Below are 56,556 nucleotides of genomic sequence, written 5' to 3'. Positions count from 1 at the left end.
ATGCCGCCGGACCAGCCGGCCGCGCGCAGCCGCAGGGTCAGCCACCGGTCGAAGGGGGCGGGTACGAGGACGGTTCTGCCGGTCTGCGGCGACCAGTCGCGCACCACGGTCTGCCCGTCGGTCAGGGCGTAGACCAGCCGCAGGTCGTAGGGCCGGTTCACGGGCGCGTACACGGTCCGCTCGTAGCGCTGACTGGGCCGGGACGCGTCGAGTTCGAGGGTGTCCTCGACGAGTGCGACGCCATGGTCGCTGTCCTGGTAGCGGATGCCGGCCTCGACGTGGTGGACGGTCGACCAGTCGAGGGCGGCGCCGCTCAGGTCGACCGTCAGCCGTCCGACGTCGTCGACGCCGAGGAGCACGAACTGGTTGTCGGTGCGCAGCTCCGGCAGTTCCAGTGTGGCGCTGGAGGCGGCGAAGGACACCACCGGGCGCACGGCGATCGTCCTGCCGAGCGCCGGGTCGACCGTCCATGTGACCTGGTCGACGGTGTCGTTGTCGGTGAAGACGGCGTCGTGGCGCTGGTCGCCGTAGGCGATCCGGGCGGTGACGGCCGCGATCGTGCCCGTCGTGAAGTCGGCGTTGCAGCGGACCACGGTGCGTCGTTGCTGGAAGATCGGGTCGGAGAGGTCGAGAGCCAGGAAGCAGCCCTCGTCGCGGGTCAGGTCGGGCGGGTCCAGCGTGCCGGCGGCGTCGAACGGCCACGGCAGGCCGGCCGCCCCGGTGAACACGGCGTCGATGTCGCTGGTGGGCGGCGTGCCGTGCGGCGGCAGCCACGGGGCGAGCCACTCCCAGCCCCAGGAGATGAACGCTTCCCGCAGTTCCGGGTCGCCGTCCGCGGGCCAGTCCAGGACGTCGACGCCGGCCGCGGAGGCCTGGACCAGTGCTCCCCGCGGGTCGGGGAGCGCGGCGGCCTGCGCCCACAGGGCGCTCACGTCGGCGCTGCGGGCGTATGCGTGCACCGTTCCGTCGGGAATCCTCGCCATGGCGCGCAGCCGGTAGGAGGCCTGGAGCGAGGGCCGTGCGGAGCGCAGCGCGTCCCACTGCACGGTGGCGCCCTCCTGCGTCAGCGCCGCCTGGAACACAGCCGGGTTGTTCCCGGACAGCGAGGGCTGGGTGCGCACCGTCCGTTCGTCGGACTTCGCGGCGGGATCGAGAAGTTGCAGGGAGGCCGTCCCGTCCAGCCACAGGGGCGTGGCGAGTTGGGGTCCGCCCGCCGCCCGGACCGTTGCTGTGTCGCCGCCGTGGGCGCGTGCGGCCGCCAGGGCCTCGTCGCGTTCCTCCGGGCGCAGCGCGAGGTCCGTTTGCAGTTCAATGATTCCGCCGTTCAACTTGTCAGTGCCGGAACGGTACTTGATCAGTGACAGAACGGCGGCTCCGTCGGGTCCCCGGGCCAGCCGGGGGACCGCTGCGATCGCGTAGAACGCCTGGTCAAGCTGGTCGTCGGCATACAGCGACCAGGTCGGCCGGGCCAGGAGTGCGGGGAGCCGGAGCACGATTCTCCACCTTCTTCCGTGCGACCAGGCGGAACGCGCTCTACACTCGATTGTGAGCATATCCACCTAAAAGAGGCAAAATGTCCTCGCACTCCTCTCCCCGGCTCCTCGTCGACCGGCATGACCCTCTGACGGTCCGTCTGCTGCCAGGAGACCCCGTTCTGGACCTCTCGCCGCAGGGCGTTCCCATGGCCAGCCTGGTGGTGGCGGGTGCCTCCGCGTCCGTGCAGATCAGTGCGCACTGGTGGCCGGACCGCGACGAGACGGCCGCCCTGCTGGCGCAGGCCGCCGAGGAGTTGAAGGTCGCGCCAGGCGAGCTGATCATCGCGATCGGCGGCGTGAAGGTCCACGGCGTCACCCTGAACGCGCGGGACGACGGGGGAGCGGAGACCGAACTGGCGGAGTCCGCGTCGTCCGGCGCGCCCCCGTACACGACGCTCATGACCGCCCCGGTCGAGCCGGCACTGGTCCCGCTGGTGGAGGAGGCCCTCTCCGGCTCTCCCGGCAAGCTCTTCGTCCGCTTCGACGCCACGCTGGAGACCGAGCGGGTCCAGCGTGAACTGGACGTCGGCCAGGCGCTGAGCGCCGCGCCCTCGGCGGAACGCCACACCTTCACGGTCTCCGCTCCGGCGAAGCGCCCCGAGTCCGTGCCGGCCCCACCCGAAGCAGTGCTGCCGCTCCGGGTCACGGCCCCCGTGGGGGATCCCCCGGTCCGCCGGCTGGACCTGTCCGGTACCGACGCGGCCGGGGCGCCCTGGACGGTTTCGGTCACCGCCCCGGCCACCGCCCCGGCCCGGCTGCCGGCCGGGGAGGGCCTGCGGCTCACCGTCCACGGGGACGACGGATCCTCCTATGAACGCACCGCCGCACCCGACGCCTCCGGCTGGTTCGTGGACGACCGCGCCCTGGGCGTCGTCACCGTCACCTGCGAGGCCCCCGGCCGGGACGCGGGCGCCGCCGTCGCGATCGAGGCCTGGTACCAGCCTGCGGGCGACGGCCTGCCCGACCATCGCAGCCTCACCCTGACCGCACCCGCGTGGTCCGCGTCCTGGCGGGTGGCCAGCGGGCGGGACGACCTCGACGGCGAACTCGTCGTCGACGTGTCGGAGACCGACGGCGGTGGCGCGACCGTCCCGAAGCGCACCGTCCGTTCCACCACCCCCCACGTCCGGATCTAGCCGGAGCACCGGCCGGTCCCCGGCCCAGGAAGGCCACCATGCTCCAGATCGACAAGGCCCAGATGATCGCCGGCGTACAGGTCTACGGCGACCACGCCGACCCCGCGCTCTTCTACGCCGTGCCGCAGCAGCCGACCTTCCGTTGCGACGCCCAGGGAAACCCTGTCTTCATGTACCTCAAGTACCGGCAGCCGAAGGTCCAGCCGTCAGGCCAGACCGGGGGCGGGTTCGCCACCTTCGACACCCAGTTCGCGCTGGACGACCCCACCCGTGCCGTCATCCTCGACCAGTTGCGCGCCCAGGTGGGTCAGGGCCTTGCCGACCGGGTCGGCCTCGGCACCATCACCTGGGCGAACGGCACGGCCCACCTCAACCTGTCCGACGTGGGCGGAACTCTCGTCAGCAAGGTGTGGAACCCGCTCGGGCCCTCGCTGTACGGCGACAACGTCACCCCGTTCACCGTCGAGCTGCCGGACTTCGGCGCCACCCTGTTCGCCGAGGCTCTCCAGGGCAAGGGCGGCATCGTCCAGGTGGCCTACGGGATGAACGGCTGGGTGAAGCTTCCCGCCGTCACCGGATACGGCCACTTCTCGTCGACCAAGTTCCGCTCCTTCGTCCAGAACGCCTCCGACGACGCGGGGTGGGGCGCCGACACCTACTCGAACACGATCGCCGAGGTGGCGACGAACACCGACGTGATCGAGACCCATGTGGACGCCGGCACGGGAGCGGACGCCCAGCTGGTGGCCCGGATCGAGGAGAGCGTGCGGCGGACCGTGCTCGACATCGCGACCAAGCGGATGACGGAACAGGTCGAGGGCTACACCGGTGACCGCTCCGTCCTGGAGGACTACGAGACGATCCACCGCGAGTACACCAATCTGCACGTCGACGACTTCACGATCACCATCAACGAGCAGACGGCCGTGCTGTGGCCGTTCAATCCCCAGGGCACGCTGCCGAACATCACCAACATGGTCGACAAGCAGGGCCGCCCGGTGCTGTGGGCCGACCACTACCGCGAGATCGACCTGGACGACCCCTTCTTCCGCTCGTTCTCCGTCCCGGTGCGGGTGAACGCCGACTTCGGCGCCGGCCGGCCGGTGCACAGCGTGGACGTCCACGTGCAGTACCAGGGCGACAAGCTGGAGACCGGCGACTACCACTTCGACAAGCCCGAACAGACCGAGACGTTCGCCGCCTACGTCAAGGGCGACTCCCGGGAGTACCAGCACTCCTTCACGGTCAACTACAAGGGAACGTCGACCGTGTACCAGGCACCCCTCGCGCCGCACACCGGGCCCCTGACCATCAACGCCGACGACCTGGGCGTACTCGAACTGCACGTGCTGCCCGGCAACCTCGACTTCAAGTCCGTGGACTCCGCCACCGTCAGCATCGAGTACACGCCGGCCAACGGGCCCGCGATCACGGACCAGGTCGTGTTCACCGAGCAGAACAGCACCGAGCAGACCCTCACCCACGTCATCTCGGAGCAGCGCGACCGGCCCGTACGGTACCGGGTGGACTACCGGACCAAGGGCGACACCTTCCAGGACGACTGGAAGGAGACGACCGGGAAGCGCATCTACCTGAGCTCGCCCTTCAACGACATGCGCAGGGTCAGGATCGTCGCCGTCGGCGACCTGGCCGCCACGATCGACTCCATCCTCGTCGACGTCCGCTACGAGGACCCCCAGTGCGGCTACAGCTGGGCCGACAGCAAACTGCTGAACGCGGCCGATCCCTACAAGGAATGGACGATCCAGGTCCGCGAGGCCCACTCCGGCACGCTGACGTACAGCGGCCTGGTGCGCTACAAGAACGGCAGTGTCCGCGAGATCCCCGAGACCGTGACCGAAGAGGCGACCGTCGAGGTCGGTGACATGGTCGGGACGGTGATCAGCGTCATCGTCTCCCCCGACCTCGTCGACTGGGCCACCGTCGACCTGGTCAAGGTCGTGCTGACCTGTGACGGCGGCGCCCCGGCCCAGGAGCAGGTCAAGAGCGCCCTGGTACGCAAGGGCGGCACCCCACCACCCGTGGTCTTCTCCCTGGCCGACGCCGCCACGAAGGACTTCTCCTGGACCGCCACCTACTACTTCACCGACGGCACCAGCGCCACCACCACCGCGGTCACGACGGCGGACGCCAACGTGCTGCTGCCGCGCCGTCCCGGCGCCGCCTAGGAGCCGTGCCATGCTCTCGCTCGCACCACCGTTCCTGATGGTGAACGGATTCAGCCTCTTCCCGGACCACGCCGACCCGCTCCAGTGGTACTACCTGCCCATGGGGCCGTCGATCGCCGTCCGCAGCGAGGCAGGGTCAGCGCTGCCGGTCTTCTCGCTGCTGGAGTTCCGCGGGGACAAGGACGAGACCACCGGGGCACTGCTGAACTTCGACGTCGTCCTCGGGCCGCCCGCCGACCGGCTCGACAGCGCCCTCGACGAGGTCGCGGGGCAGATCCAGTCGCAGCTGAACCTGCCCGACCGGCCGCGCCGGCCCGTCCCCGTGCCGCTGGAGAGCGGCACCGTCAAACTGGTTCTCCTCGACAGCGAGACCGGCGCCGCACCGGACGACTCGCACTTCGTCGAGCGCATCATCCACCAGGCGCAGCCCAGTCTGTACGGAGCCGACCAGGCCGCCTTCTCGGCCGTGCTCGACGCCCGCGGCGCGACCCTGCTGGCGAGCTGCCTGGACGGGGCCGTGGCCCCCATCGGCGTCGTGTACGCGCTGGAGTTCCTGGCACTGCGGCCCGCTTACACGGTGACCCTCAACATCCGCTGGGACGAGCTGAAGGAACGCCTCGACAAAACCTTCGGCGTGTCGGGCGTGTTCCTCTCGTCGCAGATCACCGAGCAGCTGGACAAACTCAGGGACGAACGGGTCATCGACATCCAGGACGACCTGTTCGTGCCGGAGGGCGAGGCCGGCAAGTCGGTCATCGCCGGCCATGACCGGGCCGTGTCCGCGGTCTACGACATGATCACCGACTCCTTCTTCGAGGCCGCCCTCGCACCCCGGCCGGCCCCCGACGGCTGGGACCGTGCCGCCGCGCTCGCCACCGAGTTCGGCCGTGTGGCCATGACCGGCGGCCTGTCCCTCGCCGGCACCTACACCTACCGTCGCAGCACCTCCGTCGAGGAGGTGCAAAAGCGCCTGAACGTCCGCATGGGCGAGCGCACCGCCGTCCGCCGGACCGTCTACCCGCAGGGACATCTGAGCGGCATCGCCGCACTGATCGCCGCGTCCGGACGCCCGCGGAGCGACTTCACCCGGCGCGTGTCGGTCGACGACCCGTGGTTCAGCCGCCGCAGCGTGAAGGTGGTCTCGCGCGTCGACTTCACCTCCGGGTTCCTCACCTCGGTGGCCGTCGACCTGCGCTACGGGGACGACACCAGAACCGTCCTCCTCGATCCGCAGAACAACACCGGCGAGGCCGACTGGCCCAGCCGGCTCACGGACGGCAGGATGGTGGCACCGGTGACCGTGGACATCACCTACCACCTGGCCAAGCCCACCGGCTGGGTCCTCCCGGACCAGCTGACGGTCCACGACACCACCGAGACGGAGATCGCCGAGATCCGCCCCGGCGAGACCTTCGCCTTCCGCCCCGTACTGATCCGCGAGGACGGCATCCCCTGGGACGACTGGCGCGCCGTCACGGTCGAACTGCGCTACCAGGACGCGGCCTCCGGGGTGTCGGGGGAGTACGTCCTCGACCTCGACCCCAAGCAGCCGCTGTGGCAGTGGCCGCTCTTCATCGTCGGCTCCGCGCCTGGCACCTACGCCTACCGCCTCACCTACCACGGCATCGGCCGCCCGGACGTGGTGCGTGAGTGGACGCAGACGGACGACACCGATGTGCGGGTGCGCGACCCCTTCCCCGACACCTACACCCTGACCGTTCGCCCCCTGGTCGTCTGGGCGAACGTGAGCGCGCTCCTCGTCGACCTGCTGTACGAGGACCCCGCCCACCAACTGCGGCAGGAGGCGTCCCTGGAGTTCACCAGCGAGAAGGCCGGGGCCCAGCAGTTCACCGTAGGCCTGCGGGACCCGGCCCTGCGCCGGGTCACCTACCGCGTCACCGTGCTCCACACCGACGGACACATGAGCACCGTCCCGGAATCCTCGACCGGGCGCGCCAGCCTGATCGTCACCGCCGACATGCCCGCCCACCAGGCCGTGGTCGTCCGCGTCGACACACAGGCCGCAGAGACGGCCGGCGTCCAGGAGGTACGGGTCGAGTTCGCCCAGCCGGGCACGGAGACGGTCACCGCCTCCTACTCCTTCACCCGTAACTCGGCTCCGGTCGTCCATGAGTTCGACGTGACGGGGGCACCGGGATACCGCTACCGGGCCGTCCACGTCGACACCAGCGGACTGAGCCGGGTCGGAGCGTGGACCGACACCGATCTGCCCGTCCTCGACGTTCCCGGCGCCTGACGCCACGACCGGAGGGCTGCCTCATGCTGCAACTGGGCACCACATCATGGCTCGTCGACGGCGTGGAGGTGTTTCCCGACCACGCGGACCCCGACCAGTTCTGGTATCTCCCCGCCCCCGTCACCCTGGCCCAGGGTGATCAGGGGCCCGTCTTCACCCTCATCACCTGGCGCGGCACGCCGGGCGACGCCGATTCCGTCGGGGGCGGCTTCCTGATGATCCAGACCGCCCTCACGCTCGACCCGGAGGCGGAGTCCCTGCTGCGGAGCCGGCTGGCCGAGCACGCCCCGGGAACGGTACGGCTGTCCCAGGTCCCGTACGACGAGGGCGACGTCCAGTGCGTCGCCCTGGACGTGCAGGGCCCGGGTGGGACCGTGAACACGCTCCCACCCGGGGCGTTCCGCGCCGTCGAGACGATCCTCGGATCGGCCGTGCCCTCGTTGTACGGGGACAACACGGCCATGTTCAGCCTGCGGCTCAGCGCGCAGGGCGCGAGTCTGCTGAAGCAGGTCTTCGCCGCGGGCGGCACCCCCGTCGGCGTCATCTACCGACTGCGGTTCACCGCCCTGCGGCCCGCCCTGTCCGTCACGATCACCGCCAACATGCACCGCGTGTACAGCGAACTGGCCGCCGGCATCGACGCCCAGATCTACTGGGCCCGGGTGGGACTGGAAGCCGCGTTCCAAAGGCTTCGCCAGAGTGGGGTCATCCACATCGACGTCAAGGAGTTCACGACCGGCGCGGACAACGACCAGAAGATCCAGTGGGCGCTGGACACGTTCATGAACCACGTGCTCGCCCAGTGGTTCGAACCCTCCCTCAGCCCACGGGACCTGCCCTCTCCCGCCCCCCGCCCGGCAACCGCGGGGCCGGCCGGCGGTCCGGCGGGCCCGGTGGCCGGGGCGCCCACGCCGGGCCTCGGCCCGGCCGCGGGCGGGGCGATGCCCCTGTCCCCCACGGGAGCCATACCCCCGAGGACAGGACCGTTCGCCCCGCCGGGGGCCGGACCGGTCACCCCGCCCGGGGCAGGGCCGGTCACCCCGGCGACACCCGGCTCCCCGGGCGCCGTACACCCTCCGGGTCCGCCGGCGCAGCCCGCCGGGCCCGCCCCCGTGCTCCCGCAGCCGGCCGGCCCACCGCTCGCCCCCTCCCCGCCGGCGCCCCCGGCGATCCTCACCCCCCACTTCCCGCCGGCACCCGCGGCGCCCCCGCAGACAGCCGCCGCCTCTCCCGCGGCCGCCCCGCACGCCCCGGCACCGTCGCCGCTCCCGGCGGGGGCCGCACCCGCGGCGACCGGCGGCGTCAATCCCGCGCTCGTGACCTTCCGGCTGCGCTACGGGCTGCAAATCGAGGACAAGGAGGTCTCGTTCAGCTACGACCGGGCCGAGGCCGTGCAGCGCACCTACGCGCCCCAAGGATTCCTCGGCACGCTCGCCGCGGACCTGAACGGACCGCCGCACGTCATCGACGTCGACCTCGACGACCCCTTCTTCCGCACCCTCACGGTGCAACTGGTCGGCGACGTGGACTTCGCCGCGCTCGGCCTGACGAGCATCGCCGTGACCATCCGCTACGGCAGGGCCGAGGACCCCGGCGGAGTACGCTCCTTCGACCGCCTCGCGGACGCTGCCGCCCCGCATCCCGAGCCCGTCACCTTCTTCCGGGACAGCGCGGCGGACACCACGTACGCCTACCGGCTGGAGTACCACTTCGCCGCGGAGTCCGGCTGGCGAGGGCGAGAGCTCACCGTGGTGCGGGAGGGCTCCGACGACCAGTACGCCCTGTCCATCGATCCGCACCGGTTCCTGGGCTTCCTCCGGGTGGAGATCGCGCCGCACGACATCGACGCCCAGCTGGTCCGGGAGACACGCGTCGAGCTGACCAGGAAGGAACCCGACGGCAGCGAACTGCGGGACACCCGCACGGTGCGGCCCACCGATCCACCCACCGAGTGGAAGGTCCGCACAGCCGACCCGGCCGACCTGACCTACACCTATCAGCTCGTCCACACCATGACCGACGGCTCCGTGACCACCTGCGATCCCGTCACCACGGGTGCCACACGCCTGGCGGTCAACGACCCCTACCCCGGGCAGCTCGACATCGACCTGGTCCCGGACTGGACTCCGGCCGCCGTCCGGACGGTCTTCGTGGACCTGCGCTACGCCGACCCGGCCGCCGGTTACCAACGTGAGCAGCGCATCGAACTGGACGCCGCGCTGACCGCCACCCACCACGCCTGGTTCGCACTGCCCGACCCGCAAAAGCGCGAGTTCTCCTACCGCTTCACCTTCGTACGTGCCGACGGCACCACGTCCGCGACGGACTACACGACGACGACGGACTCGCTCGTCATGGTGCGGCCCCCGTGACCGAAGGGCTGCCGCCCGCCCTGCGCCGGGCGCTGGCGCTGCTCGGTCCCGGAGCCCGCCGGTGGCTGCCGAGACTCCTGGAACCGCTCATGCAGGCCCCCGGTGACGACCGGTGGCGACGCAGCCTGCTGACCCCCGAGCGGTTCCCGGTGGAGCTGAGCGTGTCCACGGCCTCGCCCCACACCGACCGCTACGCCACGGAGTTCGTCTCCCCGGCCCGCCCTCCCGGGACCAGGCTCGCGGCGGGTCTCGAACGGCTCGAGCGGATCGGGCTGCCACCACCGGACGCCCGGCTCCCCGCGCTTCTGCTGGACGCCCACCGTCGCCATCCCGTGGCCTGGGGGGCGTGGCTGGCGGGCCGGCATGACACGCGCGGTGACCGCTTCAAGCTCTACGCGGAGGTTCCGAAAGCGGCCGCCGTCCCGGTCGAGCGTGCGGTGGCACGGCTCATCGGTGCCCGGCCGTTCCCGCTGCCCGAGGCCCGGCTCCGCCTGGTGGGCATCGACCTGACGACCGGCGCCGTCGAGCGCTACCACCGGGTGGGCCGCCTCACCGTCGCGGACCTGCGCCTGCTGACGCCGCGCGAGCTGGACCCCGGCCGGGAGTGCCTCGCCGACGCGGTACGCGACCTGCTCGGGAGACCGGCCCTCGACGAACTCCCCGGGTTCAATGTGAACGTGAGTACCGCCCCCCGGGCCCTGAGCGTGTCGGCTCCGGCGCGCAGCTGGCTGGGGACGGATCCCGAGGCCCGTACCCGGCTTCTGGACCACGCCACACGGCACGGATTCGACCTGCGCCGCTATGCCGCCCTGACCGCGGGGTCCCCCCTGACGCACCGGAACCGCCACGGCATGCTCACCGTGACGGCGCAGTCCGGCCCCGCCGCGCACCTCACCATCGGATTCAGCCCCTGACCCGGCTCGTCGATCACGGCCGTACCTGATGCTCGCTTCCACCAGGACGGGCTCGGCCCGGTCACCGAGCACGGCTTCGCCTTCGGCCCGTGCGTGCTCGCCCCGGCCAGCCGCGGCGCGGTGACCCTGCGCTCACCGCGCCCGGATGCCGCGCCCCGGATCGTGCACAACTACCTCACGACCGCCGAGGACCGGGACGCCATCGTCGCCGGGCTGGTCGTCGACGCCTCCGTCTTCCCGAGGGAGCCGGACGATGACGAGCAGGCCGAGGCGTGGCTGCGCGCGGCCGTCGCGTAGCGGGTCATCCATCGGCCGGCTGTGGAGGGCCGGGCCCAGAAGTCGCGCCGGGCTCCCGTGCTCCAGGCGGTGATCAGACCGTCCGCATCCACGGCTGCCGGTACGGGTTCGTGGGCCAGCCGTACGTCGACGGAAGCAGGCGACACGTCGACCTCCACGATCGACTGACCGCTTGCCCTGACGCGTGCAAGCACCCGCCTGCTTCCAGCCTTCCCCCGCCCCAGCGCTTCTCGACCGATACCGGTGGCTTCAGGCGAGGTCGAACCGGTCGAGATTCATCACCTTGTTCCACGCTGCCACGAAGTCACGCACGAACTTCTCTCCCGCATCCCGGGCCGCGTAGACCTCCGAAACGGCTCGGAGCTGGGAGTGCCCACCGAAGATCAGGTCGACGGCGGTGGCGGTCCACCTGACCTCGCCGGTGGCGCGATCCCGGCCTTCGAACACGTTCTCGTCCGTAGCCGACGCCTTCCACTCCGTGCCCATGTCGAGCAGATTGACGAAGAAGTCGTTGGTCAAGAGTCCCGGCCGGTGGGTGAAGACACCGTGGGGGGATCCCTTGAAGCCGGTGTTCATGGCCCGCATGCCGCCGATCAGCACCGTCATCTCGGGGGCGGTCAGCGTCAGCAGGTTGGCGCGGTCCAGCATGAGGGTCTCCGGCGACAGCTTCTCGCCCGCCGGAAGGTAGTTGCGGAAAGCGTCCGCCTTGGGCTCCAGCACGGCGAACGACTCCACGTCGGTCTGCTCCTGCGAGGCGTCCGTACGCCCCGGTGCGAACGGCACCGTGACGTCGTACCCGGCGTCCCTCGCGGCCTGCTCGACGGCCGCGCACCCGCCGAGGACGATCAGGTCGGCGAGGGAGACCCGCGTTCCGCCGGTCTGCGAGGCGTTGAAGTCCCGCTGGATCTCCTCGAGCGTGCGCAGTACCTCCGTCACCTCGGGGAGGGCGTTGAGCTCCCAGTCCTTCTGCGGCGCGAGCCGGATCCGTGCTCCGTTCGCCCCGCCGCGCTTGTCGGTGCCGCGGAAGCTCGCCGCCGACGCCCAGGCGGTGGTGACCAGCTGGGGGACGGAAAGGCCCGAGGCGAGGATCCTGCCCTTGAGGGCGGCGATGTCCTCGTCCCCGACCAGTTCGTGATCGACCGCGGGAACGGGGTCCTGCCACAGCTGCGGCTCGGGAATCCACGGGCCGAGGTAACGCGAGAGGGGTCCCATGTCGCGGTGCAGCAGCTTGTACCACGCCTTGGCGAACGCCACCGCGAGTTCGTCCGGGTTCTCGTGGAACCTCTTCGTGATCGGGCCGTAGACCGGGTCCACCTTCAGCGCGAGGTCCGTCGTCAGCATCATGGGGGCGTGCCGCTTCGACGGATCATGGGCGTCGGGCACGGTGTTCCGCGCCGCGGGGTCCGTGGGAGTCCACTGGTGGGCACCGGCGGGGCTGCTCGTCAGCTCCCACTCGTACCCGTAGAGATTGTCCAGGTACCCGTTGTCCCACATGGTCGGCTCGGTGGTCCATGCGCCCTCCAGGCCACTGGTGAGCGCGTGGGGGCCCGTGCCGCCGTCGTATGTGTTCCGCCAGCCGAGGCCCTGCTGCTCGATGGGGGCGGCCTCGGGTTCCGGGCCGATGTAACTGGCGTCGACCGCGCCATGGCACTTGCCGAAGGTGTGGCCGCCGACGATGAGTGCGACCGTCTCCTCGTCGTTCATCGCCATGCGCCCGAACGTCTCCCGGATGTCCCGGGCGGCGGCCATCGGGTCCGGGTTTCCGTTCGGCCCCTCCGGATTGACGTAGATCAGTCCCATCTGCACGGCGGCGAAAGGACCGGTGAGTTCCCTGTCGCCGCTGTAGCGCTCATCTCCGAGCCATGTGTCCTCGGGCCCCCAGAAGATCTCCTCGGGTTCCCAGATGTCCTGTCGCCCGAAACCGAATCCGAACGTCTTGAACCCCATGGATTCCATGGCACAGTTTCCGGCGAAGACCAGAAGATCGGCCCAGGAGATCTTCCGGCCGTACTTCTGTTTGACCGGCCAGAGCAGACGGCGCGCCTTGTCCAGGCTCGCGTTGTCGGGCCAGCTGTTGAGGGGGGCGAAGCGCTGTGCGCCGCTGCCGCCACCGCCGCGGCCATCCTCGATGCGGTACGTTCCCGCGGCGTGCCAGCTCATCCGGATGAAGAGCGGCCCGTAGTGGCCGTAGTCGGCAGGCCACCAGTCCTGGGATGTCGTCATCACCTCGAAGACGTCACGCTTCAGCGCGTCGACGTCGAGGGTCGCGAACTCCTTCGCGTAGTCGTAGTCCTCGTCCATCGGATTGGATCGGGGCGAATGCTGGTGGAGAACCTGAAGGTCCAGCTGATTCGGCCACCAGTCCCGGTTCGTCCTGGGCCGCCGCGTCGGTGTGGGCGTCGGTGAAGGGATTACCGGATTCTCGCTTTCACTGCCGGACATGCCCGTCCTTCTTCCTGTCTTGGTGTTCCTTCTGCCGGCTGCCGCTCTTTACGTCGTTGGTTTTGCTGGTGTCGAGGGCATCGACCCACACGATCAGCGCGCTATGGCGCCCGCCGGCTGGAAATGTGCGGGGCCGCGTCCGTATGGTCGCGTACCGCGGGCCACACCTCTATGAAACACGCGGAGCACCCGGCATGACAGACGTGAGAGCAGGGGCGGCCTTTCTGCTCGGTGCCGAGGTCGAATCCGGACCGCTCAGGGCCATTCGGAAGAGTTGTGGTGGCGGCCACCGCAGGCGGCCCGCACGCTGGGCGAAGCGGACTAGCCGCCGTGCACGGGTCGGCGGCAGAACTCTGGGAGGACCGTGTGACCGCTCCGTCGCCCGACACCGACGCACCTCCGGCGCGGTACGACGACCTGCGCGCCCTGGTGGTCAACTGCACCCTCAAACGGTCGCCGGAGACGAGCAACACCGAGGGGTTGATCCACCGGAGCACCACCATCCTGGACGGACAGGGGGTGCACGTCGACGTCGTACGGGCCGTGGACCACGACATCGCCACCGGTGTGTGGCCCGACATGCGCGAGCACGGCTGGGAGAGGGACGCCTGGCCCGAGCTGTACCGACAGGTCCTGGCGGCCGACATCCTCGTACTGGCCGGCCCCATCTGGCTGGGTGACAACAGCTCCGTGATGAAGCAGGTGATCGAGCGCCTCTATGCCTGCTCCAGCCTGCTCAACGAAGCCGGGCAGTACGCCTATTACGGCCGCGTCGGCGGCTGCCTGATCACCGGCAACGAGGACGGCGTCAAGCACTGCGCCATGAACGTCCTCTACAGTCTGCAGCACCTGGGCTACACCATCCCGCCGCAGGCGGACGCCGGATGGATCGGCGAGGCGGGGCCGGGCCCCTCGTACCTCGACCCCGGTTCGGGCGGACCGCAGAACGACTTCACCAACCGCAACACCACCTTCATGACCTGGAACCTGCTGCACCTGGCCCGCGCCCTGAAGGACCTGGGTGGCATTCCCGCCTATGGCAACCAGCGCACCGCCTGGGACGCCGGCTGCCGCCGCGACTACGAAAACCCCGAGCACCGGTAGCGCGATGCCGACGACCGGTACGGCATCCGCCCCAGGCGGCTCCTCGCCCAGAGGGATCACCCGCTACCCGGGGCCACGGCGAGGACCACGAGAGCCGCGGCCACAGCGGCAGGCAACCGGGCCGTCGATCACTTGACCTGTGCCGCGATGGTCCGTGCGCACTCCATCGCCTCCGCATGCGCGGTGTCCACCTCCAGGTCATAGGTCACGCCCTTGTGGACCACCTCTGCCTGAGACGCAGCCATCCCGATGGTCCGATCGCCTCGTGCCACCTCTCGGGCTGCAGCCACAGCGGCATCGCACCGGACGCCGACCCACAGCACCCGCAGTTCGCCCAGTGCTTTCTGCCAGCGCCGCTGTGAGGACGCCCCGCCGAGGAAGACCTCATCGACGATGATCCGGGCACCCGCACGGGCCATCGCGGCGACCCCCTCGATCCATGCGGCTTCGAGGGTTCGGAACTCCGGACCGATGGTCACTTCCCCGTCCGGGGCGAACTCGATTCCGCCATCCGACGCCTGCATGGACGCCGGCATCGCGTCAACCAGCGTGTCCGTCCCGAGGGCCAGCCACGGATCCGGCAGAACCGCCTGCAGACACCGGACGATCCCGGACTTCCCCGAGCTCGAGCCGCCGTTGACAACGATCACCTGAGTCATCACCGCGCCACAGTAGAGGCACCGGCACAACGCTGGAAACCGTGCTTCTCCCAGGGCGGCTGGGCCGGTCGCCGCGCCGAGGGCGTTACGCGGCCGTGCTCAGGGCCGCCCGGCCCGTGATGTCACAGTGTGGTGCGAGGGTTGCGGCCGGTCGCGGTGTGCGGCGGGTCCGCAGGACGAAGCCCGCTCCGATCGCGCCCACGATGATCAGCCCGCCGGTCACCAGGGCACCGCGGGCCCCGGCCAGTTCCATCAGCAGGCCGAGGAGGGGCGGGCCGCCGAGGCCCCAGACCGTGCCGATGCTGCTCCACACCCCGAGCACCCGCCCCCGCAGGTGAGCGGGCGGGTCTGTCTGCAGCACGGCGGTCCCGGCGGTGTCGGAGACCGACTCCACGACCGCCATCGGCAGGACCAGGACCAGCAGCACCGCCAGCGACGGGGACAGACCCGCCAGTGCCTGCAGGAGGGCGCCGGCGGCCGCGAGCGTGCCGACGAGCCGGACCGAGGGCCGGCGCAGCCGGGCACCGAGGACGGCGCCGAGGATGCCGCCGACGGCGAGCACCGTGGAGACCGTGCCGAAGGAACCGGCGCCGCCCGCCAGCGGCCCGGTCACGAGCACGGCCAGGGTGAGGCCGTAGTTACGGCCGAAGACCGAGCTGATCCCGGTGATCGCGGCGAGTGCGACCAGGCGGGGGCGACGGGCGAAGAAGAGCAGACCCTGGCGCACGGACATGTCGGGGCCGGACTCGGCACCCCTGTGCTCCGGTGCGGAGTGCCGCACGGCGGCGCGGCGGACGACGCCGGGCGCCGGGCGCAGGAACGGGACGACCGCGGCCACGAAGAGGAAGGACAGCCCGTTCGCGGCGTACGCGGCAGCCGTGCCGAGAAAGCCGACCGTGACGCCCGCCAGGGCGGTGCCCACGAGCCGGCCGGCATTGTGCACGAGCGCGCCGATTCCGATGGCCGAGGGCACGTCCTCCACCGGCACGAGGTCGTTGCCCAGCATGGCGCACGCGGGTCCGTCGACGGTGGCGATCACGCCGGTCACGGCGGCGAGCACCATCAGGGACGTCATGTCGAGCTGGTCCAGCGCCCCCAGCACCGCCGTCGTGAAGGCGACCGCGCCGAGCAGCGCCTGGCTGACGGCGGCGGTCAGCTTGACCGGCCAGCGGTCCACGGCCGTGCCGCCCAGCAGGCTCATGAACAGCGCGGGAGCGGCCTGGACCGACATCGAAAGGCCCGTGGCCGCGGCGGAGCCGGTGATCTGCAGGACGAGCAGGTTCTGCACGGTGAGCTGCATCCACGTGCCGGCGTTCGACAGGAAGTTGGCCACGGACCACCAGCGCATGCTGCGGTACCTCAGCGCACGCCAGGGCGAGCGGGAGGCGGGGGCGGCGGGGCCGGCGGCCGTTTTCGGCGCAGGGGAGGGCGGGGCAGGGGTGAAAGACACAGTGCGGTACCCGGCAACGAGGCGTTGGAGGAGGGACAGGGGGAACCGGGATCACCGGCTGCACTGCGCGGCGGTTCCACCGAGTCGGTCACGGCGCGGACCATCGTGACAGACGAGAGCCCCGGACCGACGACGCCCGCCTTCCCGCGTCGGTGTTCCGGGCATCAACTTCCGTGAGAGGCCGGCCCTTTGGGGGCCGAGTGGGGTTCCTCACAGGGGCCGGGACGGGGCAGGACGAGGCGGCCCGCCGGGCGGGGCCGGAGAGGCGACGGGGGCCGACGGGCGGGGCTGACGGGCGGGGCCGACGGCGGGACGGGCTCAGCTGTCCGCTCCCACCCGAAGCGTTCTGGCCCCGGCCGCGGCCGGGCCGTGATCGCCCCACGTACGCGCCGGTGATCACGTCTCTGCTCCACGGCCCTCACCCGCCCGGCCATCGGCGCAGGTCAGAGCAGCTGCGCCGCAGCCTCCCGGGGCGCCTCGGCAGTCGACGGACCCACGGCGGGAGTGGCGGACCTCACCGGATCGCCGCACAGTGAGAATCAACGTGTGAAAACAACTGACCCGGGAACCCCGGTCAGTGCGGCGTCCAGAAAGAGGCGTCCGACCAGGGCGGTCCCGCAGCTCCTGTGATCAGCGCGACCAGCCCGTCCACCTCTCGGGAACGACCGGCGACGGCTCTTCGAAGCCCGCCGACGCCCACAAAAAGCCTCCTGTACCGCGTGCCGGTGTGCTCCCGGTGGTCCCGCGCCCCGGCGGCCGAGCGCGGACGAAGGAAGATCCATGCCTGCTGTCTCGATCTCCCCGTGGCGCCGTGCCCTGGTGACCGGCGGCGCCGGCTTCCTCGGCAGTCATCTGTGCGAGCGCCTGCTGGATTCGGATGTCGAAGTCGACTGCGCCGACAACCTGTCCTCAGGAGCCCGCGACAACATCACGCACCTGCGGGCGCGGCGCGGATTCCGCTTCGTCGAGTGCGACGTGTCGGCGCCGGAATCCCCCCAGCGGCTCCCCGGTCCGTACGACCTCGTCCTGCACTTCGCGTGCCCCGCCTCGCCCGCCGACTATCTCCGGCTGCCGCTGGAGACGCTCGACGTGGGCAGCCTGGGCACCCGCAACGTGCTGGCCGTGGCGGAGCGTGACGGAGCCCGCTTCCTGCTCGCCTCGACGTCCGAGGTGTACGGCGATCCCCTGCAGCATCCGCAGCGCGAGGACTACTGGGGCAACGTCAACCCGGTGGGTCCGCGCAGCGTGTACGACGAGTCCAAACGGTTCGCCGAGGCGCTGGTCACCGCCCATGCGCGGGCGAGGGGCGCCGACGCGGGCATCGTGCGCCTGTTCAACACGTACGGGCCGCGCATGCGGGCGCACGACGGGCGCGCCGTCCCCACGTTCGTCAGCCAGGCACTGGCGGGCGAACCGCTGACGGTCGCGGGCGACGGACGCCAGACGCGGTCCCTGTGCTACGTGGACGACACCGTGGAGGGCGTCCTGCTGGTCGCGGGGAGCCACTCGGTGCGCCCCGTCAACATCGGAGGCAGCGACGAGGTCACGGTCCGCGAGATCGCCCAGCGCGTCGTCGAACTGACCGGATCCTCCTCCCGCATCGTCTACGTCGACCGCCCGGTCGACGATCCGCAGCGACGCCGGCCCGACACGGCACTGGCGCGTGAACTCCTGGGGTGGACACCACGCGTGCCCTGGGAGGAGGGCATCAAGCAGACCATCGCCTACTTCGCCACGGCCCCGCGCGGGTGAACCGGCCCCGTAGGCGACACCGCCCTTACCCGTACGCACACGGAGGCATCGCATGCGTGTCCTCGGGGTCAACGCCCTCTTCCACGACCCTGCCGCGGCCCTGGTCGTGGACGGCAGCATCGTGGCCGCAGCGGAGGAGGAACGCTTCAGCCGACGCAAGCACGGCAAGCGGCCCGTCCCCTTCTCCGCCTGGGAACTGCCCGAACTGTCCGCCCGATGGTGCCTGGAGCGGGCCGGGCTGACTCCGGCAGACCTGGACGCGGTCGCCTACTCGTACGACCCCCGTCTCTCCCGCCCCGCTGAGCGACTGGGGCTGCACGACCCCTGGGACCACCTGCGCCAGGAATACGCCCGCCGTGCCCCCGAGTTCCTCGCCGAGGCCCTGCCGGGACTGAACCCGGGCAAGGTCCACTTCGTCGCCCACCACATCGCCCACGCGGCCTCCGCGGGCCTGGCCGCCCCGTATCCCGACAGCGCCGTGCTGGTCCTGGACGGCCGCGGCGAATGTGGCTCCCACCTCGCCGGCCGCTACGCCAACCGTGAACTGACCGTGCTGGGCTCCCAGTCGCTGCCCGACTCGATGGGCCTGTTCTACGAGGACCTCACCGAGCACCTCGGATTCCTGCGCAGCAGCGACGAGTTCAAGGTGATGGCGCTGGCCTCGTACGGCGAGCCCCGCTACCTCGACCGGCTGCGCGCGTACGTCCACCTGGACGGCCACGGCGGATTCCGGGCCCGCCCCGTGCCGTGGGCGTCCCTGGTCCCGGCGCGCCCGGCGGGCGGCGCGTGGACGCAGGACCACGCCGACATCGCCGCCAGCGCGCAGGCGTGCCTGGAGGAGGTCCTGCTGGGCCTCGCGCGCCGGCTGCACGACCGTACCGGTGAGGAGGTGCTGACGCTCGCCGGTGGTGTGGCGCTCAACTGCGTGGCCAACACCCGGCTGCACCGGGAGACGCCCTTCCGCCGTATCTGGGTGCAGCCCGCCGCCGGGGACGCGGGCACCGCACTCGGCGCGGCACTCCATGTCGCCTACCAGAAGGAGGCCGTGGAGGCCATGCCGACCGCGGCCCTCGGCCGCGGCTGGAGCGACACCGAGCTGCGCGCCTGGCTGGACCGCTCCGCCGTGCCCTACGAGGAGCCCGACGACATCGCCGAGACGGTCGCCGCGGAACTCGCCGGGGACGGCATCGTGGCCTGGTTCCAGGGCCGCAGCGAGTACGGGCCCCGGGCACTCGGGCACCGCTCGCTGCTGGCCCACCCCGGCCGTGCGGCGAACCTGGAGCGCCTCAACGCCGTGAAGGGCCGCGAGGAGTTCCGCCCCGTCGCCCCGATGGTGCTCGCCGACCGCGCCGGGGAGATCTTCGACGGGCCGCTTCCCAGCCCCTACATGCTCTTCGTGCACGAGGTCGCCGACGCCTGGCGGGCCCGCATTCCGGCCGTCGTCCACGTGGACGGCACGGCCCGCATCCAGACCGTGGACCGGCGCGACGAACCGCTGGTGGCCCGCATGATCGACGGTTTCGAGCGCCTGACCGGACTGCCGGTCGTGGTCAACACGAGCCTCAACACGGCCGGGCGGCCCATGGTCGACGACCCCCGCGACGCCCTGGAGTGCTTCGGCTCCGCGCCCGTGGACCTGCTCGCCCTCGGCCCGTTCGCCGTCCGGCGGAAGAAGGTGTTCGCATGACGGACCCGCTCGCCTACTCCGTCGTCATCCCGACGATCGGGCGCCCCTGTCTGGCCGACTGCCTGCACGCGCTGGCCCTGGCCGAGGGCCGCCCGCCCGAGGAGATCGTCGTGGTCGACGACCGCCGCGAGCCCACCGGCCCGCTGCCCCTGGAAGCGGCCGGCGAGCTGCGCGGACGGCTGCGGACCCTGCGCACCGCGGGACGCGGACCGGCGGCCGCGCGCAACTCCGGCTGGCGCAGCGTCCGTACGCCGTGGACCGTCTTCCTCGACGACGACGTCCAGGTACTGCCCGACTGGTCCCGCCGCCTGGCCGAGGACCTCGGCGCGGCCGGTGCCGCCACCGGCGGCGTCCAGGGACGACTGCGCGTACCCCTGCCCGAGGACCGCCGCCCCACCGACTGGGAACGCGGTACGGCCGGACTGGAGCAGGCCGCCTGGGCCACCGCGGACATGGCCTACCGCACGGCGGCACTGGTGGACGTCCAGGGCTTCGACGAACGGTTCCCGCGGGCCTTCCGGGAGGACGCCGACCTGGCGCTGCGCATGCAGGACGCCGGTTGGTCACTGCACCGGGGAGGACGGCAGACCCGCCACCCGGTGCGGTCCGCCGATCCCTGGGTGTCGGTGCGGGCCCAGCGCGGCAACGCGGACGACGCCCTCATGACCCGGCTGCACGGCGCCGACTGGTGGGCCCGCGCCCGGGCACCGCGCGGACGCCTGCCCCGGCACGCGCTCGTGACGTCCACGGCGCTCACGGCATGCGGGCTCGCGCTGGCCGGCCGTCGCCGCGCCGCCGGGGTCCTGGGAGCCCTGTGGGCACTGGGCACGGCCGAGTTCGCCCTGGCCCGCATCCGGCCCGGACCGCGCACCGCACGGGAGATCGCCACCATGGCCGCCACCAGCGTGGTCATCCCGCCGCTCGCGACGCGCCACTGGATCGACGGACTGATCCGCCACCGGCGGGCCACGGCCCTGAGGAGCCCGCAGTGACCCCGCGGACCCTCGCCGCAGTCCTCTTCGACCGCGACGGAACCCTCATCGAGGACGTCCCCTACAACGGCGACCCCGCGCGTGTGCGCCCGCTGCCCGGTGCACGGCACGCGGTGGACCTGCTGCGCGCGGCCGGCATCCCGGCCGGCGTGGTCAGCAACCAGTCGGGCATCGGCCGCGGACTGCTCACGGACGCCGACGTGCGCCGCGTCAACGACCGCGCGGACGCGCTGCTCGGCGGCCTGGACACCTGGCTCTACTGCCCGCACGTGTCCGAAGCCGGCTGCCCCTGCCGCAAACCCCGCCCGGGGCTGGTGGTCGAGGCCGCACGACGCCTGGGCGTGGCCCCCGCGCACTGCGTGGTGATCGGGGACATCTCGGCCGACGTCGAGGCCGCCCGCGCCGCGGGCGCCCGAGGCGTGCTGGTGCCCAACGCGGCGACCCGGCCGACGGAGATCCGCACGGCCCCCGACACCGCCCCCGACCTGGTCACCGCGGTCCGCCGGCTCCTCGCCGGGAGGCGGGGTGATCGCCCGTGAAGGCACTGGTCGTACGCCTGGACAGCTTCGGCGACGTCCTGCTCGCCGGGCCCGCGGTCCGCGCCGTCGCGGCGCACTCGTCCCACGTCACCCTGCTGTGCGGCCCCCGCGGCGAACCCGCCGCGCGACTGCTGCCCGGCGTCGACGACGTGATCGTGTGGGACGCCCCCTGGGAGGGCTTCGACCCGCCCACCGTCCGGGAGGCCGACGTCGAGGGCCTCGTCCGGCGCCTGCGGGGCGCGGCGTTCGACGCCGCGCTCGTCCTCACCTCCTTCCACCAGAGCCCCCTGCCCACCGCCCTGCTGCTGCGCCTGGCCGACGTCCGGCGTATCGGCGCCGACAGCGTCGACCACCCCGGCCGCCTGCTCGACGTACGGCACCGGCGGCTGCCCGGCCGGCACGAGGCCGAGGCCGCCCTGGACACGGCCGCCGCCATGGGCTTCCCGCCGCACCCCGGTGACGACGGCCGCCTGCGGGTGCTGCCACCGCCCGACACCGTCGCCCTCACCGGCAACGGACCGTACGTGGTGCTCCACCCCGGCGCCAGCGCGCCCGCCCGCGCCTGGAGCCCGCAACGCTGCGTCGAAGCCGTCGAGTCGCTCGTGTACGCCGGGCACCGGGTGGTCGTCACCGGAGGCCCCGACGAGACCGCCCTCACCCGCGAGGTCGCCGGCGACCTCGCCGTGGACCTCGGCGGCCGGACCGTCCCGCGCACGCTCGCCGGCGTCCTGCGCGACGCCGGCGTCGTGGTCTGCGGCAACACGGGGCCCGCCCATCTGGCCGCGGCCGTCGGCACACCGGTCGTGTCCCTGTTCGCTCCCGTGGTGCCGGCCGAGCGGTGGGCGCCGTACGGCGTGCCGAGCGTGCTCCTCGGGGACCAGAACGCGCCGTGCGCGGACACCAGGGCCTGCCACTGCCCCGTATCCGGCCATCCGTGCCTCGACGAGGTCACCGCCCAGGACGTGGTGGCCGCGGTGCACAAACTCCTGGGGGAGACGACATGAACGTACTCGTCTGGCACGTACACGGCTCCTGGCTGACCTCGTTCGTCCAGGGCGCGTACACCTTCCTCGTGCCCGTGACACCCGACCGGGGACCGGACGGGCTCGGGCGCGCCAGAACATGGCACTGGCCGCCCACCGTGAGGGAGTTGAGCCCCACCGAGCTGCGCGAGGCCGACATCGGCCTGATGGTGCTGCAACGGCCGCACGAGCTGGACCTGGCCCGGCGGTGGACAGGACGCCGCCCGGGCATCGACGTGCCCGCCGTGTACGTCGAGCACAACAGCCCGCACCTCACGCCCGCGGACACCCGGCACCCGCTGGCCGACCGGTCCGACATCACCCTCGTCCACGTCACCCACTTCAACCGGCTGATGTGGGACAACGGCCGGGCCCCCACCACGGTCGTGGAGCACGGAATCATCGACCCCGGACACCTGTGGACCGGCGACGAGCCGCGCGCCGCCGTCGTGGTCAACGACCCCGTACGGCGCGGCCGCACCACAGGAACGGACCTGCTGCCCGAGTTCGCACGAGCGGTGCCGCTGGACGTCTTCGGCATGCGCACCGAAGCCCTCGCCGACCACCTCGCACTGCCGCCCGACCGGCTCCGCAGCCGCGACCTGCCCCAGGGCCGCCTGCACCCGGCGATGGCCCGCTGCCGCCTGTATCTGCATCCCGTGCGCTGGACGTCGCTCGGACTGTCCCTGCTGGAGGCGATGTTCCTGGGAATGCCCGTCGTCGCCCTCGACACCACCGAGGTGCGCGAGGCCGTACCGGAGGGCGCCGGTGTGGTGTCCAACCGGCTCGACGTGCTCCGGGACGCCATGCGTGGATTCCTCGCGGATCCCGTGGCCGCCCGGCTGGCAGGGGAGGCCGCCAGGGCCGCGGCACAGGCCCGCTACGGAGAGCGGCGCTTCCGGGACGACTGGGAGCGCCTGATCAAGGAGGTCACCCGATGAGCACCAGCCACCCCTCGGCCGGCCGCGTCGCCATGGTCTCGGAGCACGCCAGTCCGCTGGCCGCGCTCGGCGGACCGGACGCGGGCGGGCAGAACGTGTACGTGGCCCAACTCGCCGGGCGACTGGTCCGCCGGGGCCACGACGTGGTCGTGTACACCCGGCGTGACGACCCCCGGCTGCCGGAGCGGGTCACCACACCCGACGGGTTCCAGGTCGTCCATGTGCCCGCCGGACCGGCGGCCCCCATACCGAAGGACGAACTGCCGCCGTACATGCCGGAGTTCGGGGAGTTCCTCGCGCGTCAGTGGGCCGCGGACCCCCCCGACGTGGTGCACGCCCACTTCTGGATGTCCGGATGGGCGGCGCTGTCCGGCGCGGACGGCCTCGGCATCCCCGTCGTGCAGACCTACCACGCCCTCGGCACCGTGAAGAGGCGCTACCAGGGCGCCGCCGACACCAGCCCGCCGGAACGGATCGCGATCGAGACGGCCGTGGGACGGGCCTGCAGCCGCATCATCGCGACCTGCGAGGACGAGGTGACCGAACTGGAGGCCATGGGCCTGTCACGCCGGCACATCTCCGTCGTCCCCTGCGGCGTGGACCCCGAGCAGTTCGCCCCCGTCCCCGACGCCCGCCGGCCCGCGTCCGCGCCCCGGCGGCTGCTCGCGGTCGGCCGGCTCGTGCCCCGCAAGGGCTTCGACCGCGCGATCCGCGCCCTGGCGGACGTCCCCGACGCCGAACTCCTCATCGCGGGCGGACCCGAGCCCGCCCTCCTCCTCGCCGAACCCGAGGCCGAGCGGCTGCGCGCCGTCGCCGACGAGTACGGCGTGGCCGACCGGGTGACCCTGCTCGGCGGGGTGGGCCGGGAGCGGATGCCGGGGCTGATGTCCGGCGCGGACCTCGTGCTGTCCCTGCCCCGGTACGAGCCGTTCGGCATCGTGCCGGTCGAGGCCATGGCCTGCTGCGCGCCCGTCCTCGCCACCGCCGTCGGCGGCCAGCTCGACACCGTCGTGGACGGCGTCACCGGCGTCCTGGTCCCGGCCGACGACGACCACGACATCAGCGCGACCGTCCGCCGGCTCCTGGCCGACCCGGAGCTGCGCGCCCGCTACGGCGCCCAGGGGCGCCGCCGCGTCCTGGCCCGCTACACCTGGGCCCGCGTGGCCGAAGGCGTCACCCGCGCCTACAGCGCCGTCTCCTCCGTCCCCTCGCTCTCGGGAGCCCTGCGATGAAACTCGCCACCGACGCCACCCACTGTGACGAACTGATGAAGGCGCTCGAGGGATTCCGCCGGCACGCCGGGCCCGTGGCACAGCGCTGGGGCACCCTGCTCGCCTCCCGTCTCGGGGCCGGGTCCCGTCTCCTCGTCGCCGGCAACGGCGGCAGCGCGGCCCAGGCCCAGCACCTCACCGCCGAACTGGTGGGCCGTTACCGGGAGGACCGCCCGCCGTTCTCCGCCCTCGCGCTGCACGCGGACACCTCCACCACGACCGCCGTCGCCAACGACTACGGCGTCCAGGAGATCTTCGCCCGGCAGGTCGCGGCGCACGGCCGCGCCGGCGACGTCCTGGCGCTGCTGTCCACCAGCGGCGCCAGCGCCAACCTGCTCGTCGCCGCGAACACGGCCCACCGCCTCGGCATGACGGTGTGGGCCCTGACCGGCCCGGCGCCGAACCCACTGGCCGGTGCCGCGGACGAGGCCCTGTGCGTCGACGCGGCAACCTCCGCCACGGTCCAGGAACTGCACCTCGTGGCGGTCCACATGCTCTGCGAGGCCTTCGACCGGACGATCGAACGCCAGGTGCCGGGGGACAGGCAGCGGCGCAACGGCGAACGCCCGGCGGCCGAGAGCCGACGGGCCGCGGCGCCCCGGGCGTTCGCCGGCGGAGAGCAGGGCGTATGACCTCCCCGGCCCCCCTGCTCGTCGTCGGAGACGCCCTGCTCGATCACGACGTCCGCGGCCGGGTCGAGCGACTCGCCCCCGACGCGCCCGTCCCCGTCGTCAGCGGGCCCCGACGCACCACCCGGCCCGGCGGTGCCGCGCTGGCCGCCTGGCTCGCCGCGGCCGACGGCCGACCGGTCACCCTGGTCACCGCGCTGGGCGACGACCCGGACAGCGCCTGTCTGCGCGGGCTCCTGGCCGGCCGGGTCGACCTGGTGGAGATCCCCCTCGCCGGCACCCTGTCCAGCAAGACGCGCGTCCTCGCGGCCGGCCGGCCGCTGCTGCGCCTGGACGAGGGCGAGGGAAGAGCCCGGGAGGGGACGGAGCCGGCGCGCCGGGCCATCGCCGCGGCCAGGGCCGTCCTGGTCGCCGACTACGGCCGGGGGACCGCGGACGTGCTGCGCGAGGCACTGGCCTCCGTCGCGGCCCGGGTGCCGGTGGCCTGGGACCCACATCCGCGTGGCCGGCCACCGGTACCCGGCGTCCGGCTGGCCACGCCGTCCGCCGCCGAGGCACATGTCTTCGCGGGCGGCGCCGCGGCCACCGGGCAGCCCGAGCCCGGCAGCGAACTGCACACGGCGGCCCAGGACGCCGGCCGGCTGGTCCGCACCTGGCGCGCCGCCACGGTGGCCGTCACGCTCGGCGGGCGCGGGGCGCTGCTCTCGCACGGCGAGACACCGCTGCTCGTGCCCTCGCCGGTCACCGCCGAGGGCGATGCGTGCGGAGCCGGGGACCGGTTCGCGGCGACCGCCGCCGGACTCCTGGCCGACGGCGAACTCGTCGAGACGGCCGTACGGGAAGCCGTGCACGCCGCCACCCGCTACGTCGCCGAAGGCGGCGTCCGGTCCGTCGCCGTGGACACCACGCCGGGCGGGCCCGCGGCCCAGCCGACCGACGACGAGCCGACGGACGACGCCCTGCGGACCGCCGCCCGGGTGCGGGCCGCGGGCGGCACCGTCGTCGCCGCCGGAGGCTGCTTCGACCTGCTGCACGCCGGCCATGTGGCGCTGCTCCAGGCCGCCCGCCGTACCGGGGACTGCCTGGTGGTGTGCATCAACTCCGATGCCTCGGTACGCCGCCGCAAGGGCGCCGGCCGGCCGCTCGTCCCGGAGGCGGACCGGATCCGCGTCCTGCGGGCACTGGAGTGCGTCGACGCCGTCGCCGTGTTCGACGAGGACACACCCGAACGGCTCCTCACCGAGATCCGCCCGCACATCTGGGCCAAGGGCGGCGACTACGCCAGGACCCGGCTGCCGGAGGCGTCCGTGGTGCAGAGCTGGGGCGGCCAGGTCGTCCTCTTCCCCTACCTCGACGGCCGCTCCACCACGAGCATCGCCGAGCGAGCCGCCCTCACCCCGCCGACGGGCACCCCGGCACAGGCCGCGAGCGGCGGAAGGAGGCCACGGTGACGGATCCGGCCCAGCGGCACCGCGTGCTGGTGCTGCGCGCGCTCGGCCTGGGCGATCTGCTGGCCGGCGTGCCCGCACTGCGGGGCGTACGGCGGGCCTTCGCCCGGGACCGCGTCGTGCTCGCCCTGCCGCCCTCCCTCCGGGAGGCGGCCCTGGCCACCGGAGCCGTCGACAGCGTCCTGCCGGCCGAGGCGCCCGGCCGGGCCGTGCCGTCGCTCGGCCGGTGGACCGGGCCGCCGCCGGACATCGCCATCGACCTGCACGGCAACGGGCCCGAGAGCCGCGACGCGCTCGCCGCACTCGCCCCCCGACGGCTGCTCGCCCACGCCGCGGCGCCCGAACCCGGGCTCGGCCGGCCTCCCGTGTGGCGGCCGGACGAGCACGAGCGCGAGCGGTGGTGCCGCTTCCTCGGGGCCTACGGCATAGCCGCCGACCCCGGCGACGTACGGCTGCCCCGGCCCGTCACGCCCTCCCCGGCGCCGGGCGCCGTCGTGGTCCATCCCGGCGCCGAGTCCGCCGCCCGGCGCTGGCCCGCCGAGCGGTACGCCGTCGTCGTACGGCGCCTGCGAGCCCTCGGCCGGCGGGTCGTCCTCACCGGTGGGCCGGGCGAGGACACACTGGTCACCGACATCGCCGAACGCGCCGGCCTGCCCGCCCGCCACCTGCTGCGCGGTGGGCTGCCGTTCGACGCGCTGTCGGCCCTGGTCGCCCACGCCCCGCTCGTCGTCAGCGGGGACACCGGCCTGGCCCATCTGGCGGTGGCCCACGGCACGCCTTCCGTGACGCTCTTCGGCCCGGTCTCGCCCCGGCTGTGGGGGCCCCCGCGCCTCGCCCGTCATCTCGCGCTGTGGCACCCCGGACCGCCGGGCGATCCGCACGGTGACGTGCCCGATCCGCAGCTGCTGCAAATCGGCGCCGACGAGGTCACCGCCGCCGCGCTGAGCCTGCTGCGCCCCGCCGGGACCAGCGCACGGCCACGGAAGGGAGACACCCCTCGTGGCACGGCAGTCCGCCCCTGACGCGCCACCCGGCCGGGCCGACGGCCCCGACGGACGGGTCACGGTCGCGGTGATCACCCGTGACCGCCCCTACAGCGTGCTGCGCACCCTGGACGCCCTGGCGACCCTGCCGGAGCGGCCCAGTGTGATCGTCGTCGACAACGGCTGCGACGACGCGCGTGCAGCGCCGTGCGCCGGCACCCCGCGGCCGTCCGGCTGCTGCGGCCCCGCGAGAACACCGGAGCCCTGGGCCGCAACCTCGCCGTACAGCACGCGGACACGCCCTACGTGGCCTTCAGCGACGACGACTCCTGGTGGGCCCCCGGCGCGCTGCGCCGGGCAGCCGACCTGCTCGACGCCCACCCCCGCCTCGGCCTCCTGGCCGCCCGCACACTGGTCGGCGCCGACGGGACCGAGGACCCGCTCAACGCCGTCCTCGCGGCTTCCCCCCTGCCGGACGAACCCGACCTGCCGGGCCGGCCGGTGCTCGGCTTCCTGGGCTGCGCCTGCGTGGTGCGCCGGGACGCCTTCCTCACGGCGGGCGGCTATCACCCGCTGCTCTTCTTCGGCGGGGAGGAGACCCTGCTCGCCTACGACCTCGCGGTCCACGGCTGGGGAGTCACCTACGAACCCTCACTGACGGCACGGCACCATCCCGACCCCGCAGGCCGCGGCGACCGGAACACCATCTGCAACGCCGCAACGAGGCGCTGACGTTGTGGCTGCGCCGACCGCTCCCCGTCGCGCTGTGGGCCAGCGCGCGTCTGGCGGCGGCCGCCGTCACCGGCGAGTCCGAGGCGCGTCGGGCCCTGCACGGCCTGCTGCTCCGGCTCCCCGCCGCTCTCGCGCGGCGCAGACCCCTGCCGGAGCATGTGGAGCACGCGGCCCGCTTGGTCGACAGCGGAGCGTGCGCCTCGGCGGAGGCGAGGCGGCGGTCATGAGCGTACGGAACACAGCGCCCAGCGGCCCGGACGGCCGCCGTGGTCAGCACCCACAACCGGCGTCACCCGCGAAGTCGTCCACCACCTCCAGCGGTGTTGGCCGTCGGCCTGCGCATGCCGCCGGTCCCGCTGCCGAAACCCTGCGGGTGCCGGCCCGACAGGAGCGGCCTCACGGGCTGTGCGACACAAAGGGAGGCACGGCCCCAGGCCCCTGGCCCATAGCGGTCCTGGCCGCTGCATCGTGAGCCGGCGGGCTCTGTCAGGGGACTCGTTCGGCACGGATGACCACCAGTTCTTCCCTTTCGTCGGACGTGGCGAGCAGCCCGCGCCGGCGCAGCCACTCCTCGCGGGAGCGCAGCACCGGCCCCAAGGCGATCCAGCGCCGCCGGGTCACCGCGGCCTTCAGCCCGGCGCCTCGCAACAACTCCAGGGAGCGCTCGGGGCCGCTGAGTGCGGACTGCACGAAGAGCAGCACGCCCCCCGAGTGCAGCAGTGGGGGCGCGTCCCGGCAGATCCGGTCCAGCAGCAGGCGCCCGTCCTGGCCTGCGTCCCAGGCGCGGGACCGGCCGCGCCCGGTGTGCGGCGCCGGGACGTAGGGCGGGTTCGCCAGGATCAGGTCATATGTCCGGTCATGGACCGGACCGAAGAGGTTGCCTCGTCGGATACGCACCGGCAGCCGGGACAGCCAGGCGTTCAGCCGGGCCGTCCACACCGCCCGCCGGGAGACGTCCACCGCGGTCACATCGGCGCCGTACCGGGCCGCGGCAAGCGCCAGCGCACCGCTCCCGGTGCCGACGTCCAGCACCCGCGCGCCCGGCGGGGGAGCCTCCTCGTGGAGAGCCTCGGCCAGCAGCGCGGTGTCCTCCTGCGGGGCGTAGACGCCCGGAAGAACAAGGAAGGTCACCGGAGCCGGGTACCCGGACATCGCGGACGTATGAGTCTCGAGGTCTTTGCGTGATCGCACGACGACATGTGCGGCACTGCCGGTACGGCTCGGGCCGGCCGCACCGGTTGTCGCCGGGCAGTCCCGCGACGACAACCGGGCCGGCGGGCCGTACCGGCCTCGTAGGGCCGTGCGGCTCCTTGCCGAACCGTCGTGGCCTGCGGGACGTGGTTCGTGCGTCCGGCCCGCCACCAGCCGGGTGCCACATCCTTCGGCGTTCCAACCCGCGGACGACAATTCATCTGCCGTCGATTCCGGAATCGTTCACCAGCCGAGCGCGTCGTCGTCCGCGCGCGCATCCCAGCTCGGCGCGACGGGGCTGGTGTCCTGGCAGGTGAAGCCGAGTCGGGTCAGCGCCCGGCGCATCTCGGCCACCGTGAAGTCACGGCGGTTCTGCCTGGTGATCACTTCCCCGACCTGCATCACGGGGTAGACGCGGCGGTCGATGGTGACAGACACGCCGGTGAGGGGTTCGGGCGGGACACCGGTCATGGACTGTTCGATCTCGATCTTGGTCAGGTCGAAGGGGTACCGGGCGATGACACAGCGCATGGCTGCCTCCACGAAATGGGGGGAGAGTGCCGGGGGCGGTGACCGGGTGACGGGGTCGGGCGGGGCGGGTACGACGGTCAGGGCGTGAGAGTGAGCACGCCCAGGGCGTAGCCGTGTTCGTCGATCACGGGGGACACGTCCAGCGTCCGGATCCGCATGGCGGCCTCCGCCTCACCGAGTATCGATGTGGACGAGGTGAACGGTCCGCGGTCGAGTGGGATGTCCCGCAGCCGTGTCCTGTCGCTGTACCACGAGCCGCCGCGGTGTGCGGCGAGCTGGGCCCGGGTGACCAGTCCCGCGCATCGACCGTCGTCGTCCCGGAGGAGCAGGTGCGGGACACGCGCACCGATGAGCACGGACAGGGCCACGTCGACCGCCATGTGGTCGTCGACCTGCGGCCCGGGAGCATGCATGGCGTCGCGGGCGGTCAGACCGGTGCCGTCGGCGCCGTCGGGCAGCTGTGTCCGGGGCGGAAACGTCGTCAAGGGCTTCTCCTCTTCGTTGGGGCGGGCAGGACGGGCGACGGCTCGTCCCGACCGCAGGGAGCGCTTCCCCGGGCTTGAGCTATGGGTTGTTCCTCGGTGCGGGCCGACGGCCCCGGGCGACGGCCCCGCTGCTTCCGCCACGGCCGGTCCCCTGGCCGCTCCTTCCACGGCCGGCGGCGCGGCTCCTGTGATGCCGGCCGACGGATCCCTTGCCCTCGGGTCGTCCTTCGACCGGTGCGGCGAGGACGACGGGAACGCCGGAGGGGGTCCGGGCGCCGGTGATGCGCTGAAGCTCGGCCTCGCCCCGGCGGATCCGGGCGGTGCGCGGAGCGATGCCGGCGTCGGCCATCAGACGATCCACCGCGCGCCGCTGGTGCGGCAGCACGAGGGTGACGACGGTGCCGGACTCGCCGGCGCGTGCGGTACGGCCGCCGCGGTGGAGGTAGTCCTTGTGGTCGCCGGGAGGGTCGACGTTCACGACGAGGTCGAGGCCCGTGACGTGGATTCCGCGGGCGGCGACGTTGGTCGCCACCAGGACCGTGACGTGTCCGTCCTTGAACTGGGCGAGCGTCCGGTTGCGCTGCGACTGGGACTTGCCGCCGTGCAGGGCCGAGGCTCGTACCCCGACGGACAGCAGGTGCTTGGTGAGCCGGTCCACCGCGTGCTTGGTGTCCAGGAACATGAGCACGCGTCCGTCGCGGGCGGCGATCTCGGTCGCGGCGTGGTCCTTGTCGGCATCGCGTACGTGCAGCAGGTGGTGCTCCATGGTGGTGACGGCTCCCGCGGACGGGTCGACCGAGTGCACCACGGGGTCGTGCAGGTAGCGGCGTACCAGGAGGTCGATGTTGCGGTCCAGGGTGGCCGAGAACAGCAACCGCTGGCCGGCCGCGGGGGTTTGGTCGAGCAGCGAGGTCACTTGCGGCATGAAACCCATGTCGGCCATCTGGTCGGCCTCGTCCAGCACGGTGACGGCGACCCGGTCCAGCCGACAGGCCCCCCGCTCGATGAGGTCCCTGAGCCGTCCGGGCGTCGCTACGACGACCTCGGCGCCGGCGCGCAGCGCCCTCGCCTGGCGGTCTGCCGACATGCCGCCCACCACGGTGGCGAGCCGCAGCCGCAGGGCGCGGGCGTAGGGGCTGAGCGCGTCGGTGACCTGCTGGGCCAGTTCCCGGGTGGGGACGAGGACGAGGGCCAGCGGCTGCCGGGGCTCGGCCCGCTGCCCGTCCAGACGGGCCAGTACCGGCAGGCCGAAGGCGAGCGTCTTGCCCGAGCCCGTCCGGCCCCGGCCCAGGACGTCCCGGCCGGCCAGTGTGTTCGGCAGTGTGGCCGCCTGGATCGGGAAGGGCACGGTCACGCCCTCGGCGCCGAGCGCGGCCAACAGCCTTGCGGGCACGTCCAGTTCGGTGAACGTCTCGACCGCCGGCAGCGGTTCGGTGAGGGTGACCGGCAGGGCGAACTCCTGTCGGCGCGGGGCGGAGCGTGCGCCCTGGCCGGTCTTTCGTCCGGTACCCGGACGGGGACCTGGGCGGCCCGTTCCCTGCGTACGGAAGCGGCTTCCGGAACCGGTGCCGGTGTGTCGGGGGGTGCGGTTCATGGAAGAACCTTCCTCGATGCGGCGTATCGAGGAATTCCGTCCAGCGGCCATGGCCGCACCAGGATTCGCAAGAATGAGCCGAAGAAAAAAGAGCCGGGCCTCGTGGCGCTGGAGCGGGGGGCGGGCGGCGGTCCGGAAAATCCGGAAAACGGGAAAATCAATGGGCTGGGGCCCGTACCCCAAGAGCACGGGCCCCAGCCACATGATGCGCGAGCCGGTGGCTCGCGACGGTTTCCGTCAGCGTCAGGCGGGAACGATGTTCTCGGCCTGCGGGCCCTTCTGGCCCTGCGTGACGTCGAAGCTCACCTTCTGGCCTTCCTGAAGCTCGCGGAAGCCACCGTTGCTGATGATGTTCGAGTAGTGGGCGAACACGTCAGCGCCGCCGCCCTCCTGCTCGATGAAGCCGAAGCCCTTTTCCGCGTTGAACCACTTCACGGTGCCAGATGCCATATTGAATCTCCCTTGAGGGGCAGTGCCGGTCTCCGCACTTTGCGGGCCGAGTCGCCGCGTTGATCACCCCTCCGGAAGGATCCGGAAAGCTCTGCAAAGATAAAATCTCTGGTAACCAAAACTGCAACTGCTCTCACGTTAACACAGGTCGGATGAAGACGGCGACGCGCTTTCCGGAGCGTCCGGCAATTATCCTCCCGCGCCGGGGTGTATTTCTGTAGTGGCGGGACTAGGTATCTGCGCCGTGCTCGTCCAGCTTCCGGCGTACTTCCCGGTTCAGACGCAGGGCGTCGTCCAGCTGGTCCTCAAGTGAGACGATGCGGCACGCGGCCTCGCGGGGGTGCCCTGGTCGACAAGCTCACGGGCGCGGGCGGCGAGGCGCAACTGGCGGCGGGAACAGCGGCGGTGGCCGCCTTCCGAACGCAGAGGAGCGATCCGGCACCATCCGCGTCGTGCCACAACCCTAACTCCGGCAGGTATGGAGATGTGGGCTCGCCGTGACAGATTTCCCCGCTGCCCGCGCGCCGCGCTCAGTCCGCGGAGCTGCCCGGTTCCGCCGCCAGGCCGGCGGCGGACACGAGCGATGCACGCAGGCCAGTGCTCCGCGCGCCGGCGCTGGTGACGTGAGGACGTTTCCCAGGACTGGAGAGCGATCGCCCGGCAATGTGCCGAGCGGTGCGCTCCTCGTCGGCATCCTGCCCTCCGCGCGCTTCACGGCCGGCACGACCGTGCTCGCCCGCGGGGCCATGCTCCTGCTCTGCACCGACGGCATCACCGAGGCCCGCACCGGCGAAGACCGCACCGGCCTGTACGGGGACGAGGCCCTGCTCGCCTTCGCCGCCACCCACCCGGACATCGCACTCGCCGTACCCACCCGCACCCTGCGCACCCTGCGCACCGTCGGACTCGACCAGATCTTTCCCCTCCGCTGCGACAGCGGCACGACCCCCATTCCTGAGGAGGGAGTGGGCTGACCGGGCAATGACGCAACGGCAGGACCATGCTTGATCAGACAGAAGCCCAACCGGCCGTCAGGCCGAGATACTCGAAGGGCCTTCCCGGGACGTGCGCGTGCGCGGGAAGGCCCTTCGAGGAAAAGAAGTGCAGTCAGTGCTTGAAGGCGTCCTTGGCCTTCTCCTTGGCCTCACGGGCATCCCCCGTGCTCTTTTCAGCCCGTCCTTCGGCGGCCATGCGGTCATTCCCGATGGCGCTTCCAGCGGCCTCTTTGAGCTTGCCCTCGGCCTGTTCGGTCTTCGCCTTGGCCTTCTCGCCGGCGGTCATGGAATGCGCCTCCTCGTCATCGCGGTGCCGTTGTCTTCGCTGCAGTCCACTCGTGCCCCGGCTCTCCCTGCACAAACAAGCCGCACCTGCGGAATGAACCAACAGTCGCGGGGCACACGGCGGCTCAGGAGGTCGATAACCATGGTTCCCTTGTTGCTCGTTCTGCTTCTCGCACTCGTCCTTTTCGGTGCCGGTTTCGCCGTCAAGATCCTCTGGTGGGTGGCCGTCGCCGTCCTGGTGCTGTGGCTGCTCGGCTTCGTCATGCGCTCCACGAGCGCGGGCGGCGGGCGCGGCCGTTGGTACCGATGGTGAGCTGACTCGTACTCACCCCATGAGGGGGGCCCGGCCGACACCGGCCGGGCCCCCCTCATGTCGCCCCGGTTGGTGCGGGCGGTGGGAATCAGGCGGTGACGCGTCATGCACCCTCACGCGCGCCCGGCATCGTATGAGGCGCTACCGCTGTGGGGCCCCGCCAACAGTCCGAGCACCCTGGATTGTCCGGTCCGATCCCGGGTACCTGCGCCTGGAGGCGTGAGGTAGCAGAGGCGGTACGGATGGAACGGGCCTTGGCGGGCGAGGACAGCATGATGCCCCACTCAGATGGCGCTTTTCTGAGCGTCGCGGTGGCTCTGGACGGGAAGGGCCCCTGCATCGCCGAGGCGCGCCACACGGCTGCCGGCTTCCTGAATCGGATACGCGCCGAGCACGGTGTTGCGATCTCCCAGCGGGCCGTGGAGGTGACGCAGCTGGTGGTGAGCGAACTGGTCACCAATGCGCAGAAGTACGCCGTCGGCCCCGTCCTGCTGGATCTGCGGATCGTCGGTGCTCTGGTGGAGGTCCAGGTGTGGGACTCCGATCCAGTGCTGCCGGTGGCTCGGGCCGCCGATGCGGGCCGGGTGGGGCAGCACGGCCTGGAGATCGTCATGGCCGTCTGCGAGGGCTTTGAAGCCGCGCGAGAACCGGTCGGCAAGCGCATCACCGCCCGTCTGGCCCTGACGGACGATCCGTGCGGCGTCAGCTCCTGGGCCAGCAGGTGAGCGACCGCCAGGCTCGACCGGCACTCGCCCGCACGCCGAAGCCGGCCGCCTCGCCGTGACCGGCCTGCAGTCGCGGCGCCGGCCCGGTTACCGGTCGCAACCCCTGAACCCACTCCACGGGGAGGCGTCCCAGCTCACGGCCCTGCCTCTTGAGCTCGGGGTGGCAGGCATGGGTGGGAAACGGGGGGGTAGCCGAGGCATCGTCGGCCGCTTCGCGGCGGGCCATGGCACGAGTTCGAATCCGGGAGGGGACCTACATGGCGCTCATGAGCATGCTGGACACACAGACCACCGAGCTGCCCGAAGTCGCCGACCCCTCCCGGGTGGCGCCCAAGGACGCGCGCGAGCTCTCCCGGTCGTTCTTCGAGCAGCTGGCGGTGCTGGAGGAGGGCACTCCTGAGTACAGCTACGCGCGGAACACGCTGATCGAGATGAACATGTCCCTGGTCCGCTTCGCGGCCGGCCGGTTCCGCAGCCGGGGACCGGAGGAGATGGAGGACATCGTCCAGGTCGGCATGATCGGCCTGATCAAGGCGATCGACCGGTTCGAGCTGTCCCGCGAGGTGGAGTTCACCTCCTTCGCCATCCCCTACGTCGTCGGTGAGATCAAGCGGTTCTTCCGCGACACCACATGGGCCGTGCACGTACCCCGGCGGCTGCAGGAGGCCCGCGTCCAGCTCGCCCGCGCCACGGAGGAGCTGCGAAGCCGGTTGGGTCGCACGCCGACGGTCAAGGAGCTGTCGGAGCTGATGAGCCTGCCCGAGGACGAGGTGATGGAGGCCCGTCTGGCCGCGAACGGCTACAACTCTTCCTCCCTGGACGCCACCATCGGCGCCAGCGAGGACGGCGAGAGCGCCCTGCAGGACTTCATCGGCGTAGAAGACACCGGGCTGGAGTTGGTGGAGGACTTCCATTCCCTGGCCCCGCTGATCGCCGGCCTGGATGAGCGGGACCGGCAGATCATCCACATGCGGTTCGTGGAGGAACTCACCCAGGCCCAGATCGGTGAGCGTCTGGGCGTCTCCCAGATGCATGTCTCCCGGCTGCTGTCCCGCTGCCTCGCCCGCCTGCGTGAGGGCCTGCTCACCACCAGCTGACCAGCCAGCTGTCGTACCCGCCTGATGCCCGCCACAGCTGTGGCGGGCATCAGGCGGGTACGGGGCCGGGGGCGCTGTCCCGGTCGATCTCGCCGCAGATCTCACCAGTCTCACCGAGGACTGCTGGGCAGCAAGGGGGACCGCCCTTCGAGCTCACACTCTTCGTGGTGTGCCTGTGGGAGAAGTACACGCACACTCCATGAAGAAAAACTGTCGCGGCGACAGTAGACATTCCGCCGTTGCGGGGTTAGCGTGGTCTGCGTACCCAGAAGTCCAAGTGGGCACAGCAGGCACGAACTGCTGTGCAGGTAGACCCAGAAGGACACGGCCCCGGTGGGGCTGTGAGCAGCACCTGCGGTATCCGCGCCATCGAAAGGTGAGGAGCAGAACGCCATCAGGATCGCCCGGGCGAGGAAGCAGTCCGCCCGGGTACCGCAAGGCCCCGGATTGGAAGGTGGTCCCCGGTCACGCATTCACGATCCCCGCAACCCCGCCCTCCCAGGCGGTACCTGCGGAAAAAGAAGGCCGGCGCAGTGCGCCGGTAGATGGTGTTGAAAGCTCGGGGCCCGGGTGCCGTACTGGCACCCGGGCCCCCCGACGCGTCCCCGAAAGAAGAGGTCTATGCCGCCTGCCGGTTCCCGTCCCGTCGGCCCTCTCGATGATGACGACTACCCCGCCTACACCATGGGCCGGGCCGCCGAGATGCTCGGCACCACCCCCGCCTTCCTCCGCGCCCTCGGTGAACACCGTCTGATCACCCCGCTGCGCTCCGATGGCGGCCATCGCCGCTATTCCCGATACCAGCTCCGCATCGCCGCCCGTGCCCGCGAACTCGTCGACCAGGGCACCGCCATAGAGGCCGCCTGCCGCATCGTCGTCCTCGAAGACCAGCTCGAAGAGGCGCAGCGCATCAACGAGCAACTGCGTGCCGAGAGCGGCAAGCCTCGGTCGAACACATCAGCCTGATCGGAACGCCCGAACCCGAAGCAAGCGATGCACCGCCGACGGACGAGGCGGCTGAGAAACCGCACCGCCGTTCCGTGGCTCAGGCGGGCTCGACGCGTCAACCGGACCCCGCCGGAAGACACACGCGCGAGCGGGCGTGATGGATGCAGGGGGTGAATGGGGGGCGAACCGGGGGAAGAAGGAGCAGCAACCGATAGGAGGTTGCCATGGGTGGCGGGGATCTGGAACTGGGGCAGCTTCTGGCCGCCGCTGAGGCGGCACCCCCCGGGGAGTCCGTCGAGGTACTTGCGCATGACCTGCGCAAGCGCTTCGGGGCGGAGCGTGTGTCGTTCCTGTTCGTCGACCTCGTGGGCCGGCGGTTGGTGCGCCTGACCACACAGGCCGAGGACGACATGGAGGGCGCTGCCGAGTGGATCGACCTGGAGGGCAGTGTCTACGACGCGGTCCTGCGCAGCCAGCGCCAGTGCGTGGAACCGGACGGCCAGGGCGGGCGGCGCGTCATCTCGCCGGTGACCAACCGCGGCGACTGTATCGGTCTGTTGGAGGCGACGCTGCAGAACGCCGACGACACCGTGCTCGCGCAGATCGAAGACGCGGCGCACGCACTGGCCTACATCATCGTCACGGACCGCCGTTTCACCGATCTGTACCACGCGGGCCGACGCACCACCCAGACCAGCCTGGCCGCCGAGATCCAGCACCAACTGCTTCCCTCGGCCTCCTGCTGCGAGGCTCCTCAGTTCACCCTCGCGGCAGGGCTGGTGCCTGCCGACGACATCGGCGGGGACACCTACGACTACACCCTCGATCGCGACACACTGCACCTGTCCATCACCGACGCCATGGGACACGACACCAACTCCGCCCTGCTCGCCACGCTCCTGGTCGGCGCGATGCGCGGCGCCCGCCGCAGCGGCTGTGACGCACTCCAGCAGGCGCAACACGCCCACGACGCCCTGCTGGCCCACAGCCGCGGCCTGGCCACCGGCCAGTTGCTGTGCATCGGCCTCACAACGGGGACCTGTGAACTGGTCAACGCAGGGCATCCCCGGCCCCTGCGCCTACGCAAAGGCGCCACCGAGGTCGAAGAGGTCGACCTCGCAGTCAACCTCCCCTTCGGCGTGGCAGCCCTCACCTCTTACCATGTCCAGGAACTCCAGCTTCTCCCCGGCGACCGTCTGATCCTGCTCACCGACGGCATGCAGGAACGCGGCGCCGGAGCCGTCGACCTGGCATCCCTCGTGTGGGACACCCGGGCCTCACATCCCAGGGAAGCGGTGCGCCGCCTGACCACCGCGGTGCTGGACGCCTGTCGGGGAAATCTCAGGGACGACGCCACTGTCCTCGTCCTGGACTGGCACGGTCCGCGGCGCGAAGACCGCTAGGGTCCAGTTCGCTGATCAAGCACCACAGCTCGCTCGGTGGAGGTCGTCGTGCGGGACTCCGACCCGGTGGGCCATCGGCTCAGTCCGAGCCCAGGGGAAAGTCGATTGGGTCGATCCCGGTCGATGCCGTACAGTTCACCGTACCGACGCGGGGTGGAGCAGCTCGGTAGCTCGCTGGGCTCATAACCCAGAGGTCGCAGGTTCAAATCCTGTCCCCGCTACTCAGATGTGAAGGCCCGGTGTCCACCGGGCCTTCACTGCGTGTGGGCCGGTTCGGACCTGGCTCGGTGCGGCCCGGTGCATCGACGTCTTCTGCGACCGCGGTGCCCTGTTCGCCGAGACCTCGACCTGCTGTGTGTCGCCGGGCACGAGACGGCACACCGCCGTCGCCGATGATCAGGACCTGAGGGCCCCCATCGACTCGAACGGAAGGCCGCGAGGTCGACCGCCTGAACACGGCGATCACGACGATTCTGGGTGCCGCCCGGACACGGATCGACGGCGGTACCCGCTGCGATCTCAGGGCGGCGGCGCGACAGGCGATCGCCGGTCGCTCCATCGAACTCGCCATTCCGGCCGACGTCGACGTCGCTGTGGCAACCGAACTCGTCGTCGCTGTGTTGTCACCCCTCTTGGAGACCGGCCTGCGGCATGCGAGTTCACGCGTCTGGGTCACGGGGCGCGTCCAGCCCCAGGGCGTCGTGATCGATGTCCTCGACGACGGCCCGGGGTTCGATCCGGCGGAGGTCGACCGGGTCTTCGAAGCGGGCGTGACCAGCGGCGACGGGCACGGGTTGGGGCTGGCCGTGGTAAGGCGTCTCGCCGCGTCCGCGGGAGTGGCGGTCCGTGCTGTCGCGGCCGGTCACGGTCGCGTCGAGGTGACCTTCCCCGCGCCGGAGGCGATCGCGTAGTCAGGTTATGTGCAGGTTGGCCGAGCCAACATCGCCGTATGACAACGACGAGCGAGGCCCGCACGCACCGCAGTGGGCGGCTGATACTGAACAAGGTTCCCGAGGTCACCGTCTGGTTCTGGGTGATCAAGATCCTGTGCACGACCGTCGGTGAAAGTTTCGCCGACTGGATCAACATGAAGCTGGGCGTCGGCCTGGTGAACACGGCCTGGATCTTCACCGCGGTGTTCGTCGTGGTCCTGGGCGTCCAGCTACGGCTGAAGCGGTACGTCCCGTTCCCGTACTGGCTGACCGTGGTCGTTGTCAGCGTCACGGGCACGCTGTACACCGACATCCTGACCGACCAGCTCAACGTACCGCTGTGGATCAGCTCCGCCGTGTTCTCGGTCCTGCTCGCCGTGGTCTTCGGCGTGTGGTGGCTGCGCGAGCGTACCCTCTCCATCCACTCGGTCACGACGCTGCCGCGTGAGTCGTTCTATTGGCTCGCCGTTCTCGTCACGTTCGCGCTCGGCACCGCGACCGGCGACTGGACCCTGGAGCTCACCGGCTGGAGCCCGGGAGTCTCGGTCGTGCTGCCGCTCGGTCTCATCGCGGCGGTCACGCTGCTGTGGAGGTTCGGCGCGAACCCGGTGCTGTCCTTCTGGCTCGCCTACATCCTGACCCGCCCGCTCGGGGCGAACATCGGAGACTGGCTCGCCTCCCCGAAGGTCGCTCAGAGCCCGGGCGACCCGACCGGTCTTGCGCTGGGCACCTTCACCACCAGCCTGATCTTCCTTGGCCTGATCCTGGCGACTGTCATCTACCTGACGGTGACGCGCTCCGACGTGACCGAGACCTACGACGCTACGCACACCCAGCAGGGCACCGCCAACCCGCAGAGGGAGCGTATCGCGCTGGCGGGCTTCGGCCTCCTCGCCGTCGCCACGGGGGGCCTGCTGGTCTGGGCTCACAGCCAGCCGCACGTCGGCCCGGCGCCGGAGAAAGACGCCACCTCCACCGTTCGACTCGCGCCTGGCCAGGCCGTGAAGAAGTTCCCGCCCGCGAAGGTCGAGGCACTCAGGAAGCTCGCATCGACCTCGCTCAAGGACGCACGGTCGGGCAACGCGACCGGGGCCCACGCCGCCGCCCAGTCCCTGCGCGATCTCTGGGATGCCGACCAAGCCTCGTTGCAGCCGCTGGACAACACCGGCTGGACGTTCCTCGACGCTCAGATGGACCAGGTCCTGAAGACCTTCGGCATCGACCACCCGAACCCGCCGATGTCGCCGGCACAGCAGGAGGCCGGACTCAACACCCTCCTCACGGATATGCGCTGAGGGACGTGATCGGCGGCGCCTCTCCTGAGGCCGCCGCCGATCACGCTCTTGCGGAGCACGGGCTCCGTGACACCGTCAGGCCTCATGGCATACGAGACATCAGAGACCCTGGCGGCCTCATCGGCCGGCGCCAGGCGTCCTCGGGCCACCGGTCGAGCTGGAACAAAGTGCCGGAGGTCACTGTCTGCTTCTGGATCATCACGATGCTGTGGCCGCGAGAGGCATACCTGCCGAAACGGAGCAGGAAGATGTTGCTGGTGGGCCCCGCACCGCGCCCGGCATGACAATCTGTGGCTGCCTATCCCCGCCGGACAGCGACGGCAACTACGACCTCAAGCGCAAGTTCCGCGAAGCCCTGGCGCGCAAGCGCGGTGTGCAGGCGGATGCCGCTGATGTGGCCGCCAACTCCGATGCGTCGAAGGTGCGTGCGGCGCACGGCCCGGCTGCGAGCCAGCGGTCGTTCAGGCGTAAGAGCGGCGGCTGAGTCGATCAGTCCCGCGGTCTGGCCGCTCGACCAGCACTCTGAGCGCCACGCACTCGCGCGCCCCGTGTAGGACCCGCAACGTGCGCGTACCCCTGTGCGCGTTGCGGGTGAGGCGTAGCCGGCGGTCCCGCCTGTGGGAAGGGGACTGACGGCCCGGTGCGAGTGCGCCGCGTGCTCGGAGACCAGCGGTGGCAGCAGCTCGGGCGCGTACTGCGGGTCCGTCACCAGTCCGTCGTAGTACACCAGGTAGGTCTGTCCGAGCAGGCGGCGTGAAAATTCACGACCGGTGCAACAAGACGACGCAAAAGGCGCCCCCGCGCGGGCAGCACGGGGGCGCAGCCGAAGAGGGCGGTTCACAGTGCGTCGACGTCACTCACCTTCCAGCCTGCGGACGCGTGGGTCATCGTCATCCGGACCCGGTTCAGATCCAGACGGGAGCCCGAGACCTGGGTGCTCTCGGTGACCTGGTTGACGAAGAGCAGGACCACGGCCTTGTCCGCCGAGGCCGACACGACGGAGGCCGCGGGGCTGCCGCCGCTCGCGGGTTCGGCCACCGTCGCCTTCACCACCGCGTGGTACTTCCTGGCCGTCGGCCCGACCACACGCGTCGTGGTCTTCCGGTACTCGTCACGGAAGTGCCCGGTCAGACGGTCACGGGCACGGGCGAAATCCCGGTCCAGATGCCGGTAGTCGTACGACAGCACGACCGGCGCCGCCTTCCGCGCGGCCATGAGCGCCTCCGCCCGAGCGTCCTCGGTCCTCCGCCCCTGCGTGTACTGCCACCCGAGCACCGCGACCGCGACCAGACCCGCCACGAGGAGGACACCGAGTACCGCGGTGAGCCGCCGCCGGGCGGAGCGCTGCGGGGGCGCGCTGCCCTCCGGCTCCGCCAGGGACTCCGGGTCCTGCTCCACGCATTGCGGCGACGGCTCCGGCGGGTCGTCCCAGCCGTCCGCCGACGGCTCGACCAGCATGGTCGGCCCTGAGAGCGGTGCCTCGGGGGAGAGGGGTCCCTCGGGCCGCTTCACGTGCTCCGTCCGCTTGGCGCGCTTGGCCGCCGCGCGGGCGGCCGCGGTCATCGTCCGGCGGGCGGGCGAGCCGGTGGTGCGGCCTCGGGAAGTCGCGTTCCCCATGGTCGTGCTCCTCACTACTGGTGGCTGTCGGCTGGTGTCGGTCAGCCCACGAACTCGACGTCGGAGGTCAGCCAGCGCCCGCCCCGGTGCACCAGGTCGAGCTGCAGCCGATAGGTGCGCGCCTGCCCCTGGGGCACGGCGGTGTTGGTCACCTTGCTGTCGGCGACCACCAGGACGCGGGCCGAGTGGGCGTCGGACCGGACGATGCCGGCGTCGAGGACCTGGCCCTCGGACACCGACTTGTTCGCGGCGACGAGCTTGGTCAGCTCCGCCGTCTGGGCCGTGAACTGCCTCTTGAAGCTGCCGGTGGCGCTTCTCAGCACGTCCGCGCTGTCCCGGCCGTAATGCCGGTAGTCGAGCGAGGTGAAGTTCAGCGCCGACTGGCGGGCCGCCCCCAGGACCTCCTGGCGCCGCTGCTCCGTCTCGTCCTGCTGGTGGAGGCGGAGACTCAGCCAGAGGGCGGCCGCGGTGGTGAGGACGGTCGCCACGGCGAGGCCGACTGTCCACGCCCTCCCGTTCATCCTGGGCAACCTCATGTTCACGCCATGGGACCGACGAGCAGCCATTGCCACGACTCCTTTCCGAACACCGTCTGCTGGCCGCCCGTCGAGCCGATCTCGACGGGCCTTCCGTCCGGGCCGGTCGCGGTGCCGGTCTCCGGGTCGTACGGCGTGGTGTACGCCGTCTGTTTCGCGCCGCCGGACGCGGCCTGCGCGCCGGGAGCGTTCTGCGCGCCCCGCACCGACGTCTTGCCGCCGTGTGGGGCCGTGCAGTGTGCGTCGGTGTTCGCCTCGCGCGTGCTCGTGTCGGCGGGGTCCCGCCGTGCCGTGCCGTACCCCTGGGTGCACGGCGGCGGGTCACCGGCGTTCACCACCAGTCCGAAGTGGGTGGTGCCGTCGCCCGGGACGACCGTGTAGCTGCCCGAGACCAGCGCCGGAAAGGTGACGAGAGCCTGCTCCACGCCGGGCAGGTGGGCCAGCGTGACCTGGCCGCCGCTGATCAGGTTGGCCAGCAGGACCGACAGCTGTGGCCCGGTCGACTTCAGCAGCGAGTTGACCTCCTGCGCGGCCGGTGTGGCGTTGCCGATCAGCTTGCGCAGATCCCCGTCGCTGGACTTCAACCGTGCGGTCAGCGCCGCCAGGTCGTGCGCGAACGACTTGATGGGCGAACCCTGGTCCGCCTGCGTCTTGAGGACTTTCCGTGAGTCCTCGATCAGCGAGATCGTCTCCGGCAGCGACGCGGACGCCGACTCGACGAGCGCGTTGCCCGAGTCCACCATCCGGCTCAGGTCCGGTCCGGTGCCGGAGAAGGCCTTGCCCAACTCGTCGACGGTGACCCGCAGGTCGTCCTTGTCGACCGAGTTCACGAGCCGGTCCAGGCTGAGGACCAGGTCCGTCGTGGGCAGTGGCACACGGGTGCTGCCGCGCGGGATGGTGCTGCCGTCCAGGAGATACGGACCCTTGGACGTGCGCGGCTGCAGATCGACGTACTGCTCGCCCACCGCCGAACGGTTCGCCACCACGGCGAGGGTGTCCGCCGGGATGCGCGGTGCCCCGTCGCCGATGTCGAGGGCGACCGAGACACCGTCGGCACCGGTCAGCCGCAGTGCCCCGACGCGGCCCACGGGCACCCCGCGGTAGGTGACCTCTGCGCCGGTGAAGACACCCCCGGAGTCGGCGAAGTCGGCCCGCACCGTGTAGCCGCGGTCCAGCACGTCGTCCACCAGGCCGGTGTACTCGGCGCCGACGTACGACACCCCGACGGCGGTGACCGTGGCGAACGCGAGCAGCTGCGCCTTGACCGTACGAGTGATCACGGCTGGACCCCCTTCAGCATCAGCTCGGCGAGTGCGAGGTCGATCCCCTCGGGCGGCTTCGCGCCGGAGGTGTAGCTGCTGGTGCACACCGGCGGGCACAACGGCCCGCCGCTCCCGCCGCCGCCCGACGGAGCCGACGGAGCCGACGGCACCGGGGGTGACGACGGCAGGCTCGGTGTGCTCGGCAGCGGGGTCGGCGCCGGGACGCTCGGCAGGTCCGGGAGGTGCGGCGCGTCGGGGGTGCCGGGCGCCGGGGAACCCCCCTTGCCGTGGCCGAAGTTGCCGCCCGTCGTGTTCCCGTAGAGGTCCGTCAGGTCCAGGTCGGCGGTGATGTGGAGGTTGACGTAGTCGCCCTTGACGGCGGCGGTGGCATTGCGGGGGAACGGGTAAGTGGTCAGCAACTCAAGGGAGTTGGGCAGATCATTGCCCGACTTGTTCAGCTGTTGCAGGATCGGCCGGAGCTTCTTGAGGTTCGCGACCGTGTCGTCGTGCGAGGCGGTGACCACCTTGGTGCCCGTCGTGCCGAGCTTCGACAGGGCGGTGAGCATCTTCGTCAGATCGCGTCGCTGGTCGGCGAGGACCTTCAGGGCGGGCGGCATCGTGTCGACGGCCTTGGCGATGGTCTTCTTCTCCTTCCCGAGCCGCCCCGCGAGCCGGTCGACGGCCTTGATCGCGCGGACGATGTCCTTCCGCCGGCCGTCCAGACCGCCGATGAACGTGTCCAGTTCCTTCAGCAGGGACCTCACCCGGCTCTCCCGGCCGTCGAGGGCCTTGTTCAGCTCCACGGTGATCGTCTTGAGCTGGGCCACCCCGCCGCCGTTGAGCAGGGCGGACAGCGCGGACAGCACCTCCTCGACCTCCGGGTTGCGGCCGCTGCGGGACAGCGGGATGCGGTCGCCGTCGCGGAGCCGGCCCACGGCCGCCGTGCCGGTCGGAGCGGCCAGAGCCACGTACTTCTCGCCGAGGAGACTGGTCTGCCGCAGCTCGGCGACCGCGTTGGCGGGCAGCTTCACCGAGTCGGCGACCCGCAGCCGTACGCGCGCGTGCCAGCCGTCCAGCTGTACCTTCTCGACCGCGCCCACGGTGACGTCGTCGACCTTCACCGCCGACTGCGGCACCAGGTCGAGGACATCGCGGAACTCGACGGTGACGTGGTACGCGCGGCCGTCCGCGGCGGCTCCGCCGGGCAGCGGGACGTCGTACCAGCCGTTGAACTCGCAGCCGGACAGCATCAGCGAACCGACCGCCGCCCAGGTGATGACCCCGCCCATGCGTCGTACGCTCATGCGCTCGCCCCCAAGATCCCGCCGAGCGTCCGGTCGACCGTGCCCGGCACCGCGGAGCCCTGCGGCGGCTCGGGCAGGGAGTCGAAGAGTTTCTTCAGCTCCTTGCAGTCGGGGTTCTTGCCGCCCTCGTCGCCGGTCGTCTTCAGCACGGAGCACAGCAGCGAGGCCGGGTCCTGTGCCTGCTGGGCGTTGTTGCGGGTGTCGAGGGTGCCGGCGGAAGGGTTGTAGGCGTCGTTCAGGTTGGACAGGCCCGTGGGGGCGACACGCAAGAGCTCGTCGAGTGCGGCGCGTTGGGCGACGAGCACCTTGGTCACCTTGCCGAGGCCCTTCACGTCCGTGGTCAGCGACTTCTTGTTCTTCTTCACGAAGGCGGACACGTCACCGAGCGCCGTTCCCAGGTTCGTGAGCGCGTCCGCGAGGTCCTTGCGCTCGCCCGCGAGCTGCTTCGCGACCTGGGCAAGGCTGGTGTCGAAGGACCGCACGCTCTTGTCGTCGGCGGCGAGTGCCGCCGTGAACACCTGCAGGTGCCGCACCGTGCCGAACAGGTCGGTGCGGCCGTCGGACAGCGTCGTGACCGCCCCCGAGAGGTCGTGGACCGTCTGATGGAGGTTCTCGCCCTGACCGTCGAGGTTGTCCGCGCTCACCCCGAGCAGCCGCGACAGGGAACCGTCCTTGTCGGCGCCTTTCGGGCCGAGAGCGTCGGCCGTGGTGTGCAAGCTGTCGAAGATGCGGTCCAGCTCGACCGGTACGGCGGTGCGCGACTCGGGGATGACAGCACCGCTTCGCAGCACGGGACCTTTCCGGTACACCGGCAGCAGTTGTACGTAACGGTCGCTGACCACCGATGAGTTGATGATCGCGGCCTTGGCGTCGGCGGGGACCTTCCGCCCTTGGCCGTACTCCAGCTCCACCCGCACCCGGTCGCCCTCGGGCTTGATCTTCTTGACCTCGCCGATCCGCACGCCGAGGACGCGGACGTCCGAGCCGGGGTAGATGCCGACGGTGCGCGGAAAGTACGCGGTGACGCGCACCGGCTCCGGCCGGGGCCACAGCCCGTAGGTGAGCGCGGTGACGAGGGCGAGCGCGGTGAGCAGGGCCAGCCGTCTCTTCAGGCTCTTCACCGCGTGCCTCCCGTCTGAGGCCCCACCGGAGCGGCGACCAGGTTCTGGACGTAGGAGTCGAACCAGCGGCCGTTGCCGAGGGTGTTGGTGAAGACCCGCACGTACGGCGCGAGCAGCTTGACGCTCCGGTCGAGGCTGGACTGGTTGCGTTCGAGCATCTGCACCACACCCTTCAGCCCTTCGAGCGCGGGCCCGATCTCCTTGTTGTTGTCGTCGACCAGGCCGGAGAGCTCGATGCCGAGTACGGCGGAGGTCTTCAGCAGCTTGTGGATCGCCGTGCGCCGCTTGCTGATCTCCGTGAACAGCTTGTCGCCGTCCTTGACCAGGGCGGTGAAGTCCTCGGAGCGGTCGGCCAGCACGCCTGTGGTGCCGTTGGCGTGACGCAGGAGTGTGCTCAGGGCCTTGTCGCGCGAGGCCACCGTCCGGGAGATCCTCGACAGGCCCTTGATGGACGCGCGCACTTCGGCGGGCGAGTCCTGGAAGGTGGTGGAGATCGTGTCCAGGGCCTGCGCCAGCCGGGCGGTGTCGACCTTCTCCGACGTGGTGGTCAGATCGCTGAACGCCTGCACGACGTCGTACGCCGCGACCGTCCGCCCCAGCGGGATCTCGCTGCCGGGCTTCAACTGCCCCGGCCCCTTGGGGCACAGCGCGAGGTACTTCGCGCCGAGGATCGTCTTGACCCGGATGGACGCGCCGGTCCCGGTGCCGAACCTCGGATCGCCCTTGACCTTGAAGGTGACCTTGACGTGGTCGCCGTCCAGGTCCACGTCCTCGACCTTGCCGACCTTCACCCCGGCGATCCGCACCTCGTCGCCGGGCTTGAGGCCGCCCGCCTCCGTGAAGGCCGCGCTGTACGTCCTGCCACCGCCGATGAACGGCAGGCTGTCGGCGCTGAACGCGGCCACCGTCAGCAGCGCGAGGACGGTGAGGCCGACGGCTCCGATCACCACGGGATTGTGCTCGCGGAACGGGGTCAGGCGGGGGCGGCGGAGCCGTATGCGCGGCAGCCTGGGTGGCTCGACGCGCACCTTGAACAAGGGTTGCGGGCGCGGTGCCCGGCGCGGAAGCATCCGTACCTTCGGAAGGCGTACCTTCGGAAGCCGTATCCTCAGCAGCTTCGGCGGCTCGACGCGGACCTTGAACAGCGGTTCCGGGCGGTTCTTGCGGGTCACGATCCGCACCTCGCCCTCGCCACATGCAGGTCGGGAGCGAGTACCTGCTTCGTCTTCGGGAGCACGATCCGGCCGTCGAAGTCGCAGAGGTAGAAGTTGAACCATGAGCCGTAGGACGCGGCCCCCGTCAGTGCGTTCAGCTTGTCAGGCAGCCGCTTCAGCACGCCCTCCACGGTCTTGTCGTTGTCGTTGAGCGTTCCGGTGAGCCCGGCCAGCCCGGCGATGTCGTCCTTCAGTGGTGGCCGCGCGTCCTTCAGCAGCCCCGAAGTGGCCTCCGTCAGGTCGCCGATGCCCACCAGTGACTCCCCGATGGGCTTGCGGTCGGCGGACAGACCGGAGATCACCCGCCGAAGCTGCTTGAGCAGCCCGGAGAAGCGGGTGCCGCGCTTGTCCAGTGTCGCCAGCACGGTGTTCAGGTTGTCGATCACCGAGCCGATCAGCTTGTCGCGGTCGGCCAGCGTCGTGGTGAGCGAAGCGGTGTGCAGCAGAAGGCTGTTGACCGTGCCGCCCTCGCCCTGCAGCGTCTTGACGATCTCGGTGGCGAGCTGGTTGACGTCCTGCGGGCTGAGCGCGGCGAACAGCGGTTTGAAGCCGTTCAGCAGCGCGTTGAGGTCCAGCGCGGGCTGCGTGCGCGACAGCGGGATGGTGGCGCCGGGCTTCAGCCGGGTGCCGTCGCCCGCACCCTCGGTCAGGGCGACGTACCGCTGCCCGACCAGGTTCCGGTAGCGGATGACCGCGTGGGTGCTGATGAGCAGCGGCCGGTCCGCGCCGGCTGTGAAGGTGACCTCCGCCAGTGTCCGGTCCTTGATCCGGATGTCCTCGACCTCACCGACTCGTACCCCGGCGACCCGGATGTCGTCGCCCTTCTCCAGGCCGGTGACGTCGCTGAAGACGGCACGGTACGTGTGCTCAGGGGTGAAGGAGAGGTTGACGATGGTGGCGGCGAGCAACGCCGTCGCCAGGATCGTCACCAGCGCGAAGAGGCTGAACTTGATCAGCGGGGCGGTGGTCTGCCGGGCGCCTGTGCTCCTCATGCGACACTCACCGCCGTCCCGCGCGCCATCGGTCCGAACAGCAGCGTCGCGACCGGCGGCACCTCGTCGTCGGGCACGCCCAGCACGGGGGACACGAGCGATCCGACGGCGTGCTGCTCGGCCCGGGTGGCGGAGACGCCGGGCGGACCGGACGAACTCTCGGTCGTTGAACCGTCGTTGAGGTGGACCCCCGGCGCGGGCACGGAAGGATGCGGCAGGTCACGGCAGTTGGGCCCCGACCGGTCGGCGTACCGGGGCTCCTCACCGGGCTGATAGGCCCCCTGCTGGCGCACCGCCTCGAGCGTGATGTGCATCTTGCCGCCCCGGAACGCCTGCTCGGAGGCCTGCTCCTCGTGGACCAGGCCGGCAAGCAGACAGGGGTACTCGGGCGAGTAGCGGGCGAAGAGCTCCAGCGTCGGGCGGGAGACGCGGCCAAGAGTGATCAGCCGGTCGCCGTTCGCGTGGAGGAAGTCGTCCGCGGTGGCCGCCACGCCGGCCGTCGTGGTGAGCGCGGACGCGATGCGGTCCCGCTGCTCGACCACGGTGCGGCTGGTGGTGACCGTGTTGCGCAGGATGTCCATCAGGTCCGGCGCCGCGTCACCGTACACCTCGGCGACATCGGCCAGGCGGGCGAAGTCCTCGGTCATGGACGGCAGATGAGGATCGAGGCGGTGCAGATAGGCCCCCACGCGCGTGAGGTTGTCGCCGATCCGGTCGCCGCGCCCTTCGAGGGCGGTGGCGAAGGCGGAGAGTGTGGCGTTGAGCTTGCCGGGCTGCACGGTCCGCAGCAGCGGCAGCAGGTCGTTCATCAGCTGCTGGAGCTCGATGCCGACGCGGGTGCGGTCCTGGGTGATGACATCACCGGGCCGGATCGGGCGGGCCACCGAGTGTGCGGGCGCGACCAGGTCGACGTACTTCTCGCCGAACAGCGTCTTGGGAAGCAGGCGCGCCCGTACGTCGGAGGGGATGTCGGGGACGTACTCCGGCTTGAGCGCGATGTCGAGCGTCGCCTTGGTCCCGTCGGCGTGCACCTCGCGCACCTCGCCGACCAGCAGCCCGCGCAGCTTGACGTCGGCCCGCGGGTCGAGCTGGTTGCCCAGGCTGTCGGCCTCCAGCCTGATCCGTACGGCCGGGGTGAACACCTGCTGGTACACGGCGACCGACAGCGACAGCAGCAGTGCGAGTACGGCGATGAACACCACGCCGTACAACCGCAGTCTCAGCACCCTCATACGGTTCACCCCGCGATCCTCACGGTCGTGCTGGCGCCCCAGATCGCGAGCGACAGGAAGAAGTCAAGGACGTTGATCGCCACGATCGAAGTCCGCACGGCGCGGCCCACCGCGACGCCGACGCCCGCCGGGCCGCCGCTCGCGTAGTAGCCGTAGAAGCAGTGCACCAGGATGATCAGGACGGCGAAGACCAGCACTTTCCCGAAGGACCACAGCACGTCGACCGGCGGCAGGTACTGCTGGAAGTAGTGGTCGTAGGTGCCCGCGGACTGCCCGTAGTAGCCGGTGGTGATGGTGCGGGCGGCGAAGTACGAGGACAGCAGTCCGATCACGTACAGCGGGATCACGGCGACGAAACCGGCGATCATCCGGGTGGTCACCAGGAACGGCAGCGAGGGCACGCCCATCACTTCGAGGGCGTCGGTCTCCTCGCTGATCCGCATCGCGCCGAGCTGGGCGGTGAACCCCGCGCCGACCGTCGCGGACAGCGCCAGCCCGGCCACCAGCGGGGCGATCTCACGGGTGTTGAAGTACGCCGACAGGAACGCCACGAAGTTGGACGTGCCGAGCTGGTTCAGCGCGGCGTACCCCTGCAGACCCACCTCCGTGCCGGTGAAGAACGACAGGAAGGCGATCACGCCGACCGTGCCGCCCACGACCGCGAGGGCACCGCGCCCGAAACTCACCTCGGCGAGCAGCCGCAGGATCTCCTTCTTGTAGCGGCGCAGGGTGCGGCCCGTCCATGCGAGCGAGCGCCCGTAGAAGGACAGCTGGCTGCCCAGCTCCTCCAGACTCTTCAACGCTGCCATGCCTCAGCCCCTCTGCGGGACGACCTGGAAGTACACCGCGGTCATCACGAAGTTCGTCACGAACAGCAACATGAAGGTGATCACCACCGACTGGTTCACGGCATCGCCCACACCCTTCGGGCCACCCTTCGCCGTGAGTCCCTTGTACGAGGCGACGATGGCCGCGATCGCCCCGAACACCAGCGCCTTGATCTCCGCCGCCCACAGGTCGGGGAGCTGGGCCAGGGTGGTGAAGGACGCCAGATAGGCGCCGGGCGTGCCGTGCTGCAGGACGACGTTGAAGAAGTAGCCGCCGGCCACGCCGACCACCGACACCAGGCCGTTGAGCAGCACCGCCACCACCATCGACGCCAGCACGCGGGGCACGACCAGCCGGTGGATCGGGTCGATGCCCAGCACCTGCATCGCGTCGACCTCCTCGCGGATCTTCCGCGCCCCGAGATCCGCGCAGATCGCCGTGCCGCCCGCGCCCGCGATCAGCAGCGCGGTGACGATCGGCGACGCCTCGCGCAGCACCGCCAGCACCGAGGCGGCCCCGGAGAAGGACTGGGCGCCGAGCTGCCGGGTCAGGCTGCCGATCTGCAGCGCGATCACCGCGCCGAAGGGGATGGACACGAGGGCTGTGGGAAGAATGGTGACGCTTGCGACGAACCAGGCCTGCTGGATGAACTCCCTTGCCTGGAACGGCCTTCGGGGCATGGTCCGGACGACGTCCAGCGCCATCGCGAACAGGTTCCCCGAGTGCCGCAGCGCTCCGGTCGGTGACAGTCTCATGCGTCCGCCACCGCCTTCCGGCGACGCAGCTCGGCCTCGTGCCGGGCGATCGCCTCCCATCGGGGCGGTCGGGTGATGGCCGGCCCCGGCAGCAGGCGGGGAGTCAGCGCCTGGCTGTCAGGGGTCTGTGTCGTGTCGCCGTCGCCCAGCGCGGCCAGCTCCTGCTCGACCTGCGCGGCGTCCTTCTCCTCCGCCATGCCGATCGGGCCCTGCATCCGGCCGTTCAGGAACTGCCGGACGACCGGCTCGTCGCTGGTCAGCAACTCCTCACGCGGCCCGAACATGACCAGCTCGCGCCGGAACAGCAGCCCGATGTTGTCCGGGACCTGGCGGGCCGAGGCGATGTCGTGCGTGACGATCAGGAAGGTCGCGTCGATCTGGGCGTTGAGGTCGACGATGAGCTGGTTGAGATAGGCGACGCGTACCGGGTCGAGGCCCGAGTCGGGTTCGTCGAAGAGGATGATCTCGGGGTCGAGGACGAGGGCGCGGGCGAGACCGGCTCGCTTCCGCATCCCGCCGGAGATCTCGCCGGGCAGCTTCCCCTCCGAGCCGATCAGCCCGACCATGTCCATCTTCTCCAGCACGATGCGCCGGATCTCGCTCTCGGACTTGCGGGTGTGCTCGCGCAGCGGGAAGGCGATGTTGTCGTACAGGTTCATCGAGCCGAACAGGGCGCCGTCCTGGAACAGCACGCCGAAGAGCTTCCGCACCTCGTACAGCTCGTGCTCACGGAGCCTGGTGATGTCACGCCCCGCGACCTTCACCGAGCCGCGGTCCGGCTTCAGCAGTCCCACGAGCGTCTTGAGGAAGACGGACTTGCCCGTGCCCGAGGGGCCGAGCATGACCGAGACCTCCCCGGCGGGCAGCGTCAGCGAGACGTCCTGCCAGATGACCTGGTGACCGAAGGACTTGGTCAGCCCTTCCACACAGATCTCGACACCCATCCGTTCCACCTTTCGGCCCGTGGAGCAGCTCCGACATCTGCTCTACGGGGAGAGGCGGGGGGTCCGTCGCGGGAGAGGAAGATTTTTTCGACGGCCTAGGGCAGGGCGGTCGGCGTCGGTACGGCGACCGGGACGGACGGCGTGGCGGAGGCCTCCGGGACGGCCGGCAGCGTCGTCGGGGCCGTGGACGCGTCCCGCAGGCCGGGGAGGCCGGGCACGCTCGGCAGCTTCGGCACGCTCGGGACCTCGGGAACGGCCGGCACAGGTGACAGTGAGGCCGTCGGCAGGGACGGCACCGACAGCGGCAGCAGCGACCGGCCGTGGGTGCCGGTCGACGGCGTCGCTCTGGGAGTCCGCGAGGTGGCCGACAACTCGTGGGTGCTCGGGGCGGGCGTCCGGTCGGCGCCGTCGCCTCCCGCGGTCTTGGTGGTGGCGTCCGACACGGGGGACGCGGCGGACCGGGGCGGCGTGTCCGGCCGCCCCCCGTGGAGGGCGTACGGCAGCACGAACCCCGCCACCGCGAGGGTCGCCGCCGCCGACGTGGCCGCCACGGCCTGCGCCTTGCCGCCCGCCCGCAGCCGCCCCCGCCCGATCATGAACAGCGCGAACCCGAGCGTCCCGGCGAGCGAGGCGCGCAGCGTGCGCCGGGCACGGGCAAGGAGGGATTCGACGGTCCGGTAGCTCAGCCCCATCCGGTCGGCGACCTGGCTCACATCAAGGTCCTCGGACTTCAGCCGCAGTGCCTCCGCCTGGCGGGTGGGCAACTCTCCGCTGCGCCTGGCCAGCCACCTGGCCTCGGCCCGGTCGCACACGGCCTCCTCGATCGGCACCGGTCCGGGAGCGACCAGTGTCGGGCTGGTGCGGACCTCGGCCTCACGGTTGACCTGCCGGTAGCGGTCCACACACAGCCGCATGGTCACCGTCGTCAGCCAGGCGGCGAGCCGCTCGTCGTCCAGGTCCGGCCGCTCCGCCGCGCGCAGCATCGCCTCGTGCACCGCGTCCTCGGCGTCCTCCCGGCTCATCGACCTGCGCCGGGCCACCTTGAGCAGCTGCTCGCGGTGGCTCCACATGCGCTGCCAACGGTCGTCGGCGGCTCGTATCTCCGCAGGCATGTCCGTCGCCATGAGGGCCCCTTTGCGCTCACCCGCCGGTCTCGTCCCGTCCGGCGGGTGGCGACATTACCGCCCGGTAGCCGCGGTTGTGGAGGGGGCGGAGGCCATCGAGTTCCCGTTGTTACTGGTCAGCGGAGCGCTGCTCGGGAGCGGGCCGTCGGTGGGCAGGCTGACAGACGGGTCGGGCAGGGGAACCACGGGTTCCGTCGTTTTCCCGCCCGCCGGACGGGAGTGGGACGGCGTCGGCGAAGCAGGGGCGGACGGTTTCAGCGACGGTGTGGCCCTCGGGCGAGGTGACGGTTTCGGCTTCGGTGTGGACTTCGCCCGCGAGGGCCCGGGCCGGCGCGCGGGCTGCACCGACGTCCTGGCGGAGTCGTCAGGAACCACCCGGTGACCTTCCAGGAAGTATGCGTACCAGGCCCTGACCGTGCGCAGATACGCCACCGAGTGGTTGTAGCCGAGGATCGCCCCGTCCAGGCCGGCGGGCTCGGACAGGTCCCTTCCGGCCGCGCACAGATAGCGCCCGGCGGCGAGCGCCGCGTCGAACACGTTGTCCGGGTCGGCCCGCCCGTCGCCGTTCCCGTCCGCGCCCCAGCCGGCCCAGGTCGACGGAATGAACTGCATCGGCCCGACCGCCCGGTCGTACACCACGTCTTCGTCGTACGCGCCACCGTCCGAGTCCCGTACGACGGCGAAGGCGCCGCCGTCCAGGCGCGGACCCAGAATCGGCGTCACGGTCGTGCCGGCCGCGGTCACCCGGCCGCCCTGGGCCTGCCCCGACTCCACCTGGCCGATCGCGGCCAGCAGCTGCCACCTGAGCCGGCAGCCGGGCGCGGTGCGCGCGAGTTCCGCCTCGGCGTGCCGGTACGCGGCGAAGACGGTCGCGGGCAGCGCGGCGCCTCCCACCGAAGCCTTCTGCCCCGTCCGGGCCCGCGCCGGCGGAGGAAGCTCCGTGTGGTACGGGGTGTCGCCGGACACGCTCGGCCCGTGTCCGGCGGGCCGCTCCACTGGTACGGCGGCCCGCACCGGGGCCGCACCCGGTGCCTGTGACGCGGTCAGTGCCGCCATCGCCGCCGCCGCGATCACCGTTCCTTTGACGCCCCTGACCATGTGCCCTGCCACGTCGCGATCCCTCCCTGTGGGCTGCTGTCGTCTGCTCTACGCGGGAGGGAGGCGCGTCCGTCGGAAAGACCCGGGTGTCGAGAAGGTCCTCGAGTGCTGCACGCCGTCGAGCCGGCCGCTGTCGGTGACCGCGTGTGGCTCGTGCTACGGCGAGGTCGGCGGGTGCGGGGAGCGGAGCACGAGCAGGGTGATCTCGCTGGGGGCGAAGACGCGGAACGGCGGGCCCCAGAAGCCGGTGCCGCGGCTGGTGTAGAGGAAGGTGCGGGGGCCGTGGTGGCTGAGGCCGGCGAGGGCGGGCTGGTCGATGCGGACGAGGTGGTGGAAGGGCCAGATCTGGCCGCCGTGGGTGTGGCCGGAGAGCTGGAGGTCGATGCCGGCTGCTGCCGCCCGGTCGACGAACTTGGGCTGGTGTGCCAGGAGCAGGACGGGCAGGTCGGGGTCGGCGCCGTCCAGGGCTCCGGCGAGGTGGGCGCGGTGGCCTGTCAGGCCGGAGGACTCGGCGGTGACGTCGTCCACGCCGGCGACGACCAGGGTGTCGCCTCCGCATTCGAGTAGCAGATGGCGGTTGCGCAGCGGCTCCCAGCCCAGCTCGTCCATCAGGTCGACCCATCCCTGGGCCTGGCTGTAGTACTCGTGGTTGCCGGTGACGTAGACACGGGCCCGGGTGGCCCGCACGGTTGCGAGAGGGGCGGCCTGGGCGCGGCGGCGTTGGGCCGTGCCGTCCGCGATGTCGCCCGTGTGGCAGACCAGGTCGGCTTCCAGGGTGTTCACCGTCTCGCACACCCGAGCCGACCAGCGAGCTCGGTCGAGTGGGCCGTAGTGGGTGTCGGTGATCAGGACGACACGCAGGCCGTCCAGCCCTGCGCCCAGTCGCGGGAGTTGCACGTCGAGTCGGCGCACGCGGGGCACGCGGCGGGCCTCGGCGTACCCCCAGCCGAGCAGGACGGCGGTCATGCAGAGGACGGCCCAGGTGACGATCCGGGCGCGGTCCTGACTCTCGCCGATGCCGGCCACGGTCAGGGCGAGCCGCAGGAGGATGCCGAGCAGAACGGACCAGGTGAACAGGACCCAGCTGGTGCCCAGCAGGGTGTCACCGATGATCGCCGCCCGGTCCTGCTGGCGCCGGCCGTGGCCGCGCACCATCGCGAGCGGCATACCGATGAGGCCGAGTGCGAACAGGGTGGTGCCGGCCGGCGTGACGGGCAGCGGCCAGTGCTGGCCGGTGTACAGGAGAACCCAGCAGGGCACGGCCCACAGCAGGACGGGGGCGATCAGGGGGATGTAGCGCATCAGGCGGTGCAGTCGGCTCTGCGGCGGTGCTTGCGTCTCACCCTCGGCGGGCCGGGTGCTGCTGGTGTCGGTCACGCTTCCCCTCCCTGGCCAGGCTGCCGTTCCGCGCACTGTATCCGGTCGCCCTCGGGCCGTCCGGACCGGCGTCCACGGGGGCGGCCCCTGGGGGGCGAAGGGTTCTCCGCGGGATGGGAGCGCCCCACTGCAGACACCTTCCTTGGCATCGGCCGCCATCTGAGCGCTCGGGTCAGCCGATACCGGGTGCCGAGCGATGGAACTCAGTGGGTGGGAATCAGCTCGGACGACGGCTGCCACTCCCGCCTGAGCAGTCCGTAGACCCACGAGTCGGAGACGTCGCCGTTGACGACGCAGTCCTCCCGCAACGTCCCCTCACGCACGAAACCGAGCTTCTCCAGCACGCGGGCAGAAGCCACATTGCGCGTATCGACCTCGGCCTGCACGCGATTCAGGTCCAGCGTGTCGAACGCCCACCCCAGCAGAGCGCGCGCGGTCTCGGTCGCGTAGCCCTGGCCCCACGCCGCATCGTCGTAGCAGTAGCCGAGCGACGCGCTCCGGAAGTCCGGGTTCCAACTGTTCAGGGTGCACCAGCCGATGAACGCCCCGTCGGAGAC

53 protein-coding genes, 1 tRNA gene and 1 pseudogene (2 of these 55 cut by a window edge) are annotated in these 56,556 nt (G+C 71.4%); 29 read left to right on the top strand and 26 right to left on the bottom strand.

Features of this window, described 5'->3' with window-relative positions:
- A protein-coding gene (locus tag IO33_RS0129175) for a hypothetical protein (RefSeq protein ID WP_031170393.1) crosses the window boundary here: on the bottom strand, window positions 1-1,493 show its 5' portion. The gene continues 535 nt to the left of window position 1, outside the view; 1,493 of the gene's 2,028 nt are visible here — the first part of the coding sequence; the start codon lies at window positions 1,491-1,493; the stop codon falls past the left edge of the window.
- An 80-nt stretch (window positions 1,494-1,573) separates the two neighbouring features.
- Here IO33_RS0129175 and IO33_RS0129170 point away from each other — a divergent pair, with 80 nt between their 5' ends.
- The 6 genes from IO33_RS0129170 (at window position 1,574) to IO33_RS52805 (ending at window position 10,700) form a co-directional block, all read left to right on the top strand.
- Window positions 1,574-2,671, top strand: a complete 1,098-nt coding sequence (locus tag IO33_RS0129170) for a hypothetical protein (RefSeq protein WP_031170391.1) — start codon at window positions 1,574-1,576, stop codon at window positions 2,669-2,671.
- 38 nt (window positions 2,672-2,709) lie between these two features.
- A complete protein-coding gene (locus tag IO33_RS0129165) occupies window positions 2,710-4,860 on the top strand; it encodes a hypothetical protein (protein ID WP_031170388.1) in 2,151 nt (716 codons plus the stop codon).
- A gap of 10 nt (window positions 4,861-4,870) precedes the next feature.
- Complete coding sequence (locus IO33_RS0129160) at window positions 4,871-7,117, top strand: hypothetical protein (RefSeq protein WP_031170386.1); 2,247 nt, start codon at window positions 4,871-4,873, stop codon at window positions 7,115-7,117.
- A 23-nt stretch (window positions 7,118-7,140) separates the two neighbouring features.
- Window positions 7,141-9,489, top strand: coding sequence for a hypothetical protein (locus tag IO33_RS0129155; protein ID WP_031170385.1), 2,349 nt, complete (start codon window positions 7,141-7,143; stop codon window positions 9,487-9,489).
- Window positions 9,486-10,403: a hypothetical protein gene (locus tag IO33_RS0129150; RefSeq protein ID WP_031170382.1), complete on the top strand. Its 918-nt coding sequence runs from the start codon at window positions 9,486-9,488 to the stop codon at window positions 10,401-10,403. Before IO33_RS0129155 ends, IO33_RS0129150 begins: the two co-directional genes overlap by 4 nt.
- 93 nt (window positions 10,404-10,496) lie before the next feature.
- Complete coding sequence (locus tag IO33_RS52805; protein WP_031170380.1) at window positions 10,497-10,700, top strand: GMC oxidoreductase; 204 nt, start codon at window positions 10,497-10,499, stop codon at window positions 10,698-10,700.
- Between the two features lie 249 nt (window positions 10,701-10,949).
- On the opposite strand, the gene katG is transcribed toward IO33_RS52805, so the two are convergent.
- On the bottom strand, window positions 10,950-13,142 hold the full coding sequence (gene katG / locus IO33_RS0129140; protein ID WP_031170378.1) for a catalase/peroxidase HPI: 2,193 nt from the start codon (window positions 13,140-13,142) through the stop codon (window positions 10,950-10,952).
- Between the two features lie 366 nt (window positions 13,143-13,508).
- Here katG and IO33_RS0129135 point away from each other — a divergent pair, with 366 nt between their 5' ends.
- Window positions 13,509-14,246 carry a flavodoxin family protein gene (locus tag IO33_RS0129135; protein ID WP_031170377.1) on the top strand — a complete coding sequence of 246 codons (738 nt, stop codon included), beginning with the start codon at window positions 13,509-13,511 and terminating at the stop codon, window positions 14,244-14,246.
- A gap of 128 nt (window positions 14,247-14,374) precedes the next feature.
- Here the strand turns inward: IO33_RS0129135 and cpt are convergent, their stop codons facing one another.
- Together cpt and IO33_RS0129125 are read right to left on the bottom strand one after the other, a co-directional pair.
- On the bottom strand, window positions 14,375-14,905 hold the full coding sequence (gene cpt / locus IO33_RS0129130) for a chloramphenicol phosphotransferase CPT (RefSeq protein WP_031170374.1): 531 nt from the start codon (window positions 14,903-14,905) through the stop codon (window positions 14,375-14,377).
- An 85-nt stretch (window positions 14,906-14,990) separates the two neighbouring features.
- The gene (locus IO33_RS0129125) at window positions 14,991-16,253 is read right to left on the bottom strand and encodes an MFS transporter (protein WP_031170372.1); all 1,263 of its coding nucleotides are present in this window, start codon (window positions 16,251-16,253) and stop codon (window positions 14,991-14,993) included.
- A gap of 882 nt (window positions 16,254-17,135) precedes the next feature.
- Between IO33_RS0129125 and IO33_RS0129120 the strand changes: the two genes are divergently transcribed.
- The 12 genes from IO33_RS0129120 (at window position 17,136) to IO33_RS54180 (ending at window position 28,578) form a co-directional block, all read left to right on the top strand.
- Window positions 17,136-18,107 carry an NAD-dependent epimerase/dehydratase family protein gene (locus IO33_RS0129120; RefSeq protein WP_031170370.1) on the top strand — a complete coding sequence of 324 codons (972 nt, stop codon included), beginning with the start codon at window positions 17,136-17,138 and terminating at the stop codon, window positions 18,105-18,107.
- A 52-nt stretch (window positions 18,108-18,159) separates the two neighbouring features.
- Entirely contained in the window at window positions 18,160-19,794 is a 1,635-nt protein-coding gene (locus IO33_RS0129115; RefSeq protein ID WP_031170367.1) for a carbamoyltransferase family protein, read from the top strand.
- On the top strand, window positions 19,791-20,786 hold the full coding sequence (locus IO33_RS0129110) for a glycosyltransferase family 2 protein (RefSeq protein ID WP_031170365.1): 996 nt from the start codon (window positions 19,791-19,793) through the stop codon (window positions 20,784-20,786). Before IO33_RS0129115 ends, IO33_RS0129110 begins: the two co-directional genes overlap by 4 nt.
- Window positions 20,783-21,325: a D-glycero-alpha-D-manno-heptose-1,7-bisphosphate 7-phosphatase gene (locus IO33_RS0129105; protein WP_037686205.1), complete on the top strand. Its 543-nt coding sequence runs from the start codon at window positions 20,783-20,785 to the stop codon at window positions 21,323-21,325. The genes IO33_RS0129110 and IO33_RS0129105 overlap by 4 nt, the downstream gene beginning before the upstream one ends.
- On the top strand, window positions 21,322-22,329 hold the full coding sequence (locus tag IO33_RS0129100) for a glycosyltransferase family 9 protein (protein WP_031170361.1): 1,008 nt from the start codon (window positions 21,322-21,324) through the stop codon (window positions 22,327-22,329). Before IO33_RS0129105 ends, IO33_RS0129100 begins: the two co-directional genes overlap by 4 nt.
- Window positions 22,326-23,288, top strand: coding sequence for a glycosyltransferase (locus IO33_RS0129095; protein WP_031170359.1), 963 nt, complete (start codon window positions 22,326-22,328; stop codon window positions 23,286-23,288). The genes IO33_RS0129100 and IO33_RS0129095 overlap by 4 nt, the downstream gene beginning before the upstream one ends.
- Window positions 23,285-24,520: a glycosyltransferase gene (locus IO33_RS0129090; protein WP_031170357.1), complete on the top strand. Its 1,236-nt coding sequence runs from the start codon at window positions 23,285-23,287 to the stop codon at window positions 24,518-24,520. The genes IO33_RS0129095 and IO33_RS0129090 overlap by 4 nt, the downstream gene beginning before the upstream one ends.
- Window positions 24,517-25,191, top strand: coding sequence for a D-sedoheptulose-7-phosphate isomerase (locus IO33_RS0129085; RefSeq protein WP_051927018.1), 675 nt, complete (start codon window positions 24,517-24,519; stop codon window positions 25,189-25,191). The genes IO33_RS0129090 and IO33_RS0129085 overlap by 4 nt, the downstream gene beginning before the upstream one ends.
- Complete coding sequence (gene rfaE2, locus IO33_RS0129080) at window positions 25,188-26,639, top strand: D-glycero-beta-D-manno-heptose 1-phosphate adenylyltransferase (protein WP_031170352.1); 1,452 nt, start codon at window positions 25,188-25,190, stop codon at window positions 26,637-26,639. The genes IO33_RS0129085 and rfaE2 overlap by 4 nt, the downstream gene beginning before the upstream one ends.
- Window positions 26,636-27,658, top strand: coding sequence for a glycosyltransferase family 9 protein (locus IO33_RS0129075; protein WP_051927017.1), 1,023 nt, complete (start codon window positions 26,636-26,638; stop codon window positions 27,656-27,658). The genes rfaE2 and IO33_RS0129075 overlap by 4 nt, the downstream gene beginning before the upstream one ends.
- Before the next feature lie 168 nt (window positions 27,659-27,826).
- Window positions 27,827-28,351 (top strand): glycosyltransferase, encoded by a 525-nt coding sequence (locus tag IO33_RS54185; RefSeq protein WP_425347981.1) that lies wholly within the window; start codon window positions 27,827-27,829, stop codon window positions 28,349-28,351.
- Between the two features lie 2 nt (window positions 28,352-28,353).
- Entirely contained in the window at window positions 28,354-28,578 is a 225-nt protein-coding gene (locus tag IO33_RS54180) for a hypothetical protein (RefSeq protein ID WP_209438931.1), read from the top strand.
- 259 nt (window positions 28,579-28,837) lie between these two features.
- Here the strand turns inward: IO33_RS54180 and IO33_RS0129065 are convergent, their stop codons facing one another.
- From IO33_RS0129065 to IO33_RS54175, 6 genes and pseudogenes are all read right to left on the bottom strand, one after another.
- The gene (locus IO33_RS0129065) at window positions 28,838-29,503 is read right to left on the bottom strand and encodes a HemK2/MTQ2 family protein methyltransferase (RefSeq protein WP_031170348.1); all 666 of its coding nucleotides are present in this window, start codon (window positions 29,501-29,503) and stop codon (window positions 28,838-28,840) included.
- A 282-nt stretch (window positions 29,504-29,785) separates the two neighbouring features.
- Window positions 29,786-30,073: an SCO5918 family protein gene (locus tag IO33_RS0129060; RefSeq protein WP_031170345.1), complete on the bottom strand. Its 288-nt coding sequence runs from the start codon at window positions 30,071-30,073 to the stop codon at window positions 29,786-29,788.
- A gap of 77 nt (window positions 30,074-30,150) precedes the next feature.
- Complete coding sequence (locus tag IO33_RS0129055) at window positions 30,151-30,486, bottom strand: CBS domain-containing protein (protein WP_051927036.1); 336 nt, start codon at window positions 30,484-30,486, stop codon at window positions 30,151-30,153.
- A 151-nt stretch (window positions 30,487-30,637) separates the two neighbouring features.
- The gene (locus tag IO33_RS0129050; protein WP_037686202.1) at window positions 30,638-32,152 is read right to left on the bottom strand and encodes a DEAD/DEAH box helicase; all 1,515 of its coding nucleotides are present in this window, start codon (window positions 32,150-32,152) and stop codon (window positions 30,638-30,640) included.
- Between the two features lie 243 nt (window positions 32,153-32,395).
- Window positions 32,396-32,602 (bottom strand): cold-shock protein, encoded by a 207-nt coding sequence (locus IO33_RS0129045; RefSeq protein ID WP_020943091.1) that lies wholly within the window; start codon window positions 32,600-32,602, stop codon window positions 32,396-32,398.
- A 229-nt stretch (window positions 32,603-32,831) separates the two neighbouring features.
- Window positions 32,832-33,037 (bottom strand): annotated as a pseudogene (locus IO33_RS54175) (MerR family transcriptional regulator); the annotation flags it as partial.
- A gap of 230 nt (window positions 33,038-33,267) precedes the next feature.
- Between IO33_RS54175 and IO33_RS54170 the strand changes: the two are divergent.
- Entirely contained in the window at window positions 33,268-33,576 is a 309-nt protein-coding gene (locus tag IO33_RS54170) for a SpoIIE family protein phosphatase (RefSeq protein WP_031170338.1), read from the top strand.
- A gap of 133 nt (window positions 33,577-33,709) precedes the next feature.
- Here IO33_RS54170 and IO33_RS47880 read toward each other — a convergent pair whose 3' ends face one another.
- The gene (locus tag IO33_RS47880; protein ID WP_078963939.1) at window positions 33,710-33,883 is read right to left on the bottom strand and encodes a CsbD family protein; all 174 of its coding nucleotides are present in this window, start codon (window positions 33,881-33,883) and stop codon (window positions 33,710-33,712) included.
- 141 nt (window positions 33,884-34,024) lie between these two features.
- Between IO33_RS47880 and IO33_RS0129030 the strand changes: the two genes are divergently transcribed.
- The 9 genes from IO33_RS0129030 to IO33_RS0128990 all read left to right on the top strand — a co-directional run bounded on the left by IO33_RS0129030 (window position 34,025) and on the right by IO33_RS0128990 (window position 41,079).
- Entirely contained in the window at window positions 34,025-34,195 is a 171-nt protein-coding gene (locus IO33_RS0129030; RefSeq protein WP_031170336.1) for a hypothetical protein, read from the top strand.
- 272 nt (window positions 34,196-34,467) lie between these two features.
- Entirely contained in the window at window positions 34,468-34,920 is a 453-nt protein-coding gene (locus IO33_RS0129025; RefSeq protein ID WP_051927035.1) for an ATP-binding protein, read from the top strand.
- 257 nt (window positions 34,921-35,177) lie between these two features.
- Entirely contained in the window at window positions 35,178-36,017 is an 840-nt protein-coding gene (locus tag IO33_RS0129020) for an RNA polymerase sigma factor SigF (RefSeq protein ID WP_031170332.1), read from the top strand.
- Between the two features lie 621 nt (window positions 36,018-36,638).
- The gene (locus tag IO33_RS0129015; protein ID WP_031170330.1) at window positions 36,639-36,983 is read left to right on the top strand and encodes a MerR family transcriptional regulator; all 345 of its coding nucleotides are present in this window, start codon (window positions 36,639-36,641) and stop codon (window positions 36,981-36,983) included.
- A 206-nt stretch (window positions 36,984-37,189) separates the two neighbouring features.
- Window positions 37,190-38,368, top strand: coding sequence for a PP2C family protein-serine/threonine phosphatase (locus IO33_RS0129010; RefSeq protein WP_031170328.1), 1,179 nt, complete (start codon window positions 37,190-37,192; stop codon window positions 38,366-38,368).
- A gap of 147 nt (window positions 38,369-38,515) precedes the next feature.
- Window positions 38,516-38,589: transfer RNA gene (locus tag IO33_RS0129005), tRNA-Met, on the top strand.
- A gap of 399 nt (window positions 38,590-38,988) precedes the next feature.
- The gene (locus tag IO33_RS52790) at window positions 38,989-39,279 is read left to right on the top strand and encodes an ATP-binding protein (protein WP_245235912.1); all 291 of its coding nucleotides are present in this window, start codon (window positions 38,989-38,991) and stop codon (window positions 39,277-39,279) included.
- Window positions 39,280-39,317: 38 nt separating this feature from the next.
- The gene (locus IO33_RS0128995) at window positions 39,318-40,595 is read left to right on the top strand and encodes a COG4705 family protein (protein WP_031170326.1); all 1,278 of its coding nucleotides are present in this window, start codon (window positions 39,318-39,320) and stop codon (window positions 40,593-40,595) included.
- 280 nt (window positions 40,596-40,875) lie between these two features.
- Window positions 40,876-41,079 carry a DUF5302 domain-containing protein gene (locus tag IO33_RS0128990; RefSeq protein WP_031170324.1) on the top strand — a complete coding sequence of 68 codons (204 nt, stop codon included), beginning with the start codon at window positions 40,876-40,878 and terminating at the stop codon, window positions 41,077-41,079.
- Between the two features lie 353 nt (window positions 41,080-41,432).
- Here the strand turns inward: IO33_RS0128990 and IO33_RS0128985 are convergent, their stop codons facing one another.
- The 15 genes from IO33_RS0128985 to IO33_RS0128915 all read right to left on the bottom strand — a co-directional run.
- Complete coding sequence (locus IO33_RS0128985) at window positions 41,433-42,212, bottom strand: hypothetical protein (RefSeq protein ID WP_031170321.1); 780 nt, start codon at window positions 42,210-42,212, stop codon at window positions 41,433-41,435.
- Between the two features lie 41 nt (window positions 42,213-42,253).
- On the bottom strand, window positions 42,254-42,733 hold the full coding sequence (locus tag IO33_RS0128980; protein WP_245235911.1) for a hypothetical protein: 480 nt from the start codon (window positions 42,731-42,733) through the stop codon (window positions 42,254-42,256).
- A 17-nt stretch (window positions 42,734-42,750) separates the two neighbouring features.
- Window positions 42,751-44,028 (bottom strand): MCE family protein, encoded by a 1,278-nt coding sequence (locus IO33_RS0128975; RefSeq protein ID WP_031170317.1) that lies wholly within the window; start codon window positions 44,026-44,028, stop codon window positions 42,751-42,753.
- Entirely contained in the window at window positions 44,025-45,314 is a 1,290-nt protein-coding gene (locus IO33_RS0128970) for an MCE family protein (protein WP_031170316.1), read from the bottom strand. The genes IO33_RS0128975 and IO33_RS0128970 overlap by 4 nt, the downstream gene beginning before the upstream one ends.
- Window positions 45,311-46,435, bottom strand: coding sequence for an MCE family protein (locus tag IO33_RS0128965; RefSeq protein ID WP_245235910.1), 1,125 nt, complete (start codon window positions 46,433-46,435; stop codon window positions 45,311-45,313). The genes IO33_RS0128970 and IO33_RS0128965 overlap by 4 nt, the downstream gene beginning before the upstream one ends.
- Window positions 46,432-47,412, bottom strand: coding sequence for an MCE family protein (locus IO33_RS0128960; protein WP_031170312.1), 981 nt, complete (start codon window positions 47,410-47,412; stop codon window positions 46,432-46,434). Before IO33_RS0128960 ends, IO33_RS0128965 begins: the two co-directional genes overlap by 4 nt.
- A 191-nt stretch (window positions 47,413-47,603) precedes the next feature.
- Complete coding sequence (locus IO33_RS0128955; RefSeq protein ID WP_031170311.1) at window positions 47,604-48,641, bottom strand: MCE family protein; 1,038 nt, start codon at window positions 48,639-48,641, stop codon at window positions 47,604-47,606.
- The gene (locus tag IO33_RS0128950) at window positions 48,638-49,873 is read right to left on the bottom strand and encodes an MCE family protein (protein WP_031170310.1); all 1,236 of its coding nucleotides are present in this window, start codon (window positions 49,871-49,873) and stop codon (window positions 48,638-48,640) included. The genes IO33_RS0128955 and IO33_RS0128950 overlap by 4 nt, the downstream gene beginning before the upstream one ends.
- Window positions 49,874-49,878: 5 nt before the next feature.
- Complete coding sequence (locus IO33_RS0128945; protein WP_031170309.1) at window positions 49,879-50,682, bottom strand: MlaE family ABC transporter permease; 804 nt, start codon at window positions 50,680-50,682, stop codon at window positions 49,879-49,881.
- 3 nt (window positions 50,683-50,685) lie between these two features.
- Window positions 50,686-51,456 (bottom strand): MlaE family ABC transporter permease, encoded by a 771-nt coding sequence (locus tag IO33_RS0128940; protein WP_031170307.1) that lies wholly within the window; start codon window positions 51,454-51,456, stop codon window positions 50,686-50,688.
- Window positions 51,453-52,400: an ABC transporter ATP-binding protein gene (locus tag IO33_RS0128935; RefSeq protein ID WP_031170306.1), complete on the bottom strand. Its 948-nt coding sequence runs from the start codon at window positions 52,398-52,400 to the stop codon at window positions 51,453-51,455. Before IO33_RS0128935 ends, IO33_RS0128940 begins: the two co-directional genes overlap by 4 nt.
- Window positions 52,401-52,495: 95 nt before the next feature.
- Complete coding sequence (locus IO33_RS0128930) at window positions 52,496-53,524, bottom strand: RNA polymerase sigma factor (protein ID WP_031170304.1); 1,029 nt, start codon at window positions 53,522-53,524, stop codon at window positions 52,496-52,498.
- A 54-nt stretch (window positions 53,525-53,578) separates the two neighbouring features.
- Window positions 53,579-54,634, bottom strand: a complete 1,056-nt coding sequence (locus tag IO33_RS0128925; protein ID WP_031170299.1) for a lytic transglycosylase domain-containing protein — start codon at window positions 54,632-54,634, stop codon at window positions 53,579-53,581.
- Window positions 54,635-54,778: 144 nt separating this feature from the next.
- Window positions 54,779-55,999, bottom strand: a complete 1,221-nt coding sequence (locus IO33_RS0128920) for a metallophosphoesterase (RefSeq protein ID WP_031170297.1) — start codon at window positions 55,997-55,999, stop codon at window positions 54,779-54,781.
- A 203-nt stretch (window positions 56,000-56,202) separates the two neighbouring features.
- Window positions 56,203-56,556 carry the 3' portion of a GNAT family N-acetyltransferase gene (locus IO33_RS0128915; RefSeq protein WP_031170295.1) on the bottom strand. The gene runs 225 nt beyond the window's last position, so 354 of the gene's 579 nt are visible here — the last part of the coding sequence; its start codon lies off the right edge, out of view; the stop codon is at window positions 56,203-56,205.

The sequence above is a fragment of the Streptomyces durhamensis genome (genome assembly GCF_000725475.1).
Taxonomy (GTDB): domain Bacteria; phylum Actinomycetota; class Actinomycetes; order Streptomycetales; family Streptomycetaceae; genus Streptomyces; species Streptomyces filipinensis.
Note: the sequence above shows the minus strand (reverse complement) of the source record. Positions and strands in the feature narration are given on the sequence as shown.

Excerpts from the sequence above, each read along its gene's own strand:
- IO33_RS0129170 (WP_031170391.1), top strand. The coding sequence starts at position 1,574 with ATGTCCTCGCACTCCTCTCCCCGGCTCCTCGTCGACCGGCATGACCCT.
- IO33_RS0129165 (WP_031170388.1), top strand. The coding sequence starts at position 2,710 with ATGCTCCAGATCGACAAGGCCCAGATGATCGCCGGCGTACAGGTCTAC.
- IO33_RS0129160 (WP_031170386.1), top strand. The coding sequence starts at position 4,871 with ATGCTCTCGCTCGCACCACCGTTCCTGATGGTGAACGGATTCAGCCTC.
- IO33_RS0129155 (WP_031170385.1), top strand. The coding sequence starts at position 7,141 with ATGCTGCAACTGGGCACCACATCATGGCTCGTCGACGGCGTGGAGGTG.
- katG (WP_031170378.1), bottom strand. The coding sequence starts at position 13,142 with ATGTCCGGCAGTGAAAGCGAGAATCCGGTAATCCCTTCACCGACGCCC.
- cpt (WP_031170374.1), bottom strand. The coding sequence starts at position 14,905 with ATGACTCAGGTGATCGTTGTCAACGGCGGCTCGAGCTCGGGGAAGTCC.
- IO33_RS0129125 (WP_031170372.1), bottom strand. The coding sequence starts at position 16,253 with ATGCGCTGGTGGTCCGTGGCCAACTTCCTGTCGAACGCCGGCACGTGG.
- IO33_RS0129120 (WP_031170370.1), top strand. The coding sequence starts at position 17,136 with ATGCCTGCTGTCTCGATCTCCCCGTGGCGCCGTGCCCTGGTGACCGGC.
- IO33_RS0129115 (WP_031170367.1), top strand. The coding sequence starts at position 18,160 with ATGCGTGTCCTCGGGGTCAACGCCCTCTTCCACGACCCTGCCGCGGCC.
- IO33_RS0129110 (WP_031170365.1), top strand. The coding sequence starts at position 19,791 with ATGACGGACCCGCTCGCCTACTCCGTCGTCATCCCGACGATCGGGCGC.
- IO33_RS0129095 (WP_031170359.1), top strand. The coding sequence starts at position 22,326 with ATGAACGTACTCGTCTGGCACGTACACGGCTCCTGGCTGACCTCGTTC.
- IO33_RS0129090 (WP_031170357.1), top strand. The coding sequence starts at position 23,285 with ATGAGCACCAGCCACCCCTCGGCCGGCCGCGTCGCCATGGTCTCGGAG.
- IO33_RS0129085 (WP_051927018.1), top strand. The coding sequence starts at position 24,517 with ATGAAACTCGCCACCGACGCCACCCACTGTGACGAACTGATGAAGGCG.
- rfaE2 (WP_031170352.1), top strand. The coding sequence starts at position 25,188 with ATGACCTCCCCGGCCCCCCTGCTCGTCGTCGGAGACGCCCTGCTCGAT.
- IO33_RS0129065 (WP_031170348.1), bottom strand. The coding sequence starts at position 29,503 with ATGTCCGGGTACCCGGCTCCGGTGACCTTCCTTGTTCTTCCGGGCGTC.
- IO33_RS0129060 (WP_031170345.1), bottom strand. The coding sequence starts at position 30,073 with ATGCGCTGTGTCATCGCCCGGTACCCCTTCGACCTGACCAAGATCGAG.
- IO33_RS0129055 (WP_051927036.1), bottom strand. The coding sequence starts at position 30,486 with ATGCATGCTCCCGGGCCGCAGGTCGACGACCACATGGCGGTCGACGTG.
- IO33_RS0129050 (WP_037686202.1), bottom strand. The coding sequence starts at position 32,152 with ATGAACCGCACCCCCCGACACACCGGCACCGGTTCCGGAAGCCGCTTC.
- IO33_RS0129045 (WP_020943091.1), bottom strand. The coding sequence starts at position 32,602 with ATGGCATCTGGCACCGTGAAGTGGTTCAACGCGGAAAAGGGCTTCGGC.
- IO33_RS47880 (WP_078963939.1), bottom strand. The coding sequence starts at position 33,883 with ATGACCGCCGGCGAGAAGGCCAAGGCGAAGACCGAACAGGCCGAGGGC.
- IO33_RS0129030 (WP_031170336.1), top strand. The coding sequence starts at position 34,025 with ATGGTTCCCTTGTTGCTCGTTCTGCTTCTCGCACTCGTCCTTTTCGGT.
- IO33_RS0129025 (WP_051927035.1), top strand. The coding sequence starts at position 34,468 with ATGATGCCCCACTCAGATGGCGCTTTTCTGAGCGTCGCGGTGGCTCTG.
- IO33_RS0129020 (WP_031170332.1), top strand. The coding sequence starts at position 35,178 with ATGGCGCTCATGAGCATGCTGGACACACAGACCACCGAGCTGCCCGAA.
- IO33_RS0129015 (WP_031170330.1), top strand. The coding sequence starts at position 36,639 with ATGCCGCCTGCCGGTTCCCGTCCCGTCGGCCCTCTCGATGATGACGAC.
- IO33_RS0129010 (WP_031170328.1), top strand. The coding sequence starts at position 37,190 with ATGGGTGGCGGGGATCTGGAACTGGGGCAGCTTCTGGCCGCCGCTGAG.
- IO33_RS0128995 (WP_031170326.1), top strand. The coding sequence starts at position 39,318 with ATGACAACGACGAGCGAGGCCCGCACGCACCGCAGTGGGCGGCTGATA.
- IO33_RS0128990 (WP_031170324.1), top strand. The coding sequence starts at position 40,876 with ATGACAATCTGTGGCTGCCTATCCCCGCCGGACAGCGACGGCAACTAC.
- IO33_RS0128985 (WP_031170321.1), bottom strand. The coding sequence starts at position 42,212 with ATGGGGAACGCGACTTCCCGAGGCCGCACCACCGGCTCGCCCGCCCGC.
- IO33_RS0128980 (WP_245235911.1), bottom strand. The coding sequence starts at position 42,733 with ATGAACGGGAGGGCGTGGACAGTCGGCCTCGCCGTGGCGACCGTCCTC.
- IO33_RS0128970 (WP_031170316.1), bottom strand. The coding sequence starts at position 45,314 with ATGAGCGTACGACGCATGGGCGGGGTCATCACCTGGGCGGCGGTCGGT.
- IO33_RS0128955 (WP_031170311.1), bottom strand. The coding sequence starts at position 48,641 with ATGAGGAGCACAGGCGCCCGGCAGACCACCGCCCCGCTGATCAAGTTC.
- IO33_RS0128950 (WP_031170310.1), bottom strand. The coding sequence starts at position 49,873 with ATGAGGGTGCTGAGACTGCGGTTGTACGGCGTGGTGTTCATCGCCGTA.
- IO33_RS0128945 (WP_031170309.1), bottom strand. The coding sequence starts at position 50,682 with ATGGCAGCGTTGAAGAGTCTGGAGGAGCTGGGCAGCCAGCTGTCCTTC.
- IO33_RS0128940 (WP_031170307.1), bottom strand. The coding sequence starts at position 51,456 with ATGAGACTGTCACCGACCGGAGCGCTGCGGCACTCGGGGAACCTGTTC.
- IO33_RS0128935 (WP_031170306.1), bottom strand. The coding sequence starts at position 52,400 with ATGGGTGTCGAGATCTGTGTGGAAGGGCTGACCAAGTCCTTCGGTCAC.
- IO33_RS0128930 (WP_031170304.1), bottom strand. The coding sequence starts at position 53,524 with ATGGCGACGGACATGCCTGCGGAGATACGAGCCGCCGACGACCGTTGG.